Source organism: Micrococcus terreus (assembly GCF_900116905.1).
GTDB classification, from domain to species: domain Bacteria; phylum Actinomycetota; class Actinomycetes; order Actinomycetales; family Micrococcaceae; genus Citricoccus; species Citricoccus terreus.
This window is the reverse complement of sequence record NZ_FPCG01000005.1, coordinates 113,063-170,733: the sequence shown is the minus strand read 5'-3', so window position 1 is coordinate 170,733 and position 57,671 is coordinate 113,063. Positions and strand designations below refer to the sequence as shown.

The window sequence follows — 57,671 nt, the reverse complement described above, 5'->3', positions numbered from 1 at the left end:
GCCAGCAGAGGCCCACGCACGTGGCGGTCGCCTTCGATCTGGACACCCCCACCTTCCGCTCAGAGGACTACACCGAGTACAAGGCGGGGCGGTCCAAGACCCCTGAGGAGTTCCACGGCCAGGTGGACCTGATCGTCAAGGTCATGCAGGCGATGAACATCCCCACCGTGACCATGGACGGCTTCGAGGCCGACGACATCGTGGCCACCTTCGCCGCCCGCGCCGAGGCCGTCGGCTGGGAGACCCGCGTGGTCTCCGGCGACCGTGACGCCTTCCAGCTGATCACCGACCAGACCCTGGTGCTCTATCCCAAGAAGGGCGTCTCCGACATCCCGCCCATGGACGCTGATGCCATTCGCGAGAAGTACGGGGTCGATCCGGCGAACTACCCCGACCTGGCGGCCCTGGTGGGGGAGACGGCGGACAACCTGCCCGGCGTCCCGGGAGTGGGGCCCAAGACCGCGGCCAAGTGGATCGGCCTGTACGGCACCTCCGAGCAGGTGCTGGAGAACGCCGAACAGATCAAGGGCAAGGCCGGCGAGAACCTGCGTGCCCACGCCGAGGATGTGCGCCGCAACCGCAGGCTCAACGCCCTGATCCGCGACCTGGAGCTGCCCGTGGACCTGGAGGCCACCGCACTGGAGCAGCCGGACCGCGAGGCGGTCGAGGAGCTCTTCGACGCCCTGCAGTTCAACACCGTCCGCCAGCGCCTGTTCGACACGATCGCCGAACGTCTCGGGGAGGATGCCCCGGCGCCCGAGGCCGAGGAGACCCTTGAGTTCGAGATCGCCGAGTCCGCCGACCAGCTGGAGCGGTTCCTGCAGGAGGAGTCCTCGGCGCTGATGGGCGTGCACGTGGTGCTCGATGGTCCCGCGCTGCTGCCCAAGCGCAAGGTGCCGGCCCCCGGAGACCACGGCGTGCCCGTGGGAGTCGCCCTGGCCACCGAGGAGCGGGGTCTGTACGTGTCCCTCGCTGTGCCGGGCGAGGACACCGGTGCGGCAGGCACGGAGGTGGGGGCCGTCGTCGGGAGGTATCTGGCCGATGCCGGCCAAGACAAGGCCGTGCATGACCTGAAGGCCGCCGCCAAGGCCCTGGCCTCGGCGGGACACCGCAGCGGACTGGGGCAGGACATCACCCTGGCCGGTGTGGTGGACGACGTGGCGCTCTCGGCCTACCTGATCCAGCCGGACCGCCGTTCCTACGGACTCGATGCGCTGGTGCAGACCCACCTGCAGTCCACCCTCGAGGTGGAGCCGGACCAGGGACAGTCCAGCGGCCAAGGCGAACTGGACCTGGACGGCACGGACCCTGACGCCGCCGAGCAGCTGCGCGCCCAGGCCGAGCAGTCCGTGCGATCCGCGTGGATGGTGCGCCGGCTCTCCGAGACCTTCACCCCGCAGCTGGTGGAGCGCGGTGGTCAGCAGCTGCTGCAGGGCCTGGAGATCCCGGTGGCCCATGTGCTGGTGCAGATGGAGCTGGCCGGCATCGAGGTGGACCGGCAGCAGCTGGACACCCTGTACGGGGAGTTCACCGAGGCGATCGAGGCGGCCCAGGAGTCGGCGTGGGCCTCCGTGGCCGAGGAGACCGGCGGGGCAAAGGTGAACCTGGGCTCCCCCAAGCAGCTGCAGACCCTGCTGTTCGAACAGCTGGACATGCCCAAGACGCGCAAGACCAAGACCGGCTACTCCACGGATGTCGAGTCCCTGCAGGATCTGCTGGCCCAGACCCAGCATCCGTTCCTGGAGAACCTGATGCGCCACCGGGACGCCACCAAGCTGCGCCAGACCGTGGAGGGCCTGCGCGAGTCGGTGGCACCGGATGGCCGGATCCACACCACGTACTCGCAGACCACGGCTGCCACCGGTCGCCTCTCCAGCCTGCATCCGAACCTGCAGAACATCCCGGTCCGCACCGAGGCAGGTCGCCGGATCCGAGAGGTGTTCGTCGCGGGGGAGGGGCACCGGCTGCTGACCGCGGACTACTCCCAGATCGAGATGCGCATCATGGCCCACCTCTCCGGGGACGACGGTCTGATCCAGGCGTTCCGCGAGGGCGAGGATCTGCACCGGTTCGTCGGCGCCCAGGTGTTCGGCGTGGAGCCGGAGGACGTCACCGGCGAGATGCGCGCCAAGGTCAAGGCGATGAGCTATGGCCTGGCCTACGGGCTGAGCTCGTTCGGGCTCTCCAAGCAGCTGCAGATCCCCGTGGACGAGGCGCGGCAGCTGATGAAGGGGTACTTCGACCGCTTCGGCGCCGTGCGCGACTACCTGCAGGACGTGGTGAAACAGGCTCGTCAGGACGGGTTCACCTCCACCATCGAGGGGCGACGCCGCTACCTCCCGGACCTGAACAGCGACAACCGCCAGCTGAGGGACATGGCCGAACGCGCCGCCCTGAACGCGCCGATCCAGGGCTCGGCCGCAGACATCATCAAGCGGGCCATGCTGGATGTGGCCCGCGGTCTGGAGCAGGAGCAGATGGCCACCCGGATGCTGCTGCAGGTCCATGACGAGCTCGTCCTGGAGGTGCCCGTGGAGGAGTTGGAGGCCGCCACCACACTGCTCACCGAACGGATGGGACGGGCCGCGGACCTCACTGTCCCGTTGGACGTCTCTGTGGGCACCGGGCAGAGTTGGCACGATGCCGCACACTGACACCCCCACCCCAGCCTCAGCATCCCTGGCAGAGCACGGCCTCATCCTGCGTGAGCTCACCCAGTCCAGCGTCTCCGCCGCCGAGAACCCGGCCGTAGCCCGTCAGTACCGGACCGTGGAGCGGGGCTTCTACGAGGAGCCGCCCACCGGAGAGGCCCTGGACCAGTGGCTCGGCCTGAGCCTCCAGGACGGACGCCGGTTCCTGGGCGTCTACCCCCAGGACGCCGACCCGGCCCAGACCGACCCGGTGGGCACTTTCGTGGACTTCGTCAAGGGACTGCACGTCGGCGGCGCACGTGAGGTCCCGGCCTGGCTGATCTCCAACGTCACGGTGTCCCCGACCCACCGGCGCCGGGGGATCCTGCGCGCCATGATGGGCGAGTCCCTGCAGACCTCCCTGGACCGGGGTGTGCCGGTCGCCGCGCTGACGGCCTCCGAGGGAGGGATCTACTCCCGCTTCGGCTTCGGCGTGGCCAACTCCTTCCGGTCCATCGAGGTCGAGGTCCAGGGCGGTCTGCCCCTCCGCGGACCGGCCCCCACCGGTTCGGTCCGGCTGGTGGAGCCTCGCGAGCTGGACGGGCTCGGCGACGAGCTGTATCGCCGTGCCTACCTGCAGACCCCCGGCTCGGTGGAGCGCACGGCCTCCTACCGGGTGGAGGAGACGGACGCGAACCTGCACCGCAACGGCGGGAAGGGCACCGGCCTCTACGCGGCCGTCCACTACGACGACGGCGGCAGACCCCGCGGCTTCGTCACCTATCGCTTCGGCGGCTGGGAGAAGAAGCCACAGACCATGGAGGTCCAGTCCCTCATCACCACGACGGCGCAGAGTCACCGCGCTCTGTGGCAGTTCCTGGGATCGCTGGACCTGATCGACCGGATCAGCTGGCAGGCGGCACCGGACGATGGTCTGCTCGAGGCGATGGTGGTGGACCGCCGGCGGATCCGGACGACCTTCACCCAGGACCGGCTCTGGCTGCGGATCCTCGACGTTCCGGCGGCACTCTCGGCGCGTCCCTGGTCCCAGGACGGGTCGATCCTCCTGACGGTGACCGACTCGATGGGGTGGGCCGAGGGCACCTGGCGCGTGGACGTCGTCGGGGGAGAGGCCACGGTCTCACGCGCCGAGTCCACCGCCGCGCCGGACCTCAGCATGGACGTGGCGGAGCTGGGCAGCGTGTGGCTGGGCGGGATCTCCCCAGAGGTGCTGCGCCAGGCCGCGCTGGTCACCGAGCATCGCCCCGGTGCCGCGGCCGAGCTGGGACGGATGCTCGCTCAGGACCGTCCCGTGCACTCCATGACAGGCTTTTGATTTCTGCTTGTCCACGGGACTAGACTGGCCGAGCACTTTCTGTGCGAAGACCATCATCCATACGAACCCACTATCCGGGTGCCCGCGCTTCGGCGCCGAACCCCGGCCGAGTGAACAATCCACATCGGAGCCCCTACTACATGACCATCACCTCCACCGCCCCGCAGGTCGCCGTCAACGACATCGGATCTGCTGAGGACTTCCTCGCCGCCATCGATGAGACCATCAAGTACTTCAACGATGGCGATCTGGTCGAAGGCACCGTCGTCAAGGTCGACCGTGACGAGGTCCTGCTGGACATCGGCTACAAGACCGAGGGCGTCATCCCGTCCCGCGAACTCTCCATCAAGCACGATGTCGACCCGGACGAGGTCGTCGCCGTGGGTGACTCCGTGGAGGCCCTGGTCCTCACCAAGGAGGACAAGGAAGGGCGCCTGATCCTGTCCAAGAAGCGGGCTCAGTACGAGCGCGCCTGGGGCGACATCGAGAAGATCAAGGACGAGGACGGTGTGGTCACCGGTTCCGTCATCGAGGTCGTCAAGGGCGGCCTGATCCTGGACATCGGGCTGCGCGGCTTCCTGCCCGCCTCCCTGGTCGAGATGCGCCGCGTCCGCGACCTGGCCCCGTACATCGGCCAGGAGCTCGAGGCCAAGATCATCGAGCTGGACAAGAACCGCAACAACGTGGTCCTGTCCCGCCGCGCCTGGCTGGAGCAGACCCAGTCCGAGGTCCGCTCCAACTTCCTGCACAAGCTGGAGAAGGGCCAGGTCCGCACCGGCACCGTCTCCTCCATCGTCAACTTCGGCGCCTTCGTGGACCTGGGTGGCGTGGACGGCCTGGTGCACGTCTCCGAGCTGTCCTGGAAGCACATCGACCACCCGTCCGAGGTCGTCGAGGTCGGCCAGGAGGTCACCGTCGAGGTGCTCGAGGTGGACATGGACCGCGAGCGTGTCTCGCTGTCGCTGAAGGCCACCCAGGAGGATCCGTGGCAGCTGTTCGCCCGCACCCACGCCCTGGGCCAGGTCGTGCCGGGCAAGGTCACCAAGCTGGTTCCGTTCGGTGCGTTCGTGCGCGTCGAGGACGGCATCGAGGGCCTGGTGCACATCTCCGAGCTGGCCTCGCGTCACATCGACACCGCTGAGCAGGTCGTCTCCGTCAACGACGAGCTGTTCGTCAAGGTCATCGACATCGACCTGGAGCGTCGCCGCATCTCGCTGTCCCTGAAGCAGGCCAACGAGGGCGTGGACCCCGAGGGCACCGAGTTCGACCCGGCGCTGTACGGCATGGCCGCCGAGTACGACGAGGAGGGGAACTACAAGTACCCCGAGGGCTTCGACCCGGAGACCAACGAATGGCTCGAGGGCTTCGAGACCCAGCGCGCCGCCTGGGAGCAGCAGTACGCCGACGCCCAGGCCCGCTGGGAGGCTCACAAGGAGCAGGTCGCTCGTGCCGCCACCGAAGAGGCAGAGGCTGGCCCGGTCGAGTCCGGCTCCACCTCGTACTCCTCGGAGGCTCCGGCCACCGACGCCGGCACCCTGGCCTCGGACGAGGCTCTGGCCGCCCTGCGCGAGAAGCTCACCGGCAACTGATCTGCAGATCAGGTTCGCCGTGGACTCCCTGAGGGTCTGAGCAGCCACGAGACGCCCGGTTCCCCGATCCCCACCCTGCGTGGAGGTCGGAGGGACCGGGCGTCTTTGCGTAGAACGCACAGTGTCCGCGCCGCCGTGAGATCCAGGTCCTGCGGGAGCGGATCATCGGCACCGTGGGGGACTGAGAGCTGCTCTCTGAGGTCCCTCAGCGGCGCCGAGAGCTGACGGTGACCGTGAACTGGCGGTCGCGGGCCACCTGGCGGGTCTGTCCGACCAGCCGCTCCAGCAGGGGCCGGTACCGCAGGTGTGAGTTCCAGACGCACCACAGCTGGCCACCGTCCTCGAGCACTCGGGCGGCCTCGGCGATCAGCCGCTGAGCCACCCCCGGGTCCACGGCATTGCCGTCATGGAACGGCGGATTCAGCACCACGAGCGGCTCGGACGCCTCGTCGACTGAGGACAGAGCGTCGTCCCGCCTGATCTCCACTCGGTCCAGGACGCCGTTCTCCCGGGCTGTCAGCTCGGCGGAGCGGCAGGCGTCCGCAGACTGGTCAGTGGCCAGCACGCTCAGTCCAGCCCACTGCAACGCCAGCCACAGGGCGATGGTGCCGTTGCCGCAGCCCAAGTCGATCGCCCGCTCGGTCGTCAGTGTGCCGGAGTGGACGGCGGCGGCCATCGCCTCGAGCAGCAGGCGTGTGCCCGGATCCAGACGTGCCCCGCCGAAGGTGGCGCCGTAGGCAGCCAAGGTGACTGAGCCGACGTCGGGAAGCTCCTGCGCACGCGTGCGCGGGAAGGGAGCCGGACGCCCGCGCCGGGGCCCACGAGCGGTGATCACCCGGGACTTGGAACGGCCACGCCCAGCCACCACGGACGTGAAACTGCGAGTCAGGACCTCGTTCATGCGCGGGCTCATGTGCTTGTCCCGACCGCCGGCCAGCAGCACCACATCCTCATGCGCATGCTCAGCCACCAGATGCGCGGTCTGGTCCAGCGCGTCCAGGGACCGGGGGAGCGGAAGCAGGACCGTGCGGGCACCGGCCAGGAGCTCCGGGCCGATCTCCCCCCGCGTGAGCTGTCCGGATGCTGCGAGATGCGCTGCGAACCGCTGGGCGTTCAGAGCGACTGAGCGCTCATGGGACAGGGAGTCCTGGCCCAGACGGACCGAGACCCCGGCGGCCAGCAGCGGGAGGGTCAGCGCACCATGCCGGTCGTCCAGAACCACCACCGGGTCGAGGGGATGTCGGGCCTGCGCCCAGGTGGCCACGGTGTCCAGCAGCAGCAGGTCCGCGGCGTCGTGCGCCTGCAGTCCAGCGCCGGTCGGCAGGGGATCCCGCACCAGGTCCGCGAAGGGGAAGTCCTGTGTCAGGGTCGTGGCCAGACGACCCAGGACGGCGTCCGGCGTCTGCCCGGGAGGAACGGTCGAGGTCATGAGGTCCTCCCGGTGACATCCACCCACCGTTCGCCGGCGGCCTGGGGCTGTACTTGGCCTCCGGAGAGCGCCGCCACCTGGGACCCCAAGAGCGACGCGGCCTCCTCGGTCTCCGGCAGGGCGAGCCTCACCGTGACATCGCGGGCACCGTAGTCCACGGCGTCCACGGTCCAGCCGGCCGTTCGGAACTCGTTCTCCCAGAGTCCAGCTCTGCCAGGATCCGCCTGGATCTGCCAGATCCGCATGGGTTCTCGCCGGACCAGCTGAACGGTGTCCAGGGCGGTCGAGACCGACTCGGAGTAGGCACGCACCAGGCCGCCCGCGCCCAGCTTGACGCCTCCGAAATAGCGCACGACGGCCGCGCACACGTCGGAGAGGTCTCGCACCTCGGGTGCCCTGGCAGGTGGGCGAGCATCGTGGCCAGGTGTGGTCTCCCGGCGGGTGAGCGCCTCCAGGATGGGGGCGCCGGCTGTGCCCGCGGGCTCGCCGTCGTCGTTGGAGCGCCGGGTCTGCTGGCGGTCACCCAGCACGAAGGCCGTGCAGACATGCCGCGCCTGGCGGTGCTCCCGGCGGACCGACTCGATGAAGTCCCTGGCCTGATCCTCCGTCTCGACCCGTGCCAGGTGGGCGATGAACTGTGAGTTCCGCACCTCGATCTCATGTTTCACCGGCGTGGTCCTGAACCTCTGTGGCAGGACAGCATAGCCGCGAGGAGTGGGGGAGTCGGAGACCATGCACACCACTCTAGAGAGGTCAGGGGCCTGGGCTGACAGGGCAGACCTTCACAGACCAGCAGACTACGGTTCGGTAACATCGGGCGCCCTGCTGACCCTCCGATCTGCGCTGGTCGGCCGGTCCCCGGTAGCCTAGGTGATCGTGCCCACCGCGCACAGGGTCCGTCATGGGGCGGATCCCCGTCAACCCGGAAGCACTCGCACATGCTCACGAGACTGCACAACATGCTCGGGCTGCGCACCAGCGCACCCATCTTCTTCCTGTCGGCAGCCGTCATCATCCTCTTCACCGCCGCCATGGGGATCTTCCCGGTCGAGGTCCGCACCTTCTTCGGTGAGGCCGCCGGATTCCTCCGCTACGACGCCGGCTGGTACTTCACCCTCGCCGCCAGCTTCCTGGTGATCTTCGCCATCGGACTGGCCATCAGCCGCTACGGGCGACTCAAGATCGGCGACGACGACGCTGTGCCGGAGTACAGCGGACTGGCCTGGTTCGGCATGCTGTTCGCCGCCGGCGTGGGCGCTGTGCTCATGTTCTGGGGTGTGGCCGAGCCGATGAACCACTTCGCCAACCCGCCGCTGTACGGCACCGAGCCGGCCAGCGACCGGGCGGCCACCGAGGCCCTGTCGATCGCCAACTTCCACTTCGGCGTGCACATGTGGGGCATGCTGATCGTCCCGGGCCTGGCCTTCGGCTACTTCACCTACAAGCGCAAGCTGCCTCCGCGCGTGTCCTCCGCGTTCCAGCCGCTGCTGGGCGACGGCATCCACGGCCCCTGGGGCAAGCTGATCGACATCATCTCCATCGTGGCCACCGTGTTCGGCCTCGCGGTCTCCGTGGGCCTGGGCGCCATGCAGATCAACAGCGGCATGTCCTACGTCTACGGCATCCCGATGGCCGGCTGGATCCAGGCAGCGATCATCGCCGTCATCACGGCCGTAGGCCTGGCCTCGGTGCTGGCCGGCATGGACAAGGGTGTGAAGCGCCTGTCCTACATCAACATCGTGTTGGCCATCGCCCTGATGGTCTTCGTGCTGATGTTCGGCGCCACGATGAACACCATGCGCGGCATCGTCGAGTCGGCCGGTGCCTACATCGCCGCACTGCCGGCCCTGTCCTTCTTCAACGACACCTTCGGCAACGGTGAGTGGTCCGGCGACTGGACGGTCTTCTACTGGGCCTGGACGGTCACCTGGGCACCATTCGTGGGCATGTTCGTGGCTCGCATCTCCAAGGGTCGCACCATCCGCGAGTTCGTGGCCGCGACCATCGGCCTGCCCACCGCCTTCGTCATCGTCTGGATGGGGGTCTACGGCTACAACGCCTTCCGGATCGACCGGGCTGAGGGCACGGCCGGGTCACTGACCGAGACGATCGTGGAGGAGGGGAACGCGCAGGCCGCCCTGTTCCAGTTCCTGCAGTCCTTCCCGGCCTTCAGTGTGGTCGCCGTCGTCGCCCTGATCATCATCACGGTCTTCTTCATCACCTCGATCGACTCCGGTGCGCTGGTGATGGACGCCATGGCCAACGGCCATGAGGACGAGGCACCGCGTCGCCAGCGCATCTTCTGGGCACTGGCCGTCGGCGCCGTCTGCACCGCCATCCTCACCACCTCCGGCGAGCAGGGCCTGGACGCGCTGCAGGAGGTCATCATCGTGATCGGTGCACCGGTCATGTTCCTCTCCTGCATGCAGTGCATCCTGCTGCTGCAGGCCCTGCGTGAGGATGCCGGCTCGGCGCGTCCGCTGCGCACCCGTCAGTGGAAGCGCGTCCTCCCGGCGGAGGAGTACCATCGCCGCGCCCAGGAGGATGCCTCCGCCGTCGAGGACTTCGTCATCCGTCCCGAGTACCAGCTCGGCACCGAGCCCGAGCACGACACCCATCAGCCGCGCACCTGGCACTGGCAGCGCGAGCAGGAGGGCCAGCCGGTCCTCCAGGTCGGCCTCACCGGTGGGCTCTCGGCAGGCAAGTCCACCGTGGGCGAGGTCTTCCGCGAGCTCGGCGCCGTGGTGCTGGACACCGACGAGATCTGGCAGCATGTGCTGCGGCCGGGCACCGAGGCCCACGAGGAGGTCGTCCGGATCTTCGGCGACAGCATCCAGGCCGAGGACGGCTCGATCGACCTGCTGGCACTCCAGGACCTGGCCAACGGCAACGAGACCGCCCGGGCCCGTCTGTACGACCTGGTGCTGCCGCTGGTGCGCCAGGAGGCGCGTGTGCGCGGCCGCGAGGCCGGACAGCACTCCGTGGTGGTCCAGGACATCCGTGACCTGGTGGCCACCGGTCAGGCCCCGCACTTCGATCTCGTCGTTGTGGTCGAGGCGCCGGCTGAGACCCAGGTCGATCGCATGATCGAGGAGTTCGGCATCAGCCGCGAGGACGCCTGGACCCGCGTCGACAGCCTGGCCACCGACGAGGAGCGTCGTCAGCTGGCCGATGTGGTGATCGTCAACGACGCTGGCCTGGACGAGCTGCGGAGCCAGGTCGTAGGCGTCTGGGACGAGCATGTCTCTCCGGTGCTGCGCGAGGCGTCCGGCGCCGGTTCGACGGCGGTGGACCATGTCTGAGTCGCCACAGGAACACCCTGAGAGCGGCCCACGCCCACGGCTGCACATCGGCCTGACCGGTGGCATCGCCTCCGGCAAGTCCACCGTGGCCGCTGAGCTGGCTCGGCGAGGCGCCGTGGTGGTGGACGCCGACGCCATCGCCCGGGCTGTGGTGGCCGCCGGGTCTCCGGGCCTGGCTCGGGTGCGGGAGGAGTTCGGAGAGCAGGTGATCGGCCCGGATGGTGAGATGGACCGTGCCGCCGTGGCTCGACTGGTCTTCTCAGACGCCGACGCGAGAGAGCGGCTCAACGCGATCATCCACCCGCTGGTGCGCGCCGAAGGGCGACGGGTCGTGGAGCAGGCCGGACCGGAGGCCGTGGTGGTGCAGGACGTGCCCCTGCTGGTGGAGACCGGTCAGGCATCCCTGTACGACCTCGTCCTGGTGGTCCTGGCCGACGCTGAGGAGCGCGTGGCCCGCATGGTCCGGGACCGGGGGATGGACGAGGACGAGGCACGGGCGCGCATCGCCGCGCAGGCCACGGACGAACAGCGGCGCGCCGCAGCGGATGTGGTGATCGTCAACGATGCCGGACTGGAGGATCTCATCCGCACCACCGGCCGGTTCTGGGAGGCCTACGTGGAACCGGTCCTCCGCGGAGAGCAGCCCGAGCCGGAGCCGTCCGCCGGCTGAGAAATCACCCCCTGAACGGGGCCACCACCACGGCTGCGGCGTAGCGTAGAGACATGAGCCTCGCCCAGAAGATCAACCGTGTGGTGGCCCCGTTCGAGGTCGTCTCGGAGTTCCAGCCCTCCGGAGACCAGCCCAAAGCCATCACCGAACTGGCCGAGCGGATCAACGCCGGGGAGAAGGACGTCGTCCTGATGGGCGCCACCGGCACCGGCAAATCCGCCACCGCGGCCTGGCTGGTCGAGCAGGTCCAGCGGCCCACGCTGATCATGGTGCAGAACAAGACCCTCGCCGCCCAGCTGGCCAATGAGTTCCGCGAGCTGCTGCCGAACAACGCCGTCGAGTACTTCGTCTCCTACTACGACTACTACCAGCCGGAGGCCTACGTCCCGCAGACGGACACCTTCATCGAGAAGGACTCCTCGATCAACGAGGAGGTCGAACGTCTCCGGCACTCAGCCACCAATGCCCTGCTCACCCGGCGTGACGTCGTCGTGGTGGCCACCGTCTCCTGCATCTACGGTCTGGGCACCCCCGAGGAGTACATCGAGCAGATGGTCACCCTCCAGCGGGGCCAGCAGATGGACCGGGACGATCTGCTGCGCCAGTTCGTGAAGATGCAGTACGTGCGCAATGACACCGACTTCCACCGCGGCACCTTCCGCGTGCGCGGGGACACCGTGGAGATCATCCCCATGTACGAAGAGCTCGCGGTGCGGATCGAGTTCTTCGGGGACGAGATCGACTCCATCCAGACCCTGCACCCGCTCACCGGCCAGGTGGTGCGGGACGAGGAGGAGATGTACATCTTCCCGGCCTCGCACTATGTGGCCGGCGACGAGCGCATGCACCGGGCCATCACCTCGATCGAGGACGAGCTGCGCGAACGGCTGCAGGAGCTGGAGTCCCAGAACAAGCTCCTGGAGGCCCAGCGGCTGCGCATGCGCACCACCTACGACCTCGAGATGATGCAGCAGATGGGCTACTGCAACGGGATCGAGAACTACTCCCTGCACATCGACGGCCGCCCCCGCGGCTCGGCCCCGCACTGTCTGCTGGACTACTTCCCGGACGACTTCCTGCTCGTGGTGGACGAGTCCCATGTGACCATTCCGCAGATCGGCGCCATGTTCGAGGGGGACATGTCCCGCAAGCGCACTCTGGTGGAGCACGGCTTCCGTCTGCCCTCGGCCATGGACAACCGTCCGCTGAAGTGGGACGAGTTCCTGGAGCGCATCGGCCAGACCGTCTACATGTCCGCCACCCCGGGCAAGTACGAGCTGGCCCAGGCCGACGGTGTGGTGGAGCAGATCATCCGTCCCACCGGGCTGGTGGACCCCGAGGTGGTGGTCAAGCCCACGAAGGGTCAGATCGACGACCTGCTCGAGGAGATCCGCGTCCGCACGGAGAAGGACGAACGGGTGCTGGTCACCACCCTGACCAAACGGATGGCCGAGGACCTGACCGAGTACCTGCTGGAGCACGGGGTGCAGGTGCAGTACCTGCACTCGGACGTGGACACCCTCAAACGCGTCGAGCTGTTGCGTGAGCTGCGCAAGGGGACCTTCGACGTCCTGGTCGGCATCAACCTGCTCCGGGAGGGCCTGGACCTGCCGGAGGTCTCGCTGGTCGCCATCCTGGATGCGGACAAGGAGGGCTTCCTGCGCTCCTCCACCTCGCTGATCCAGACCATCGGCCGTGCCGCCCGCAACGTCTCCGGTCAGGTGCACATGTACGCCGACCGGATCACCGACTCCATGCGCTTGGCGATCGACGAGACCAACCGCCGGCGCGAGGTCCAGGAGGCGTACAACAAGGAGCACGGGATCGATCCCACGCCGCTGCGCAAGCGGATCGCCGACATCACCGATCAGTTGGCGCGCGAGGACGCGGACACCGCTGACCTGCTCGGCGGCATGGGCGGGATCAAGGTCGGCTTCGAGTACGGGGCCGGCAAGCGCGGATACACCGCAGCCATCACCGATGAGCAGCGGGCCAAGGCGGCCGCGGCGGGTGCCGCAGACAGCCAGGACCACGACGGCGGCGGCACGCCGGCCAGCGCGGCGAACCTGGCTGCGCTTCCAGCCAAGGATCTGGAGGACCTCATCGCCCAGATGAGCGCCCAGATGCACCAGGCCGCTGTCGACCTCCAGTTCGAGCTGGCGGCGCGCATCCGCGATGAAGTGGCCGAGCTGAAGAAGGAGCTGCGCCAGATCAAGCGTGAAGGCCACGCCTGACAAAAGTGCTGATATTGGGACGGTATCAGTGGTATTGTCCAGCTCATGACAGAGCAGAACCGCCCGGCAGTGGCCTTGGTGGCCGACATCGTGGGCTCGCGACAGCTGGCCGACCGTGCGTCCGCCCAACAGCGGATCCACGAGGCGTTCGCGCGAGCCGAGCAGGCTGTGCGTCCCCTCCAGGGCGCCTGGGCGACGGTGGGGGATGAGTTCCAGGCGGTCTACCGCACCTGGCAGGACGCCTTGAGAGCCACGCTGCGGGTCGCCGTGTTCCTGCCCGAGAATGTCGTGCTGCGGTACGGGCTCGGTGAGGGAGAGCTGCGCGTGGTCGAGCGACGTGCCGAGGGGGACATCCTGGAGGGGACGGCCTGGTACCGGGCTCGGGAAGCCGTCGATGAGGCCGCTGGATCGCACCGGCCGTCCGGACTGGCCACCGCCTATGTCGGACCCGCGCCGGAGCTGACCGCGTCGCTGAATGCTCAGCTGTTGCTGCGCGATCACGTGGTGGGGCGGCTGAAGGCCCGGGAACGTCGACTGCTCGGGCATCTGCTGGACGGACTGACCCAGACCGAGGCGGCGCAGCAGGAGGGGGTCTCCCAGTCCGCTGTCTCGCAGGCGGTCCACCGCTCTGGAGGAGCTCACCTGCTGGAGGCCGACCGACTGCTGGGTGAGGTTCCACGAGAGGAGCGGGGCCGGTGACGATCTCCTTCACCCTCGTGATCCTGGCGGCTGTCGCTGCCCATGACCTGCTGGACGTGCTGCTGCGCGGATTCCTGCACGCCCGTCCGGCATGGCGCGTGGCCGCCCGGGTGACGGTCCAGGTGGTGGTGACGGCCGTCGTCGCGGTGATCTGCGGGGTGCTGATGGGCCCGCTCGGGCTGCTCCCGGCCGCCGTGGGAGCGGCCGTCATGGTGGGCTGGGGCTGGACGCAGGAGCGGTGGAGATCGGCCGGCGCGGTCCTGTCGGCCATCCTGGCCGTCTCGACCCTGGTGGATGTGCTGGCCGGGCGGATGGGAGGGACGTCCGGCGTCCCGGTGCTGGCGGCTGGGGCCGTGGTGGTGCTGTTCCTGACGGAGTCCGGCAACAGGATCACCAGATCGGTGCTCTCTCTGGCCGGTCGTGCTGATGCCGGCGCGCCCCCGGCGGTGGCGTCCGACGCGGGTGATTCCGGCTCCGAGGAGGAGCTCGAGCTCAAGGGAGGGCGGTACATCGGCCCCATGGAGCGGATCCTCGTCTTCGGCCTGGCGCTGGCCGGCGCCGAAGGGATCATCGGAGCGCTGATGGCCGCCAAGGGGATCGTGCGGTTCCCGGAGATCTCCGCCGACCGTCGCCGAGGTGGCCGCGCCGAGGAGTTCCTGGTGGGCTCGCTGACCTCGTGGGGGCTGGCCGCCGGTGGCGTGCTGCTGCTCTGGCTCTGGCAGATCAGCTGATAATCCTTGGGTATCAGTGTTTCTGTGCGGTGGCGGACCGAGGCGGCCCGCAGATCAGGCTGTAGACTTTCCCACGGCGTAGGGGAGTATCCCGAACACTGCGGACGTCAGCACGCGGGCCGAGCCGAGAGGCGGCGGTCAGCCGGACGCAGGGGCCAGCACTGGACGCAACGGCGGACAGTGGGGCGGAGAGACTTGCGGCACACACCCGACCGGGTGTCTCTGTGCACTTCGCCCTGATGTCCATCCGTGGGGCGGCGCACCGAGGCACAGCCGGACCCTCTTCACGGAAAGTCTGTCAGCCTATGGAGATCAACGGTCTCACCTGGGGTCTCACGATCGCACTGATCGTGGGCCTGCTCGCCTTCGACTACATCTTCCACGTGCGCAAGGCGCATATCCCGACGATCAAGGAAGCGGCCATCTGGTCCGCCATCTACGTCGGCATCGCCCTGCTGTTCGGCCTCGTCTTCTTCGCCTTCGGCGACACCCAGCATGCGGTGGAGTACTACACCGGCTACATCCTGGAGAAGGCGTTGAGTGTGGACAACCTCTTCGTCTTCCTCATCATCATGGCCTCCTTCAAGGTGCCGCGCGAGTACCAGCAGAAGGTGCTGCTGTTCGGCATCACCTTCGCCCTGATCTCCCGGACCGCCTTCATCCTGCTGGGCGCGGTGATCATCCAGGCCTGGTCCGACGTCTTCTATCTCTTCGGCCTGTTCCTGCTGCTCGTGGCCGGTCAGCAGCTCCGCAGCGAGCTGCGCGATGACGACGACTCCGAGGACGAGGCGAACAACATCATGGTCCGCCTGGCCAAGAAGATCCTCCCGGCCTCGGACAAGTACGACGGCGACAAGCTCTTCACCTGGGAGAACGGCAAGCGGGTGATGACCCCGATGCTGCTGGTCATGGTGGCCATCGGCGCCACCGACATCCTCTTCGCCTTCGACTCCATCCCCGCCATCTTCGGCGTCAGCCAGGAGGCGTACATCGTCTTCACCGCCACCGCGTTCTCCCTGATGGGACTGCGCCAGCTGTTCTTCCTGATCGATGGTCTGCTGGATCGCCTCGTGTACCTCTCGTACGGTCTGGCGGCCATTCTGGCCTTCATCGGCGTCAAGCTCGTGCTGCACGCCCTGCACGACAACAACCTGCCCTTCATCAACAACGGTGAGAACGTTCCGGTCCAGACCATTCCGACCACCATGTCCCTGCTCGTGGTCGTCGGCATCCTGGCGATCACCGTGGTGGTCTCGCTCTCCAGCCCCAAGGGACAGGCCCTGCGGGCGCTGCAGAACGCCGAGCGCTACTCCTTCCGCTACACCAAGCTGGCCGAGGAGTCCCCGGAGCAGGACCGCCGCGAGGCCGAGGCCCTGATGGACAAGTGGACCCAGGCCGCCGAGCAGGTGCCCCAGAAGTTCCGGGACGAGCTGATCGACCACAAGGACAGCTACTCCCGGATCATCCGCACCGCCCATGAGACGCGCCTGGCCTCCGCTCAGGCGACCGGGCAGTCGGCGCCGGTCTCTCAGCAGATCGTGGACCGCGGCGGTCCCCAGGTCTGACCCACCGCCTGCCGTTCAGGCCCCGGAGTGCAGCTCGCGCTCCGGGGCCTGTGCCGTCAATGGGGTCTCTATGTGTGGATCAGGACTCGGTCATCTCCAGCAGGCGCCGCAGGATGGCCGGCCCGTCGTCGCCGATGCCGTCATGGTGGTACTCATCGGTCTCCCAGACCTGCAGGCCGCGGACGCGTCCGGCGGTCTCCAGGGACAGGTCTCGGTCCACATAGACATCGTCTGTGTACACTGCGGCAGCGACCGGAACGGTGTTGACCTCGAGGGTCTGCAGGTCATAGAGGGGGCCCCAGGCGGTGCGCTGGGCCAGGAGCTCGGTGACCTCGGCCATCGGCTGCAGGGCCGGATCCAGTTCCGGGTACCAGTCGAAGACCATCTCCCCGGTCAACAACGGCGTCTCGGCCCGGTCCGGATCGAAGTCCGGGTGCTCGGCCAGGACTCGCTGGGCTGCCCAGCCGGTGGCCTCCCGTCCGTGGGTCATCTCGGCCGACTGGGCGTAGATCGACTCGTGCATCACCAGGTAGAGCGGGTTGGCGGCCCGGCTGACCTGCTGGTAGAGCAGGTGCAGGAAGGCGTCCGAGAGCGGCCGGTCCTCCGGCGCGGTCTCCCGGTCTGAACCGGGATCGGTGGAGCCGTCGGCGAAGGCCTGCTCCAGGGCATAGTGCAGCTGGTCCATCCGGGTGTTCCCGCCCAGGAGCATGCCGAGCATCTGCACCCGACCGACGGTGACCGGTGAGCCGTCGGGCAGCACCTCCAAGCCGGTCCGGGCACGTCGGTACACCCGAGCCAGCTGGTCTCGGTCCTGCGGGTGAGCCGAGAAGAACTGCTCACTGCGGGTCCTCATGCGTGCGTAGGTCGCTCGGTACACCCGGTCGGCGGCTCCGTCCAGCGGAGCCAGTCCGCCGGTGATCAGGCCACGGGCCATGCCCTCCGGGTGCCAGGAGAGGTAGCTCAGCGTGCAGAATCCGCCGAAGCTCTGGCCGAACACCGTCCAGGGGTCGGCCCCCAGGGCACGGCGGATCATCTCCGCGTCCTGGACGATCGAGGGCGCCCGGAAATGCACCAGGTGGTCGGCCTGCTGTGCTGGGCTGCCCTCTGCCGGGAGGGTCTGGCGTGTCATCGGGGTGGAACGGCCCGTTCCGCGCTGATCCAGCATCAGGATGCGGAAGTGCTGGGCGGCCTCCTTCATCCATCCGCCCAAGCGCGCCTGACGCACGCCCTGGCCGCCGGGCCCGCCCTGCAGGTACAGCAGCCAGGGCAGATCCTGATGCCCGGGGGAGACTGCGGACCCGGCGTGGTCGGCATGGACGTACTCACGGGCATAGACGGTGATCGTCCTCCCCGCCGGGTGAGCGTGGTCCAGGGGCAGCTCGAACCAGTGATCGGTGATCGCGGTGCCGTCCAGGAGACGGTCCTGATGACCGACACGATGCGCAGCCGCGGTGGGATCGGCGAATCCTCGGGGATCGCCGGGGAGGAATTCGCTGTGCTGAGGGCTCATAGCGCCCAGCCTGCCTCAGGTGCGCCCACGGAGACCACCTGGATGACCGGACGGGCGAACTCGTCCGAGGCGTCCAGGTCCACCATGGCGTTGATGCCCCAGTCCAGATTGCCCTCCGGATCCACCAGGATCTGCCGCACCGCCCACCAACGCTGACCGGTGACGCCCTCGGGCACGCCGCCTCCCGGCTCCGGCGATGGCGTGGTGTTGACCCGGAAGTACTGCGGACCGCGGGCCGCGGGCCCATCGTCGATGTCCTCGTAGTCACCGAAGTAGCCGTCCATCGCGTCCGCCCAGTCATCCGGTGAGAAGACCGCGTTCCGTGAGGGGCCGCCGTCGGGCGCGTCCAGCTCGGCCAGGGCCCGGTCCTGCTCGTCACCGAACAGGCGCACCCGCCGGAACATGGCGTTGCGCACCATCACCGTGAACACGGGGACGTTGGAGGTCAGGCGTGGGGGAGCAGGGGGCTCGAGGGCCTCATGGTCCTTCTTCAGCTCGTCGATGTCCCCGGCCAGCAGGTCCTCCCACTCCTCGAGCAGGGAGGAGTCGGTCTGCTTGACCATCTCGTCCAGCCAGCTCAGGATGAGGTCGATCTCCTCGGTGCGGGCGTCCTGGGGGATGGTCTGGCGCAGGGCTTTGACGGCATCGGTCAGGTAGCGCAACAGCACGCCTTCGGACCGGGCGATCCCGTAGAAGTTCACGTAGTCGGTGAAGCCCATGGCCCGTTCGAACATGTCGCGCACCACCGACTTGGGGGAGAGCTCGAAGTCGTTGAGCCACGGTGCCTGCGCTCGGTACACCTCGAACTGCTGCTCCAGCAGCTCGGCGAGCGGCTGGGGGTAGGTGATCTCGTCCAGCGCGTTCATCCGGTCGGTGTAGTCCATGCCCTCGGCCTTCATGGCCGCCACGGCCTCGCCCTTGGCCTTCTTGAGCTGGGCTGAGAGGACCTGGCGTGGCGGATCCAGGGTGGCTTCGATGATCGAGACCATGTCCAGTGCGTACTCCGGATCTGCCGGGTCCAGCAGCTCGAAGGCCGCGAGCGCGAAGGGGGAGAGCGGCTGGTTCAGGGCGAAGTCCGGCTGCAGGTCCACCGTGAGTTCGACCGTGCGGCCTTCGGGATCGGGCTGGGGGAGCTTCTCCACCACGCCGGTGGCCAGCAGTTCACGGAAGATCCCGAGAGCACGTCGCATCAGGGCCGCCTGCCGAGCAGGGGTCTCGTGCGTGCTGCGCAGCAGCCGTCGGACGGCGATGACCGGATCGCCGGGCCGCTCGAGGATGTTCAGCAGCATCGAATGGTTGACGCGCATGTGGCTGGACATGGCCTCGGGCTCGGCGGTGGTCAGCTTCTCGAAGGTGGCCCGGCCCCAGGAGACGAACCCCTGGGGTGGTGTCTTCTTGGGAGAGGACCTGGTGGACTGCTTCATCCGCTTGGCCCGTTCGGCCTCGTCCTTGACCCCGGCGAACTTCGCGGCGGCCTTGGCCTGGGCTCGGGCGTTCTCGATCACGTGCTCCGGGGCCTGGACCACCACGGTGCCGGCGGTGTCGAATCCGGCCCGTCCGGCTCGACCGGCGATCTGGTGGAACTCGCGGGCATTGAGCAGGCGGGTGCGTTCGCCGTCAAACTTGCTCAGTGCCGTGATCAGCACGGTGCGGATGGGCACGTTGATGCCCACCCCGAGGGTGTCCGTGCCGCAGATGACCTTGAGCAGGCCCTCCTGGGCCAGCCGCTCGACGAGGCGACGGTACTTGGGCAGCATGCCGGCGTGATGGACGCCGATGCCCGCGCGGACCAGTCGGTTCAGGGTCTTGCCGAATCCGGCTGAGAAGCGGAACCCGGTGATGCGCTCGGCGATGCGGTCCTTCTCCTCCCGGGTGGCGATCGACAGGGAGGACAGGGACTGGGCCCGTTCCACGGCGTCCAGCTGGGAGAAGTGGACCACATAGACCGGTGCCTGGTGGGTGGTGACCAGTTCCTCCACCGCATCCTGCACGTGCTGCTCCGACCACTCATAGCTCAGCGGGATGGGCCGTTCGGCGTGGGCGATGGTGACAGCAGTGCGTCCGGTCCGCTCCTGCAGGTCCTTCTCGAAGCGGGTGGTGTCACCCAGGGTGGCGCTCATCAGGAGGAACTGAGCCTGGGGCAGCTCCAGCAGGGGGACCTGCCAGGCCCAGCCGCGCTGCGGGTCGGCGTAGAAGTGGAACTCGTCCATCACCACCGGCCCCACCTCCAGGCCCGACCCTTGGCGCAGGGCCAGGTTGGCCAGGATCTCCGAGGTGCAGCAGATGATCGGCGCATCCCCGTTGACCGAGGAGTCCCCGGTGACCATCCCCACGTTCTGCGCGCCGAAGATCTCGACGAGGGCGAAGAACTTCTCCGAGACCAGGGCCTTCAGCGGCGCGGTGTAGTAGCTGCGACGTCCGCTGGCCAGCCCGTGGGCATGGGCGGCCACGGCCACCAGGGACTTCCCCGACCCGGTGGGGGTGGCCAGGATGACGTGGTGGCCCTGGACCAGCTCCATGGCCGCCTCATCCTGGGCCGGATAGAGCGTGATCTCCCGTTGCCGGGTCCACTGCAGGAAGGCATCGTAGACCGCATCGGGCTCGGGGGTGCCTATGGTGGGATCGGTGCCGGTGTCGTCGGTATGGGGCAGGGGAAGCAGGTCGGTGAGGAGCATCCCTGCCAGCCTAGTGGGCGGGCGGAGACCATCCGCCGCGGCGCCAGGATCGCCGGGTCACCAGCCCCGCTCGCGCCACTCCTGCAGGTGGGGACGTTCCTGGCCCAGGGTGGTGGAGGCGCCGTGTCCTGGATGGACCACGGTGTCATCGGGGTAGGCGTCGAAGAGGCGTTCCTTCACATCGGTCCACAGTGAGGCGAACCGGTCGGGGTCCTGCTGGGTGTTGCCCACCCCTCCGGGGAAGAGGGAGTCGCCGCTGAAGCAGATCAGTGCCCCGTCCTCCGGCTCGTAGACCAGGGCGACAGAGCCGGGGGTGTGTCCGCGCAGGCCCACCACGCGCAGGCTGATCCCGTCGAAGGTGGCGGTGTCGCCGTGCTGCAGCAGACCCTTCTGGGCCACGCCGGTCTCCTCGGTGATCGCCTCGGCGTCGTCCACGCCGGCGGCGGTGCCGGCACCGGTCTGCTCCACCACCTCGGCCAATGCCCGAATGTGGTCCCAGTGCCGGTGGGTGGTGATCACGGTGGTCAGGCGCAGTGCGCACGGGGTGTCCTCACGCGCCGACTCGATCAGCTCGCCGATCGCGGGAGCATCAGCCGCGGCGTCGATCAAGACCTGCACGCCGGAGGTCTTGGAGGTGATGAGGTAGACGTTGTTGTCCATCTCCGAGACCGAGCGCTGACGGATCGTCACACGGGGCAGGTCATGGAGCAGCTGGATCGCTGAGGAAGCTGTGGGCATGGGGGACAGTCTAGGGACGCACACTGGCCCGGGGGCAAGAGAGCACCGACTGCTGGCATCTGTTTCTGGCCTGCAGGCGAAACCTCTTTAGACTGGGCAGGACTGACTGCCCTGCTCGCGCCAGGTGGTGCGGGTGCCGCCTGGAGGAGGACCGGAGAGATGACCACCACGGAGATCCCGGTCTGGCTTCTGAACGCGTTGACGATCAAGACCAGCTCCACGGTCCCGCCCTTCGAACAGGTGCGCACCGGTCTGCTCGAGCTGATCCAGCAGCAGCGGCTGGGCGTGGGCACGCGGCTTCCCACGGTGAGGGCGCTGGCCTCGGGCCTGGGCGTCTCCGCCAACACCGTGGCGCGCGCGTACAAGGAGCTGGAGCAGGCCGGCGTGGTCACGGCACGGCCTCGTTTGGGCACGGTGGTGGCCCACAATGGAGACGAGTCGCGTCGGCACCTGCTGGAGGCCGCCCAGGTGTATGCCGAACGGGCACGATCCCTGGGATTCAGTCGCGCTCAGGCGGTCCGGCAGCTGGAGTCCGTGTTCGGCTCTGGCGGACCGCGCTGACGCTGTTCCGCCCTGCGCGAAGCACGCCCGGGAAGGTGCCGGATCCACCGGATTCGAACATGACTTCGACAGGGGTGCTGGAATACAGTGGAGGGCGTGTCCGCATCCCGTCAGAAGTCATCCCCGTCCACCGCCCGCACCTCCACCGCTGACCGCGGAGCCGCCCAGACGTCGGGGCGGGGGCGCGGCCTCGCCTCAGGTCCGGCGTCCGGCGGCAAGAGCATCGATCCGGATCGGATCGTCGTCCAGGGGGCCCGCGAACACAACCTGAAGAACGTGGACCTGGACATCCCCCGGGACTCGCTGGTGGTCTTCACCGGACTGTCCGGTTCGGGCAAGTCCTCCCTGGCGTTCGACACCATCTTCGCCGAGGGGCAACGTCGCTACGTCGAGTCGCTGTCCTCCTATGCCCGCATGTTCCTGGGCCGGGTGGACAAACCTGCCGTGGACTTCATCGAGGGGCTCTCCCCAGCGGTCTCCATCGATCAGAAGTCCACCAACCGCAACCCGCGTTCGACCGTCGGCACCATCACCGAGGTGTACGACTACATGCGGCTGCTGTGGGCGCGCATCGGCGTCCCGCACTGTCCTGAATGCGGCGAGCCGGCCTCGCGCCAGACCCCGCAGCAGATCGTGGACCAGCTCACCGCCCTGCCCGAACGCACCCGCTTCCAGGTGCTGGCCCCGGTGGCCCGCGGCCGCAAGGGCGAGTTCGTGGACGTGTTCTCCTCGCTGGCGACCCAGGGCTTCTCCCGGGCGATCGTGGACGGCGAACAGATCCAGCTCTCCGATCCGCCGAAGCTGAAGAAGCAGGTCAAGCACACCATCGCCGTCGTCGTGGACCGCCTGGCCATGAAGGAGGGGATCCGCCAGCGGCTGACCGACTCCGTGGAGACCGCCCTGAAGCTGGCCGACGGCCTCGTGGTGATCGACTTCGTGGACGTGGACGCCCAGGTGGATCCCGGCAAGGCCAACAGTGGTGAATGGGATGCGGTGGACGCCGAGGGCACCCCGCGCTACCGCTCGTTCTCGGAGAAGCTCTCCTGCCCCAACGGCCACCAGCTGACCATCGATGAGATCGAGCCGCGCTCCTTCTCCTTCAACAACCCCTTCGGCGCCTGCTCCACCTGCACCGGCATCGGCACCCGTCTGGAGGTGGACGAGGAGCTCGTGGTCCCCAACCCGGAGCTCGCCCTGAGCGAGGGCGCCGTGGCGCCCTGGTCCATGGGCAAGTCCACCTCGGAGTACTGGCAGCGCCTGATGTCCGGTCTGGCCGAGGAGCTCGGCTTCTCCATGGACACGCCCTGGGAGGATCTCCCGACGACGGCCCGCACCGCGATCCTGCACGGCAAGGACTACAAGGTGGTGGTCCAGTACCGCAACCGCTTCGGCAGGGAGCGCAAGTACACGCAGGGGTTCGAGGGCGTGGTGGACTACATCCACCGCAAGCACCTGGAGACCGAGTCCGATCAGGCCCGGGACCGCTACGAGTCCTACATGAGGCAGATCCCCTGCCCGGCCTGCAACGGCACCCGGCTGAACCCCACCTCGCTCTCCGTGCTGGTCGGTGGACGCTCCATCGCCGAGGCCTCGAACCTGCCCATGCCGGAGATGATCGACTTCCTGGAGGGGCTGGACCTGAGCGAGCGGGACCTGCAGATCGCCGATCAGGTCCTCAAGGAGATCCTGGCCCGCCTGCACTTCCTGCTGGACGTGGGACTGGACTACCTGAACCTGGAGCGCCCGGCGGGCACCCTCTCCGGCGGTGAGGCCCAGCGCATCCGTCTGGCCACCCAGATCGGCTCGGGCCTGGTGGGAGTGCTGTATGTGCTGGACGAGCCCTCCATCGGTCTGCATCAGCGGGACAACCGGCGCCTGATCGAGACCCTGCTGCGCCTGCGCGACCTGGGCAACACCCTGATCGTGGTCGAGCATGACGAGGACACCATCGCCGAGGCGGACTGGATCGTGGACATCGGCCCCCGCGCCGGCGAGCACGGTGGAGAGATCGTGCACTCCGGGTCCCTGGCCGGTCTGAAGAAGAACAAGCGGTCCATCACCGGCGACTATCTGTCCGGACGACGTTCCATCCCCGTCCCGGCCCAGCGCCGGCCGCTGGATCCGGAACGGAAGCTGACCGTCGTCGGGGCCCGGGAGAACAATCTGCAGGATGTCTCGGTGGAGGTGCCCCTGGGCGTGTTCACCGCGGTCACGGGTGTCTCCGGTTCAGGCAAGTCCACCTTGGTCAACGAGATCCTGTACAAGGTCCTGGCCAATCAGCTCAACAACGCCCGCCACGTGCCCGGGCGGCACCGGCGCGTGGAGGGACTCGAGCACCTGGACAAGGTGGTGCACGTGGACCAGAGCCCCATTGGACGCACGCCACGGTCCAACCCGGCCACCTACACCGGCGTGTTCGACGCCATCCGGCAGTTGTTCGCCGAGACGCCCGAGGCCAAGGTGCGCGGCTACCAGCCCGGACGGTTCTCCTTCAACATCAAGGGCGGTCGCTGCGAGGCGTGCTCCGGTGACGGCACCCTGAAGATCGAGATGAACTTCCTGCCGGACGTCTACGTCCCCTGTGAGGTGTGCGAAGGGGCCCGGTACAACCGGGAGACCCTGGAGGTGCACTACAAGGGCAAGAACATCGCCGAGGTGCTCAACATGCCGATCGAGGAGGCCGCCGAGTTCTTCTCCGCGTACACGAAGATCTCCCGCTTCCTCAACACCCTGGTGGACGTCGGACTGGGCTATGTGCGGCTGGGCCAGCCGGCCACCACGCTCTCTGGCGGCGAGGCCCAGCGGGTCAAGCTCGCCACCGAGCTGCAGCGCCGCTCCAATGGCCGCTCCGTCTACGTGCTGGACGAGCCCACCACCGGTCTGCACTTCGAGGACATCCGCAAGCTGCTGGACGTGCTCAACGGACTGGTGGAGAAGGGCAACACCGTCATCACCATCGAGCACAACCTGGATGTCATCAAGACCGCAGACCACCTCATCGACCTCGGTCCGGAGGGCGGTTCCGGCGGCGGCAGGATCGTGGCCACCGGCACACCAGAGGAGGTCGCCCGGGTGGAGGCCAGCCACACCGGACGGTTCCTGGCGGAGATCCTGTGAGATCGGTGGAACTGGACCAGAGCGGGGCGGTGGACGGTCGGCCGGTGATCCTGCTGGACCTGGATGGAACCCTGGTGGACCCGGCCGGCTCCATCACCGGGGGCATCGCCGCCACTCTGGCCCGGCACGGTCTGCCCACCCCCACGCCGGAGCAGCTGCGTTCCCTCGTCGGCCCACCGCTGCGCACCGGCCTGCTCAACCTGGACGGCGTCACCGAGCAGAACGTGTCCACGCTGATCCGGGACTACCGGGCCGCATACTGGGCCACCGGCATGGCCGCCAGCCGCCCCTACCCCGGGATCCCTCAGGCGCTGGAGGACCTGGCCCAGGACCACGTCCTGGCCGTGGCCACCTCCAAGCCCGTGTCCGCTGCGCGTCGCCTGCTGGCCCTGCAGGGGCTGGACCACGTCTTTCACGCCGTCTGCGGCGCCTCCGACGACGAGCAGGCGCCCCTGCCTGCCCACGGCACCAAGGTGGAGGCGATCGCCCAGGCCCTGGCCGCCGTCGGGAGGTCCACCGGAGACCAGGCACGCAACGTGATCGATGTGGTGATGGTGGGGGACCGGCACTATGACCTGGACGGAGCCGAGCACCACGGCCTGCCCAGTGTGGGCGTGACCTGGGGATTCTCCGCTCCCGGCGAGCTGGAGGCCGCCACGGCCCTGTGCTCCGACCCGGTGGATCTGCCCACCGTGTGCAGGACACTGCAGAATGGGGTGTCATGACCAGCCCTGCACTGCGCACCGGATTCCGACTGGCCCTGAAGACCACCTGCCGGCCCACCGTGACCGGCTTGGAGAACGTGCCCACTGAGGGCGGGTTCATCGTGGCCTCCAACCACCTGTCCTTCCTGGACTCGGTGATCATCCAGGCCACCATGCCGCGGATGGTGCACTTCTTCGCCAAGGCCGAGTACTTCACCCAGTCCGGCGTGAAGGGCTGGGTGATGAAGGAGTTCTTCGAGTCCGTGGGCTCCATCCCCGTTCAACGAGGAGAGCAGGCGGCATCGGTGGCCGCCCTGGACCGGCTCGTGGAGCTGGTCGAGGACGGACAGGGAGTGGGCATCTATCCCGAGGGCACGCGCAGCAGGGACGGTCGTCTGTACCGAGGGCGCACGGGCGTGGGCTGGCTGGCCCTGGCCACCGGCGTCCCCGTGGTCCCCGTGGGGCTGATCGGCACCGAACAGCTGCAGCCTCCCGGCTCCAACGGCTTCCGACCGCGGCACTTCACCGTCACCGTGGGCGAACCCCTCCAGTTCGAACATCTCGGGCGCAAGCACCCGCTGCCGGTCCGCCGCGACGCCACGGCCCAGGTGATGGACGCGATCGCCGTGCTGACCGGCCAGGAGCGGGTGGATGAGTACAACAGCTCCTCGTCTCAGGCATGACCGACCCGTCCAGCTACCGCCCGAAGACCGGGGAGATCCCCACCCAGCCAGGCGTCTACCGCTTCCGCGACCCGGACGGGCGCGTCATCTACGTGGGCAAGGCCAAGAGCCTGCGCTCTCGGCTGACCTCCTACTTCGCCGACCCGTCACGGCTGCACCCCAAGACCCGCACCATGGTCCACACTGCCGCGGCCGTGGAGTGGACCGTGGTGGGTTCGGAGCTGGAGGCGCTGCAGCTGGAGTACACCTGGATCAAGGAGTATGCGCCGCGGTTCAACATCATGTACCGGGACGACAAGTCCTACCCGTACCTGGCCGTGACCATGAACGAGACGTACCCCCGGGTGATGGTGATGCGCGGGGACAAGCGCAAAGGCGTGAAGTACTTCGGTCCCTTCCACCCAGCCAAGGCGATCCGCGAGACCGTGGACCTGATGCTGCGGGTCTTCCCCGTGCGCTCCTGCTCCTCCGGAGTGTTCCGCCGCGCCGAGCTCTCCGGCCGACCCTGTCTGATGGGCTACATCGACAAGTGCGCCGCACCGTGCGTGGGTCGGATCAGCGAGGTGGACCACCGGGCACTGGCTCAGGACTTCTGCGACTTCATGGCCGGGGATGCGCAGAAGCACATCCGGCGTCTGGAGCAGGAGATGTCTGACGCCGTGGCCGATCTGCGGTACGAGGACGCCGCCCGGCGTCGGGATGACATCGCCGCCCTCAGACGCGTCTTCGAGCGCAATGCCGTGGTGCTGCCGGACTCCACTGAGGCGGACATCTTCGCGCTCTCGGAGGACGAGCTCGAGGCCGCCGTCCAGGTCTTCCATGTGCGGGAGGGGCGGATCCGCGGCCAGCGCGGCTGGGTGATGGAGAAGGTCTCTGACGCCTCTGGTCCCCAGATGATCGAGGCGCTGCTGGAACAGGTCTACGGCGCCCTGGAGGACACCAGTCGGATCCCGCGCGAGATCCTGGTGCCCCAGCTGCCTGAGAATGCCGACCAGGTCCAGACCTGGTTGAGCGGGCTGCGCGGAGCGGCCGTGAGCCTGCGGGTGCCCCAGCGCGGAGACAAACGGGCCTTGATGGGCACGGTGCAGGAGAACGCCGATCTGGCTCTGCGTCTGCACAAGACCCGGCGCTCCGGTGACCTCACCGCCCGGTCAGCGGCCCTGCAGGAGCTGCAGGAGGCCCTGGAGCTGCCGGAGCCGCTGCTGCGGATCGAGTGCTACGACATCTCCCACGTCTCGGGCACCAACGTCGTCGGGTCCATGGTGGTCGTGGAGGACGGGCTCCCCAAGAAGCAGGACTACCGCAAGTTCACGGTGACCGGGGACGCCGCCCAGGACGACACCGCTGCCATGCGCGATGTCCTCACCCGCCGGTTCCGACACTATGTGGAGGACCTCGCCCAGCGTGGCCCCCTGGCCTCCGGCCAGATCCCGGAGGACCCCGACGACGTCGCACCGGTGGGGGAGCAGAGCGCATCCGAGTCGGACGGAGAGGGCCACGCGGCTCGGGCGCCATCCAGCAGGCGTTTCGCCTATCCGCCGTCGCTGGTGGTGGTCGACGGCGGCCCGCCCCAAGTGGCCTCGGCCGCCCGCGCGCTGGCGGATCTGGGCATCACTGACCTTCCGGTCGTCGGTCTGGCCAAACGCCTGGAGGAGCTGTGGCTGCCGGGAGAGCAGTTCCCCCTCGTGCTGCCGCGCTCCTCCCAGGGGCTGTACCTGTTGCAGCGCCTGCGCGATGAGTCCCATCGATTCGCCATCAGCTTCCACCGGCAGCGACGCTCCACGTCGATGACCGCCTCCGCCCTGGACGGCGTCACCGGGCTCGGCCCCGCACGCCGGGCCGCCGTGCTCAAGCACTTCGGGTCCGTCAAACGTCTTCGCGGCGCCACCGTGGAGGAGATCCAGCAGGTGCCCGGGGTGGGTCCCGCGCTGGCGGAGAGCATCCACCGTCACCTCACCTCGGGGTCTTCGGGGGGTCCCGAGGATCGGTAGGCTGGAACCATGAACGAGGATCTGACACCGGTGAAGCCTCCCAGGTCCGAAGTGCTCATCGTGACTGGGATGTCCGGGGCAGGCCGCACCACCGCCGCCCACGCTCTGGAGGACCACGGGTGGTACGTGGTGGAGAACATCCCGCCGCAGCTGTTCGGCACCCTGGCGGACCTGGTGGCGCGATCACCGGAGGCCATCCCGAAGCTGGCACTGGTGATCGATGTCCGCTCGCGCAAGCTCTTCGAGCACATCCAGGAGGCGCTGACCCAGTTCCGCACCAACGGTGTGGAGTACCGGGTGCTGTTCCTGGACGCCGCGGACGAGCTGCTCGTGCGTCGCTTCGAATCCGGCCGCCGTCCACACCCCCTGCAGGGATCAGGCCGCATCCCGGACGGGATCGCCGCAGAGCGGATCCTCCTCAAAGAGCTCAAGGACCGGGCCGACCTCGTGCTCGACACCACGGAGATGAACGTCCACGCCCTGGCCACGACCGTGACCGAGCTGTTCACGGAGGACGGGCCCATCGTCCTGCGGCTGAACGTGATGAGCTTCGGGTTCAAGTACGGCCTGCCCCAGGACGCCAACTTCGTGGCCGACGTGAGGTTCATCCCGAACCCGCATTGGGTGCCGGAGCTGCGGCCCCATACAGGGCTGGACGAGGAGGTGGCCGCCTACGTCTTCGGCCAGGACGGCACCGAGGAGTTCGTCAGCTCCTTCCATGACATGCTCCAGCCCGTGTTGGAGGGCTACCGCCGAGAGAACAAGCACTACGCCACGATCGCAGTGGGCTGCACCGGCGGCAAGCATCGTTCCGTCGCCGTCTCCGCCGAGTTGGCACGGCGACTCGGCCAGCTGCCGCGCGTCACCGTGAACCTGCAGCACCGGGACATGGGGCGGGAATGACCATCCATGTCACCGGCCAGCTTCCGGTCACCACTCGTCCGCGTCCCCGATCCTCCGGAACGCACCCCTACGATCCCTCACTGCGCGTCACCGCACTGGGTGGGGGACACGGACTGTACGGCACCCTGTCTGCCCTGCGACTGATTGCGGGGGAGATCACCGCCGTGGTCACCGTGGCCGACGACGGCGGCTCCTCGGGACGCATCCGTCAGGAGATGGACGTGCTGCCGCCTGGGGATCTCCGGATGGCCCTGTCGGCACTGTGCGATGACACGGACTGGGGCACCACCTGGCGCGATGTGATGCAGCACCGTTTCCGATCCAAAGACGGGGTGGACGGGACCCTGGATGACCACGCTCTGGGCAACCTGCTCATCGTGGCCCTCTGGGAACTGCTCGGGGACCCGGTGGCCGGCCTGCGATGGGCCGGCGCTCTGCTGGGGGCCCGCGGCCAGGTCCTGCCGATGTCCACTGTCCCCCTGGTGATGTCCGGGACGATCCTGTCCGAGGAGTCAGGGGCCCTGCGCCATCAGGTGGTCCACGGACAGGCGGCCTTGGCCGAGGCCGGTCGAAACGGTCGGGTCTCGCACATCCGGCTGGAACCGGAGAACGCTCCGGCCTGCCCGGAGGCCCTCGAGGCGATCGAACTGGCTGACTGGGTGATCCTGGGGCCCGGCTCCTGGTATACCTCGGTCCTGCCCCACCTGATGCTCTCCGAACAGCGGGACGCCTTGGTGAACACTCCGGCTCGTCGGGCCCTGGTGATGAACCTCACCACCGAGACCACCGAGACCACGGGGATGAACGCCGAAGACCACCTCGAGGTCCTGCGCACCACGGCACCCGGACTCGCCCTGGACGTGATCATCGCCGACCCGGGCAGCGTGCGTGACCACCAGTCCTTCGAGGAGGCCTCCGCCCGGCTCGGTGCCCGAGTCCTGTTTAGTAAGGTGGGGGCCGGATCCAGTGGTGCAGTGCATGACCCCCTGCGGCTCGCCGTCGCCTTCCAGGAGGCCTTCGGCACTTCCTGAGCGGCACCACCGTTCCGCAGTGAGGCTCACTGTCCCCATCACCCGACCCGATATGCGAGGCGAATCACATGGCCCTGACCACAGCAGTCAAGGAGGAGCTGGCACGCGTTGCCGTGCAGCGCTCCTCTGAGCGCAAGGCTGAGGTCTCGGCGATGCTCCGGTTCGCCGGCGGCCTGCACATCATCTCCGGCCGGATCGTCATCGAGGCCGAGCTGGACCAGGCCGCCACGGCACGTCGACTGCGTGCGGCCATCGGGGAGGTCTATGGCCACGGCAGCGAGATCATCGTGGTCTCGGGCGGCAACCTCCGCCGCGGCAACCGCTACGTCATCCGCGTCATTCGCGACGGCGAGTCACTGGCGCGGCAGACCGGCCTGCTGGACGTGCGGGGGCGGCCAGTTCGCGGACTGCCCTCCACCATCGTCAACGGCTCGGTCGGCGACGCCGAGGCGGTGTGGCGCGGAGCCTTTCTGGCACACGGGTCTCTGACTGAGCCCGGTCGCTCCTCCGCGCTCGAGGTCACCTGTCCAGGTCCGGAGGCGGCCCTGGCCCTGTGCGGAGCGGCCCGGCGCCTGGGGATCATGGCCAAGGCGCGCGAGGTGCGCGGCGTGGATCGGGTGGTGATCCGCGATGGAGACGCCATCTCTGCTCTGCTGACGCGGATGGGCGCCCATGACACCGTCCTGGTCTGGGAGGAACGTCGGACCCGCAAGGAGGTCCGCGCGACCGCCAATCGACTGGCCAACTTCGACGATGCCAATCTGCGCCGCTCGGCCCAGGCTGCCGTCGCGGCCGGCGCACGGGTGGAACGTGCCCTGCAGATCCTGGGGGAAGAGGTTCCGGACCACCTCCGCTACGCCGGCGAACTCAGGATCCAGCACAAGCAGGCCTCCCTCGATGAGCTGGGGCGGCTCGCCGATCCGCCCATGACCAAGGACGCGGTCGCCGGACGGATCCGGCGTCTGCTGGCCATGGCCGACAAGCGGGCTGCCGAGGAGGGCCTGCCCGGGACTGACGCCGCTGTGACGGCCGATGACCCGGAGAGCTGAACGTCTCCTGAACATTCCCGCTGACAGCGGAACGGGTGGACCATCAGGCCCCCGTTCTGCCTAGGATGAGAGGTGATGGCTCTGCCCCGTGCGCCTTCAGGCGCATCCGGGCCCGATGCCCACCCTGACCGGGTTCGGCCGTGACAGGTCGGCCCGAGCCGAAGAGTCCACCAAGGAGGAACCATGGCTGAATACACCCTTCCCGAGCTGTCGTACGACTACGCGGCACTGGAGCCCCACATCTCCGCGAAGATCATGGAGCTGCATCACTCCAAGCACCACGCCACCTACGTCAAGGGCGCCAACACGGCCCTGGAGAAGCTGGCCGCTGCCCGCGATGCCGAGGACTTCGGCTCCATCAACCAGCTCTCCAAGGACCTGGCCTTCAACCTGGGTGGACACACCAACCACTCGATCTTCTGGAAGAACCTCTCCCCGGACGGCGGTGACAAGCCTGAGGGCGAGCTGGCCGCAGCCATCGACGAGTACTTCGGCTCCTTCGAGAAGTTCCGGGCTCACTTCACCGCTGCGGCTCTGGGCATCCAGGGCTCCGGCTGGGCTGTGCTGGCCTACGAGCCGATCGGCGGAAACCTGGTCATCGAGCAGTTCTACGACCAGCAGAACGGTGTTCCCGTCGCCACCATCCCGCTGTTCCAGCTGGACATGTGGGAGCACGCCTTCTACCTGGACTACCAGAACGTGAAGGCCGACTACGTCAAGGCCGTGTGGAACATCGTGAACTGGGCTGACGTCTCCGCCCGTTTCGAGGCCGCACGCACCGGCGCCCAGAAGCTCATCACCCTGTGATCCTCCGCTGAGGGCGGGGCGGCACCACCGGCCCGCCCTCAGCGAGTCTGGACCCTGGATTCCAGACCCGACGTCCTGCACCATCAGCCCCACTGAAAGGCTTCACAGTGACCAAGATCGCCATCAACGGATTCGGCCGCATCGGACGCAACGCCCTGCGCGTCATCGAGCAGGAGGGGCACGATCTGGAGATCGTGGCCATCAATGACCTGAGCGACCCAGAGGACCTGGCCCTTCTGGTCAAGTACGACACGATCCTGGGCCGCTACGCCCACGACATCGAGGTCGTCGACGGCAACATCGTGGCCAACGGCGTCACCATCCGCACCTTCCAGGAGAAGGACCCGAGTCAGCTGCCGTGGGGTGAGCTGGACGTGGAGATCGTGCTCGAGTGCACCGGCAAGTTCACCAAGGGCCCGGATGCGCGCAAGCACATCGAGGCCGGTGCGAAGAAGGTCATCCTCTCGGCCCCCGGCAAAGACGTCGACGGCACCTTCGTGATGGGCATCAACGAGGACGAGTACGACGCCTCCTCGATGGACATCATCTCCAACGCCTCCTGCACCACCAACTGCCTGGCACCGATGGTCAAGGTCCTGAACGACTCCTTCGGGATCGTGGACGGCATCATGACCACCATCCACGCCTACACCGGCGACCAGAACCTGCACGACAACCCGCACCACAAGGACCGTCGCCGTGCTCGGGCCGCGGCGCAGAACATGGTGCCCACCTCCACCGGTGCGGCCAAGGCCATCGGCGAGGTCCTCCCGGCCCTCAAGGGGAAGCTGGACGGGTTCGCCATGCGCGTGCCGGTCATCACCGGTTCGGCCACCGACCTGACCGTCGAGCTGGAGCGTGAAGCCTCCGAGGAGGAGGTCAACGCGGCGTTCAAGGCGGCGTCCGAGACCGCTGAACTGAAGGGTCGCCTGGTCTACTCGGAGGATCCGATCGTCTCCTCGGACATCATCACCTCCCCGGCCGCCTGCACCTTCGACGCTCCGCTGACCAAGTCGATCGGCAAGACCGTGAAGATCATCGGCTGGTACGACAACGAGTGGGGCTACACTTCCCAGCTCATGGACCTGACCTCTCTGGTCGCCTCCAAGCTCTGACCCCATGACCACGGCCCGTGCGGACATCGTCCGCACGGGCCGTGGTCGCATTCCCACCACCTGGCCCTGCTGCGAGAAGAGAATCCCACGATGAGCTCCCAGAACCTTGAAGACCTGATCTCCGCCGGTGTCGACGGACGCACCGTGCTGGTCCGCTCCGATCTGAACGTGCCGCTGGACAACGGCACTGTCACCGACGACGGACGTATCCGTGCTTCTCTTCCGGTGATCCGGGCCCTGTCTGAGGCCGGCGCACGTGTGATCGTGATGGCGCACCTGGGCCGACCCAAGGGTCAGCCGGACCCGCAGTACTCCCTGCGGCCCGCCGCAGATCGGCTCGCCGAGATCAGCGACCTGACCGTGCGGCTGGCCGAGGACGTCACCGGATCCTCCGCTCAGGCCCTGGCAGGAGAACTGCAGGATGGTGAGGTCCTGCTGTTGGAGAACGTCCGATTCGATGCCCGCGAGACCTCCAAGGACGAGTCCGAGCGCGCGACCCTGGCCGATGAGATGGCGGCCCTCGTGGGCGAGGGCGGGGCCTATGTGAACGACGCGTTCGGAGCGGTCCACCGCAAGCATGCCTCCGTGTACGACATCGCCTCTCGACTGCCCGCCTACCTGGGAACCCTGGTGGCCACTGAACTGGATGTCCTCTCCAAGCTGACCGGTGAACCCGAGCGGCCCTACGTCGTGGTGCTGGGCGGATCGAAGGTCTCGGACAAGCTGGCTGTCATCGACAACCTGATTGACCGGGCTGACACTCTGCTGATCGGCGGAGGCATGCTCTTCACCTTCCTCAAGGCACAGGGTCACGACGTCGGCTCATCGCTGCTGGAGGAGGACCAGGTGGAGGTCGTGCAGGACTACCTCAAGCGCTCCGCTGGGGGTGGAGCTCGGATCGTGCTGCCCACCGACATCGTGATGGCCTCCGGGTTCTCGGCGGATGCAGAGCACGAGGTACTACCGGTGGACGCATTGACCACCGGTGCCCACGGTGACTCAGCCATGGGACTGGACATCGGGCCGGAGACCGCGGAGGCCTTCTCCCAGGAGATCCGTGAGGCGCGCACCGTGTTCTGGAACGGCCCCATGGGTGTCTTCGAGTTCGAGGCCTTCTCCGCCGGCACCCGGTCGGTGGCCCAGGCCTTGACCGAGTCGCGCGGCCTGACCGTGGTCGGAGGTGGAGACTCTGCGGCCGCTGTGCGCACTCTCGGCTTCGAGGACTCTCAGTTCGGGCACATCTCCACCGGCGGCGGCGCGTCGCTGGAGTACCTGGAGGGCAAGACCCTTCCGGGCGTCCAGGCCTTGAGCTCGTCCGAGAAGGATGGTGCCTGAGATGACCGCGAAGACCGATGGCGTCTATGACCGCACGCCGCTGATCGCCGGCAACTGGAAGATGAACCTGGACCACCTCGAGGCAGTCACCCTGGTTCAGAAGCTCTCCTGGACACTCAGTGATGCCGACCATGACTTCGAGCGGGTGGAAGTGGCGGTCTTCCCGCCGTTCACCGATCTGCGCAGCGTGCAGACGTTGGTGGCCGCGGACCGTCTTCCCTTGGTCTACGGTGGACAGGACCTCTCGCCGGAGACCAGCGGTGCCTACACTGGCGACATCTCCGGGCAGTTCCTCTCCAAGCTGGGCTGCACCTACGTGCTGGTGGGTCACTCGGAGCGCCGGACGATCCACGCTGAGTCCGACGAGGTCGTGCAGCGCAAGGTCAAGGCCGCCCTGGAGCACGGCCTGGGCCCGATCCTGTGCGTCGGTGAGGGTCTCGAGGTCCGTCAAGCCGGTCAGCATGTGGAGCACACCCTGGGGCAGATGCGGGCCGCAGTGGATGGGCTCAGCGCCGACCAGGTCGCCGACCTCGTGGTGGCCTATGAGCCGGTGTGGGCCATCGGCACCGGTGAGGTGGCCGGCCCGGAGGACGCCCAGGAGATGTGCCGAGCCCTGCGTGCCGAGCTCGAGGACCTGTACGACGCCGACACAGCCGCGCGAGTGCGGCTGCTCTACGGCGGCTCAGTGAAGTCCGGGAACGTGGCGAGCATCCTGCGTGAACGTGACGTGGACGGCGTGCTCGTGGGCGGTGCCAGCCTGGAGGTGGACGAGTTTGCTAGCATTGTCAGGTTCGAGCATCACCTCCTGACCGACTGACCGCCGCGCAGAAAAGAGCATCGTGGACGTCCTGACCCTCATCCTGCAGATCGCGTTGGGCGTGATCAGCCTGCTGCTGACTCTGCTGATCCTGCTTCACAAGGGCCGCGGCGGTGGTATGTCGGACATGTTCGGAGGTGGAGTGACCTCGTCCCTCGGTGCCTCCGGTGTGGCTGAGCGGAACCTGAACCGCCTCACCATCCTGCTGGGGGTGTTCTGGGGTGCCATCGTCGTCGCGCTCGGCTTGATCATGCGCTTCTCCCAGGACTTCTGACCTCCGGTCAGGCCGACGGACGAAGGGGCTCAGACCGATTGGTCTGAGCCCCTTCGTCATGCAGTGTGCCGGTGTCAGTCGGCGCCGGTGTCCTCCAACCCGGCGGCGCCCCGGTCCAGGTCCCACCGGGTCTGCACGGTTCCGTTGACCGCAGTGGCCGGCAGGGGATTCGGGTCCCGCTGTCCTCGTTCGCGGGCATCCCGGACGGTGGAGACGGTCTCGGCCTTGTCCTGGCCAGCGACCACGAGCCACACCCGACGGGCCGTTCCCAATGACTCCAGGGTCAGGGAGATCCGTTCCGGAGGAGGCTTGGGGGAGTCCGTCACCCCGATCACCGTCTGGCCGGTGGCCGAGAGCCCGGGCAGGCCGGGGAACAGACTGGCCACATGTGCGTCCGGCCCCATGCCGAGCAGCACGACATCCAGCACCGGCAGACGGGGGTCCGGGCCCGGGTCGGCCGCGGCGTGGTCAGCCAGCGCGGCTGCGTAGACCCTGGCGGCATCGTGCACCTCGTTCACTGACCGGGCCGTCTGAGGAGCCGCAGCCGGCATCCGGTGGATGTTCTCCGGCGGCAGACCGTGGTCCTCCACCAGCGCGCTCAACAGGGCATCCGTGGCCTGGACCTCGTTGCGTTCCCCGTTGCCGGCAGGCAGGAACCGTTCGTCGCCCCACCAGAGATGGACTGCGGACCAGTCCACCTGCCCAGCCAGCTCCGGCGCGGCCAAAGCCTCGAGGATCCCAGTTCCGGTGCCGCCGCCGGTCAGGACGGCTGAGGCGGTTCCGCGCGTGTCCACCGCTTCGCGCAGGACGTCGACCAGATCCCCCGCCACGGTCCTGCAGAGTGCCTGCCGGTCCGTGTGGACTCGCAGCTGGTCGTCAGGGGTCTCAGCGTTCACTGGGAGCCACCTCCTTCAGGTCGGTCAGGGCCAGCCCGTTCTGAACCACATCGCCGAAGACCTCATCTGGATCGAGCCGGCGCAGCTCCTCGGCCAGGCAGTCCTGGTCGGTCCGGCGCGCCAGGGCGATCCGTTGAACGGGGTGGCCCTGCTGGTAGAGCGAGGCCACGTCACCGGCCATCCGAGAGAGCACGACGTCACCGCCGATCCTGCTGAAGCGCACTGCCCGCATGCCCTGGCCGGCCTTGGACCGGGCCATGGTGACTGGAACGTGCAGACACTGGGTCAGCCAGGCCGCCAAGAGGATAGTCGAGGGCGAGTCCACGGCGCCCTCCACGGTGACGGACCTGATCTCATTGGCGTTCAGATGGTCGAAGATGGCCGCCAGCTGGATCCTCCATCCGGTCAGCCGGGTCCAGGCCAGATCGGTGTCCCCGGCCCGGTACGAGGTGCGCAGGGCCATCAGGGCGCTGCGCGCGTGAGGACCGGCGGCTGAATCCGTGATCCGGCGGTGGGCGATGCGTCCCAGCGGCGATGCGGCGGGCACCTCAGGGGCATCGTGGGGCCACCAGACCACGATGGGTGCATCCGGGAGCAGCAGCGCTCCGACCAGCGATTCGGACTCTGTGGCGTTGGCGCCCTGCCCCTGGAGGATGACGACGTCTGAGGCCCCGGCGTCTCCGCCGACCCGGATCTGTGCGTCGAGGCGGGTGGGTGCCTGTGCATCCCCGGCGGCCAGCACGATGATCCGGCAGGGGTGCTCTCGACTGGCCAGGTTCGCGGCGGTGAGCGCCTTCTCCACGTACTCCGGGCGGGTGGAGATGACCAGGGTCAGCACCCGGCCGAGAGCGACGACGCCGCCGGACTCGCGCAGTCGGTTCATCTCCTTGGCCACCGTGGAGGTGGTCACATCGGTGAGGTCGACGATCATCAGGGTCTCCTCCACGTGCGTCCGTCACGAGCCATCAGTGCGTCAGCACCGGCCGGGCCCCAGCTGCCGGGGGAGTAGGGCTCGGGCTGGCCCGGCTGTGCCGCCCAGTGCTCCTCGAACGGATCCAGGATCTTCCAGGACAGCTCCACCTCGGCCTGGCGGGGGAACAGCGGCGGTTCGCCGAGCAGGACGTCCAGGATCAGCCTCTCGTAGGCCTCAGGGCTGTCCTCGGTGAAGGCGTGGCCATAGCCGAAGTCCATGGTCACATCGCGCACCTCGCGCTGGGTGCCGGGAACCTTGGAGGCGAAGCGGATGGTGACACCCTCATCCGGCTGGACACGGATGACCACGGCGTTCTGACCGAACTCGTCGGAGTCGTGGCCTGGGAAGAGCAGATTGGGGGCGCGTTTGAACACCACGGCGATCTCCGTGACCCGGCGGCCCAGACGCTTGCCTGCTCGCAGATAGAACGGGACGCCGTCCCAGCGGCGCGTGTGGATGCACAGTTTGAGAGCAGCGTAGGTCTCCGTGGTGGAGTCTGGATTGAACCCCTCCTCGTCCAGGAAGCCGGTGACCTCTTCACCGCCCTGCCACCCTCCGGTGTACTGTCCCCGGGCCGACGACGCCGCCAGGGCGTCGTCGTCCTCGGGGACCACGACGGCGGCCAGCACCTTCTCCTTCTCCGCGCGCAGGTGGTCTGCGGCGAAGGAGATCGGCTCCTCCATGGCGGTCAGGGCCAGGAGCTGGAGCAGGTGGTTCTGGATCACGTCACGGGCCGCACCCACGCCGTCGTAGTACCCAGCACGGCCTCCGATTCCGATGTCCTCGGCCATGGTGATCTGCACGTGGTCCACATGGTTCGAGTTCCACAGAGGCTCGAAGAGGCGGTTGGCGAAGCGCAGGGCCAGCAGGTTCTGGACGGTCTCCTTGCCCAGATAGTGGTCGATGCGGAAGACGGCATCGGGTTCGAAGACCTGCTCGATCACCTCGTTGAGCTCTCGGGCGCTGGTGAGATCATGGCCGAAGGGCTTCTCGATCACCACGCGACGCCAAGGTGCAGTGGCCGCCGCTGACGTGCGCTGACCGTCTCGGCCGGCCAGTCCATGATCGGCCAGCTGGCGGCTGACCTCCTCGAACCAGTCCGGGGGGATGGAGAGATAGAAGACCGTGTTCCCCCCGGTGCCACGGGAGCCCTCCAGCTCGCTCAGGACCGCGCCGAGGTCCTCATAGGCCGTGGCGTCGTCGAACCCGCCGGAGACGAAGCGGAAGCCGCCGCGCAGCTGGTTCCAGACCGTCTCGTTGAACTCAGTGCGCGAGGAGGCCTCGACGCTGCTGCGCACCTCAGCGGTGAACTGGTCGTCGGTCCAGTCCCGCCGGCCGAATCCGACGAGTGAGAAGCTCGGCGGCAGCAGGCCGCGGTGGGCCAGGTCGTAGATCGCGGGAAGCAGCTTCTTGCGAGCCAGGTCTCCGGTGACTCCGAAGAGCACCAGGGCTGAGGGACCGGCGATCCGGGTCAGGCGCCGATCCAGCGGGCTGCGGAGCGGATTCCGTCCGCCGGACACCTCAGGCACTGCTCACGGCGCCCAGCAGCTCGGCCACACCGGCGCGGCGGTCCGTCAGGTGCACCTGCACCACCGTCAGTCCGGCCTCTCGCAGGACCGAGGCGTCACCGGCGGCCTGAGCGGCGATCAGCGTGCCGAAGGTGAAGGGACGGCCGGGGATCTCCAGGTCCGTGTCCGAGTCTGCGGTGATCTGCAGCACCACGCCGTGGGCGGGACCGCCCTTGTGGTACTGACCGGTGGAGTGCAGGAACCGTGGCCCCCAGCCGAAGGTGACGGGACGCCCGGCGAGGGACGCGAGAGCGGGACGCAGCTGCTCCACCTCGGCCATGCCCAGCCGGTCCAGGTAGACCTGGATGGACAGGTAGCCGTCGGCGGGCACGGCCTGGGCCACGCCGCGCAGCACAGAGGCCAGGTCCTCGGCGTCGATGATGTCGGCTGGACCGCGCAGGTCCATCCCGTTCAGCGTGCGATCGGCGGGGGACTGCTCAGCGGGGCTGTCCAACAGGCCACGAGCGGCGGCCTTGGCCGACTCGACGTCAGGCTGGTCGAAGGGGTTGATGCCCAACAGGCGCCCGGCCACGGCCGTGGCGAACTCCCACAGGATCAGTTGGGCTCCGAGTGAGCCGAACACCTCGATCGCATGGTCTCCGGTCCGGGGTTCCAGGGACTCCTCGTCGTCCCGGTCCTCGGGGCCGGCGACGAGGCGCACCTGGAGCAGATCGGCGGCCTCCGCCAGTGGAGACTGGGTCTCAGGATCGCCGGCGTGCACCACCACGGGGAGGACACCGGTGCCCTCCTTGCCGGTGGACTCCGCAATCAGCTGCTCGGCCCAGTCGGCGAAACCGGGGATGCCGGAGCCCTCGTCCGAGAAGATCAGCTTGTTCCGCAGGGGAGTGGTCCCACCGAGCGCGGCGCCGAGCTGCAGGCCCAGGTTGTCCACGTCGTCGTCTCGGAGCATCTCCATGGCCTCTTCGGCGTCGTCCAGCAGAGCGGCCACGTCCACGCCAGCCAGCCCGGTGGGGACCAGCCCGAACGCCGTCAGCGCGGAGTACCGGCCACCCACGGTGGGATCGGCGGTGAAGACCTGACGGTAGCCGGCCTCCGTGGCCGTCTGCTCGAGCGGTGAGCCGGGATCGGTGACCACGATCATGTGACGACCGGCCGTCAGCCCGGCGTCGGTGAAGGCCTGCTCGAAGACCCGACGCTGGGAGTCGGTCTCCACCGTCGATCCGGACTTGGAGGAGACCACCAGTGCGGTCTGCTGGATGTCGGCCGCCAGCACGTTGCCCACCATCTCCGGGTCGGTGGAGTCCAGGACCGTCAGCTCCCGGCCCGCGGTGGCCGCGATGACCTCAGGCGCCAGGGACGAACCGCCCATTCCCGCCAGGACGATCCGGGTGATGCCCTCGTTCTGGAGCTCCCGGCGCAGCTGCTCGATCTGAGGCAGCAAGGCCCTGGAGTCCTCGATCAGGTCCATCCAGCCCAGACGCTGGGACGCCTCCTCCTCCGCAGCAGGCCCCCACAGGGTGTGGTCCTTCTGCGCGAGTCGACTGGCCACGCGGTCCTCCACCAGGGTCGGCACGTGCCGGTCCACCGCCTCCAGGGCGGCTCCGGTGGCCTGCAGTCCAAGCGAGCTCATGAGGGTCTCCTTCAGAGGGGTCTGGTCAACGGCATCGACGTCGTCGGTGGTCAGGTGGTCGAACGGTGCTGGTCCAGGGCGGTGCGGACGGTCTGCAGCAGCTCCTGCCAGCTGTCCACGAACTTCTGCAGACCCTCGTCCTCCAGGGTCCGCACCACGTCCTGGTAGTCCACCCCAGCATGGCCCACGGAGTCCAGGATCCGATCCGAGGTCTCATAGGCAGAGCTGATGGTGTCCCCCTGGACGACGCCGTGGTCGGCGAGGGCCTCCAGGGTCTTCTCGGGCATGGTGTTCACCGTGCCGGGAGCCACCAGTCCGGTCACGTAGAGCGTGTCCGGCAGGGCCGGGTCCTTGGTGCCGGTCGAGGCCCAGAGGGGACGCTGCGGCCGGGCTCCGGCGTCGGCGAGCAGACGCCATCGTTCGGTGTCCAGGGTGTCGGTGAAGATGCGGTACGCGAGCCTGGCGTTGGCCAGTCCCGCCAGGCCGCGCAGGTCGCCGGCTCCGGGGGATGACGAGGCGTCCAGACGGCGGTCGACCTCCGTGTCCACACGGGAGACGAAGAAGCTGGCCACGGAGTGGATGTCCTTCAGCGCGTGTCCGGCCGCCAGGGCCTGCTCCAGGCCGAGCAGCCAGGCGTTGAGGACCTCGCGGTACCGGGTGAGGGAGAAGATCAGCGTGACGTTCACGCTGATGCCCTCGGCCAGCACGGCGGTGATGGCCTCCAGCCCCTCAGTGGTCGCCGGGATCTTGATCAGCACATTGTCTCGCCCGACGGCGGCCGCCAGCTCGCGTGCCTCGCTCACCGTGGCCTCGGCCTCGCGGGCAGAGCGCGGGTCCACCTCGATGGACACGCGTCCGTCCACACCATCGGTCTGCTGGTGGACGGGTGCGAACACATCGCAGGCCTCACGCACGTCTCGAGTGGTCAGCTCGAAGACGGCGCGTTCCACATCGACTCCCTCCCGGGCGAGCTCCTGGAGCTGCTCGCGGTACGGACCGCCGTCCTTCAACGCCGCGGCGAAGATGGAGGGATTGGTGGTCACGCCGGTCACGGAGCGTGTCTGGATCAGCTCCTGGAGGTTGCCTGAGGTGATGCGGTGGCGCGAGAGGTCGTCGAGCCAGATGGACACACCGGCCTCGGCCAGTGCCTGGGTGTTCTGGTTCTGCTCCGTCATGGTGTGCTCCTGAGGTGATCGGATCGGCTGGGCGCGCAGACCGGTCAGAACGCGCTGGCCGTGAGGTCGCGCACGGCCTGGGCCACCGCGTCAGCGGTGATGCCGAACTCGCGGTACAGGGTCTGGTAGTCGGCGGAGGCTCCGAAGTGCTCCAGGGAGACCTGGGCACCGCGGAAGCCGGTGTACTTCATCCAGCCCTGGGAGACCCCCGCCTCCACGGAGACCCGGACCGGCCCGTCCAGGGAGGTCAGGTCGCCCAGCACCGAGCGGCGGTAGTCCTCGTCCTGGGCGTCGAACCATTCCAGGCACGGGGCCGAGACCACACGGGTGGGGACACCTTCGGCCTGCAGGGCATCGCGGGCCTCGACGGCCAGCTGCACCTCGGATCCGGTGCCGATCAGGATGGCCCGGGGCTCGACGACCGAGCCCCTGGCATCGGTGGCGTCCAGGAGCACGTAGGCTCCCCGCGCCGTGCCCTCGGCCGAGGCGAAGCCCTGCTCATCACGGGGGAACACCGGGAGGTTCTGGCGGGACAGCACGATGCCGGCCGGATGGGTGGTGTTCTCCAGGATCGTCCGCCAGGCCCAGGAGACCTCGTTGGCATCGGCCGGACGGACCACGTCGAGTCCGGGGATCGCCCGCAGGCTGGCCAGCTGCTCCACCGGCTGGTGGGTAGGACCGTCCTCGCCCAGGCCGATGGAGTCGTGCGTCCACACATAGATGGCCGGGGTGGACATCAGTGCCCCGATCCGGATGGCCGGTCGCTGATAGTCCGAGAAGATCAGGAACGTGCCGGAGTAGGCGCGCAGCAGAGATCCCAGGGAGATCCCGTTCACGATGGCTCCGGCGGCGTGCTCGCGGATGCCGAAGTGCAGGGTGCGGCCGTAGGGGCCACCGCTCCAGGTGTCCGTCTGAGCCTCGGCAGGGATGAAGGAGGATTCGCCGTCCATGGTGGTGTTGTTGGACCCGGCCAGGTCAGCCGAACCGCCCCAGAGCTCAGGCATCACCGGCGCCAGCGCGGACAGCACCTTGCCGGAGGCGGCACGGGTGGCCAGGCCCGTGGCCTCAGGACCGAAGTCGGCCTCGAACCGGGGGAAGGCCTGCGCGAACCCGTCGGGCAGACGGCGATCCTTCAGGCGGTCGTACAGATCAGCCGCCTCAGGGCGGTCGGTGCGCCACTGCTGGTAGGCCTGCTCCCACTGAGCGCGGTACTCGGCTGAACGCCCAGCGATGCTGCGTGCATGTGCCAGGACCTCGTCCTCGATCTGGAAGGAGGCCTCCGGGTCGAAGCCCAGAATCTCCTTCAGGCCGCGCAGCTCCTCAGAGCCGAGCTTGGAGCCGTGGATGCCACCGGTGTCCTGCTTGGTGGGCGAGGGCCAGCCGATGATGGTGCGCAGACTGATCAGGGACGGACGCCCGGTCTCGGCCTTGGCCGACTCCAGGGCCCGGTACAGCTGTTCGGTGTCCTCCATGTAGTCGCCGGAGGCTGTCCAGTCCACGCGCTGGACATGCCAGCCGTAGGCCTCGTAACGCGCGGAGACGTCTTCGCTGAAGGCGACCTTGGTGTCGTCCTCGATGGAGATCTCGTTGTCGTCGTAGATCACCACGAGGTTGCCCAGCTGCTGGTGCCCGGCCAAGGAGGAGGCCTCCGAGGTGACGCCCTCCTGCATGTCACCGTCTGAGGCGATGACGAACACGTGGTGGTCCCAGGGACTGGTGCCCGGGGCCGCCTCCGGGTCCAGCAGTCCACGGAGTCGGCGCTGGGCATAGGCGAAGCCCACGGCGGAGGCCAGGCCCTGTCCGAGCGGTCCGGTGGTGATCTCCACGCCGTCAGTGTGGCCGTGCTCCGGGTGGCCGGGAGTCTTCGAACCCCAGGTGCGCAGAGACTCCAGGTCCTCCAGCTCCAGACCTGCGCCGGCGGCGAACAGCTGTAGGTACTGGGTCAGCGAGGTGTGGCCGGCGGAGAGGATGAAACGGTCGCGTCCGGCCCACTGGGGGTCCGTCGGGTCGAGGTGCATGACGTTCTGGAACAGCTGCCAGGCCACTGGGGCCAGCGAGATGGCCGTGCCGGGGTGTCCGTTCCCGACCTTCTCCACCGCGTCGGCGGCCAGCACGCGGAGAGTGTCCACGGCCCGGCGATCCTGATCGGAGTAGGTGTACTCACGGGCCGGACGGGTCCGGTCCAGGGCCTTCTCGTCGGTGGGAGTTGCCGGGGCTGAGGTCACAGTGATGCTCCTGACGGGTCGAGACGGAGCCCCGGATCTGGCGACTGAGCCGTCCAGGGCAGGCCGCTGGCGGCCTCTGCCAGCTTAGCCCGATCAGGGTGGTCTGGGTCCGGGTCTGACGCGATGCCGGTTCCAGATGACCTTCGGCGGTACACTGGACTCTGTATATGGGCTGTTCCCTGCCCTCTGTCCTGTTCCTGCCTTCGAACCGTGAGAAGTAGATGCCCACCTCCCTTGACGCACCCACCACCGGCACTCCGGAGCACGCGGCTGACGCCACGGTGCGCCAGGGCATCGGGTTCAAGCGGAAGGCCGCGGCCTACCTCGCCCTGACCAAGCCGCGGGTGATCGAGCTGTTGCTGGTCACCACGCTTCCCACCATGATCTTCGCCCAGCGGGGATTCCCAGACATCCTGACCATGGTCGCCACCATGGTCGGCGGTGCACTGGCAGCCGGTGCCTCAGGGGCCTTCAACTGCTACATCGACCGGGACATCGACCGCGTCATGAAGCGGACCGAGAACCGTCCGCTGGTCACCGGTGAGGTGACGCCGCGCGAGGCGCTGGTCTTCTCCTGGGTCCTCACGGTGCTCTCCCTGGCCATCCTGACCTTCGGTGCCAACCTGCTGGCAGGCCTGCTGGGGGCCGGCGCCATCTTCTTCTACGTGGTGGTCTACAGCCTGGTGCTCAAGCGGCGCACCGAGCAGAACATCGTCTGGGGCGGGATCGCCGGCTGCTTCCCGGTCCTGATCGCCTGGGCCGCCGTCCGGGAGACCGTGGAATGGCCCGCCGTGGTGCTGTTCCTGATCATCTTCCTCTGGACCCCGCCGCACTACTGGCCGCTGTCGCTGAAGTACAAGCTGGACTACCAGAACGCCGAGGTGCCCATGCTCGGGGCCGTGGCCTCCGCCCGCGTGGTCTCCAGCCAGGTGGTGCTGTACGCCTGGGCCACCGTGGCCTGCTCGTTGCTGCTGGTGCCCATGGGCTGGGCCGGCATCGTCTACACGGCCACCGCGGTGGCCACCGGCGCCTGGTTCATCTACGAGTGCCATGTGCTCTACCGCGAAGCCCAGAAGCCGGACTTCACGGACAAGAAGGCCATGAAGGTCTTCCACCTGTCCATCACCTATCTGACGCTGCTGTTCGTCGCCCTGGCGGTGGATCCCTTCGTGGGCTCGCCGCTGATGCCGGTGCCCGGCGTCATCCACTGACCCGGCACTCCCACACAGTCCCGGACCCAGGACAGGCCGACCGGATCGTTCCGGTCGGCCTGTCTCGTCTGTGCTCCGCTGCCCTCCCCGGAGCATGCCCGGGGGCCCGGGGCTTCTACGCCCGGGCCTGGGCCATCTGCTCGGGACCGGCCTCCACGGCCTCAGCCACGCGGGCCGTGTACGTGGAGCGCTGACGGTCCAGCGCATTCGTCATGGCCCAGACGATCAGCGCGGCCCCCAGCATGTGGAGCAGGACCAGCAGGATGGGCAGACCGTTGAAGTGCTGGACGTACCCGATCAGGCCCTGGAAGAGCACCACCATCAGCACGCGGACGGTCGACATCCGCTGCCCCCGGGAGGAGTCCTGGCGCAGTACCACGATCATCAGCAGCACCGCGGCGGCCACCATGATGTACACCGGCACCACGTGGATGCGCGTGACGATCAACGGGTCGAAGTCGTGCCGGGGCGCGGTGGCGTCACCGCCGTGTGGGCCGGTGCCGGTCACCACGGTGCCCAGATAGACCGCGGCCCAGCCGGAGATGAACACGATCCAGGCCAGACCGCGGGACAGCGGCGTCGTCGGGCCGTCCACCGGCTGCGGCGGTGTGCCGGACTCGGAGCGGACCCGCCACTCCAGGCCCACGCGGCTGACCAGCAGCGTGGCCACGCACACCATGGTCGCCGAGACCATGAAGTGCCCCGCCACCACCCAGGGATTGAGCTGGGTCAGCACGGTGATGCCGCCCACCACCGCCTGCGCCGGAATGCCCAGCAGCAGGCCAAAGGACATCCAGAACAGGGACGGGTGGCTGCGCCGCATCCGCCAGACCCACAGGAGCATGGCCAGGGCGATGAAGCCCAGCACGAAGGTCAGGGTCCGATTGCCGAACTCGATGATCCCGTGGATGCCCATCTCCGGGGTGTTGGTCAGGGACTCGGGAGTGCACTTGGGCCAGGTAGGGCAGCCCAGGCCGGACTTGGTCAGACGCACCGCACCTCCGGTGACGATGATCCCGATCTCCGAGATCAGCGAGGCGATGGCCAGCCAGTAGGTGGTGCGGGTGATGGTGGAGGGCAGCCACCGGGGTCCGTCCAGCACGGGTTCAGCAGACCGGGGCACAGCGGCATCGTGCGGCAGGTCCACGTCAGGAGCAGTCCCGACGGCGGCAGGCTGGGTGGAGGAGGTCACGTCAGGTTCCTCAGGGTCAGGGGGACAGGACAGGTCGGTGCGAGTGAGGTCAACGCCACCGGAACCACCTCACGGCGGCGAGGGTGGCCAGGATCGCCCACCCGAGCAGGATGAGCAGGGCGGGTCCGTCCAGCGTGCCGTCCAGGAGGGCTGCACGCAGGCCGTCGCCGAGTGCGGCCGAGGGCAGGAACGCGGCGAGCGCGGACCAGATGCCCACGTCCGGGACGGGGAAGACCGCCCCGCCCAGCGCGCCGAGCAGGACCCAGAGCAGGTTCGTCAGCGCCAGGGTGGCCTCGGGCTTGGTGGTCCCAGCGATCAGCAGCCCCAGAGCCGTGAACGTCGCCGCACCGCAGATCAGGAACAGCGCCGCCCAGGAGATGCCGGCCAGGTCAGGACGCCATCCCAGTGCCAGGCCCACGCCGCCGATCACGGTCACCTGCACGGTCAGCAGGGTCAGGACGGACAGAGCCTTGCCCAGCAGGAGGCCGGCCGGCCCCAGGGGAGTCGTGGAGAGGTAGGCCAGCACCCCGTAGCGGCGCTCGAAGGCGGTGGCGATCCCCTGGCCGGTGAAGGCCGAGCTGAGCACGGCCAGAGCGAGCACGCCGGGGGCGGCGAGATCGATCCCTCGAGTGGTGGGGGTGTCCAGCAGTCCGGTCCAGACGGTCCCGAACAGGGCCAGCAGCGGCAGGATGATCGAGACGAGCAGCTGCTCGCCGTTCTTCAGGGCGGTCCAGGTCTCGTATCCGCCCTGGGAGAGCACCCGGCGGACGAGCGGCTGGGCGTGGGCTGCGCGCGCGGGCTGCAGCGAGGACTCGACACCGCTCACGGGGTGACCTCCAGGAAGACGTCCTCCAAGGACCGGCGGGCCAGATGCAGATCCGTGGGCATCAGGTCGTGACGGGTCCACCAGGCCGCCAGGGCCTCCAGGTCCGAGGGTCTCTGGGCACCGTGCACCACATAGGAGCTGCCGGTCGGCGTCCCGCCGCCGGCAGAGGAGTGGCCCGGCTCGGCCTGGACGGTCAGCCCCGCAGGCACCTCATCCAGCGCCACGGAGGGCACTGCTCGGTCCACGCGGAAGTGCAGGGCCGGTGCCTCCGAGGTGGAGGTCAGTTCAGAGACAGTCCCGCGGCGCACCACGCGGCCCTGGCGGAGCAGGACCACGTGGTCGGCCAGGCGTTGGGCGTCATCGAGCAGGTGTGTGGTGAGGATGATGGCCATGCCGGAGGCCCGCAGTTCGCGGATCAGCTCGAACACCAGTTGGCGGGAGACCGGGTCGAGTCCGGCACTGGGCTCGTCCAGGAAGATCACCTGGGGCCGCCCTGCCAGCGCGGCGGCGAGCGAGACGCGCTGGCGCTGACCGCCCGAGAGGCGCCGAATGTCTCGGCGGGCGAACTCGTCGATGCCCAGACGCTCCATCAGCCGCGGCATGTCCACGGGATCGCGGTACAGGGTGCAGACATGACGCAGCAGTCGCTCCGGTGTGGCGGCCAGGGGCATTCCGCCGTCCTGGAGCATCACGCCGACCCGGCTGCGCAGATCCGCGCCAGCCCGCCAAGGATCCTGATCCAGCAGACGCACGGTGCCGGAGGTGGGGCGCTCCAGTCCCTGCGCGACCATCAGGGTGGTGGTCTTGCCGGCTCCATTGGGTCCCAGCAGGGCGGTGACCTGGCCTGCGCGGGCGGTCAGCTCCACTCCCCGCAGGATCTCCACGGTGGAACCGCGGCTGCGCACGCTGTGGTGCACATCCGTCAACTGGAGTTGGACGTCACCGGTGGGGGCAGGGCCCTGCGCATGCAGGTGTCCGGTGACGGCGGGGTCGGCCGGCACGGACGTCACCGACGCTGCAGGGGAAGGGGGCACAGAGGACACCGAGACAGTCTAGCCGCGCGTGCGTTGAGTTCTACGTCGTGTAGAAGTCGCGCCCGACGGTCTGAGACCCGGGGGTCGCCTGCGCTGGGAGCGGAATCGTCCTCGACTGAGGGTCCCCTCACTTGGAACCGGTATCCCGAATAGGTAACAATAAAGTTGTGTATTCCCCCGACGTCGCGCGCACAGCGCCGGACTCCAGTGTGCCCACCGGCACCGGAGCGGTGCTGACCGGAGACAGCACCCGTGAGCGGGTGCTGCAGGTCGTGCTCACGCACGGGCCGGTGAGCGCCGCCGAGGTGGGACGTCAGCTGGATCTGACCGCCGCAGCGGTGCGTCGGCACCTGGACGTCCTCTCCGAGGAGGGGACCGTGGAGATCAAGCTGATCGCCGGCAACCGCGGTGCCGGGCGTCCATCCCGCCGGTATGTGGTCAGCCACCAGGGCCAGGCCGATCTGGGCGACGACTACCTCACCATCGCCACGGACGCGCTGGGCCGGCTGGCGCAGATGCAGGGCGTCGAGGCGATCCGCCTGGTGGCCCAGGACCGCTTCGCCGAAGTGGAGCGCCGCTTCCTCGAGGCGATCACCGCCGCCGAGGCACAAGGTGAGTCCGTCCAGGATCTGCAGGTGCGGACGGACACGCTGGCACGGGTCCTGGACGAGCTCGGCTTCGCCGCCAGCATCCGCCTGGCCGGTCTGCCCACCACCGGACCCGGTCCGGACCGTCGGCACGCCCCTCAGTCAGACCGGACCTCACTGCCGGTGATGCGGGCCGCGCAGATCTGTCAGGGACACTGTCCCCTGCAGGAGGTCGCCGCACGGTTCCCGGAGTTCTGCGAGGAGGAGACCGAGGTCTTCGCCCGCCTGCTCGGCGTGGATGTGCGGCGCCTGTCCACCATGCCCACCGGTGGGCATGTGTGCACCACCCATGTCCCGCTGGGACGCAAGCCTCCCGCGCGAGCCGACCGGCCGTCGTCGGGAACCGCCACCGGCTGAGCCGGAGGCCACCGACCACCAGACCCACCCAAGACTGAACCGAACTGCCAGAAGTGCAAGTGAGAGAGGTTGAGATGACCGATCAGATCACCGATCGGATCACGGAGGACACCGACCCCGGTGTCATCTCCGAGATCCTGGAGAAGAACCCCGAGCTGGAGGCGATCGGCGCCTACCAGTTCGGCTGGTCCGATTCCGACGACGCCGGCGCCAACGCCCGCCGCGGCCTGAACGAGGACGTGGTGCGGGACATCTCGGCCAAGAAGGACGAGCCCGAGTGGATGCTCAACCTGCGCCTGAAGGGCCTGAAGTACTTCGACCGCAAGCCGATGCCGACCTGGGGCGCAGACCTCTCCGGGATCGACTTCGACAACATCAAGTACTTCGTGCGCTCCACCGAGAAGCAGGCCCAGTCCTGGGAGGACCTGCCCGAGGACATCCGCAACACCTACGAGCGCCTGGGCATCCCCGAGGCCGAGCGCGCCCGCCTGGTTGCCGGTGTGGCCGCCCAGTACGAGTCCGAGGTCGTGTACCACCAGATCCGCGAGGACCTGGAGGAGCAGGGCGTGATCTTCCTGGACACCGACACCGGCCTGAAGGAGCACCCGGAGATCTTCAAGGAGTACTTCGGCTCCGTCATCCCGGTGGGCGACAACAAGTTCGCCTCCCTGAACACCTCGGTGTGGTCCGGCGGCTCCTTCGTCTACGTCCCCAAGGGCGTGCACGTGGAGATCCCGCTGCAGGCCTACTTCCGAATCAACACCGAGAACATGGGCCAGTTCGAGCGCACCCTGATCATCGCGGACGAGGACTCGTACGTGCACTACATCGAGGGCTGCACCGCCCCGATCTACACGTCCGACTCGCTGCACTCCGCCGTGGTGGAGATCGTGGTCAAGAAGGGCGCCCGCGTGCGCTACACCACCATCCAGAACTGGTCCACCAACGTGTACAACCTGGTGACCAAGCGCGCCGTCTGCGAAGAGGGCGCCACCATGGAGTGGATCGACGGCAACATCGGCTCCAAGGTCACCATGAAGTACCCCGCCGTCTACCTCACCGGTGAACACGCCAAGGGCGAGACCCTCTCGATCGCCTTCGCCGGCAAGGACCAGCACCAGGACACCGGATCCAAGATGGTCCACCTGGCGCCCAACACCTCCTCCTCGATCGTCTCCAAGTCGGTGGCGCGCGGCGGCGGCCGGGCGGCGTACCGCGGTCTGGTCCAGGTCAAGGAGGGTGCCGAGAACTCGGCCAACTCCGTGGTCTGCGACGCCCTGCTGGTGGACACCATCTCCCGCTCAGACACCTACCCGTACATCGACATCCGCGAGGATGACGTCACCCTGGGGCATGAGGCCACGGTCTCCCGGGTCTCGGAGGAGCAGCTCTTCTACCTGATGAGCCGCGGGCTGTCCGAGCAGGAGGCCATGGCGATGATCGTGCGCGGGTTCATCGAGCCGATCTCCCGTGAGCTGCCGATGGAGTACGCACTGGAACTGAACAAGCTCATCGAGCTGCAGATGGAAGGATCGGTGGGCTGATATGACCGACACACAGAACATCACCCTGGACGAGCTCTCCACCGAGGGCGCCGGGACCCCCGTCATCCCCGGGATGGGGGAAGAGGGTGAGCAGCTGGCCACCGAGCTGACCGCTGGCACCGATGCCACCGTTCCCGGCTCCGCCGAGACCGGTGCGGTGGAGTCCCACGTGGACCCCTCCGCGAAGGTCTCCGGGGCCGACGGGCGCGCCGCCTTCGGCACCTCCCGTGCTGACCGGATCTCCTCCCGCGAACTGACCGACTTCCCGGTCCTGACCGGACGTGAGGAGGACTGGCGCTTCACTCCGCTGCAGCGTCTGGCCGGCCTGCACCTTCCCGACGGCGACCAGTCCCGGCTGACCGGCACAGCACCGTCCGTGCAGGTCCAGGCACAGGACGGGATCACCGTGGAGACCGTGGGACGTGAGGATGCCCGCCTGGGCTCCGTGCTGACCCCGGACGACCGGGTGTCCGCCGCCGCCTGGAACTCCTTCGAGCAGGCCACCGTGGTCACCGTGCCCGCCGAGCTCGAGGTGGGCGAGCCCATCCGCATCACCGTGGAGGGCACCGCTGCCGAGGCGTCGGCCCAGCACCTGCTGGTGGTCGTGGGACCCCATGCCCGCGCCGACGTCGTGATCACCCACCGCGGTTCGGCCGTGGTGGCCCAGAACGTGGAGTTCGACGTCCAGGACGGGGCCGGTCTGACCGTGACCAGCATCCAGGCCTGGGAGGACTCCGCCGTGCATGCCTCGGCACAGCAGGCCGCTGTGGCCAAGGACGCCACCTTCAAGCATGTGGCGATCTCCTATGGCGGCTCCCTGGTCCGGCTCACCCCCACCGCACGGTTCACCGGTCCCGGTGCCGAGTCCGAGCTCTACGGCCTGTACTTCGCCGACGCCGGCCAGCACCTGGAGCAGCGTCTGTTCGTGGACCACGCCGTGCCGAACTGCACCTCCAACGTGCTCTACAAGGGCGCGCTGCAGGGCCAGGACGCTCACACCGTGTGGGTCGGGGACGTGCTGATCCGCAAGGAGGCCGAAGGCACGGACACCTACGAGAAGAACCAGAACCTGCTCCTCTCCGACGGTGCCCGTGCCGACTCCGTGCCGAACCTGGAGATCGAGACCGGCGTGATCGAAGGTGCCGGGCACGCCTCGGCCACCGGCCGCTTCGACGAGGAGCAGCTGTACTACCTGATGGCACGCGGCATCCCCGAGTCCGAGGCGCGCAAGCTCGTGGTGCGCGGCTTCCTCAACGAGATCATCCAGAAGATCGGGATCGAGGACGTCGAGCAGGAGCTCACCGAGATCATGGAGACCGAACTCGAGGTGACCCAGCTCTGATGGCGGCCGGTCAGCGCGTCTGCGCCTCCAGCGAGATCGGGCCCGGCGAGGTCCAGCGGTTCGAGGTGGACGGACACCCCGTGGCCGTGGCCCGCGACTCCGACGGCACCCTGCACGCCCTGGACGACATCTGCTCCCACGAGGAGGTGTCGCTCTCGGACGGCTTCGTGGAGGGTTGCGCGCTGGAGTGCATCGGGCACGGGTCGGCCTTCGACCTGGTGAGCGGACGGCCCAACCAGCTGCCCGCCACCGATCCGGTGTCCGTGTACGCGCTGACCGAACAGGACGGAGAGGTGTTCGTCGACACCTCCACCGTGCTCAACGCCTGAGGCTCGCCTCCGACCGCGGGAGACCGCTCCCGCACCCCCTGAACCACACCACTTGAAGACCACTCCGTCCCTGAGACGGAACCTGTGAGGAGAACACGCATGTCAACCCTGGAGATCAAGGACCTGCACGTCTCGATCGAGACCGAGAACGGCCCCAAGGAGATCCTCAAGGGCGTGAGCCTGACCGTGAACACCGGTGAGACCCACGCCATCATGGGCCCCAACGGCTCCGGCAAGTCCACGCTGGCCGCCACGATCGCCGGCCACCCCCGCTACGAGGTCACCTCCGGCTCCATCACCCTGGACGGCGAGGACGTCCTGGAGATGGACGTGGACGAGCGCGCCCGCGCCGGCCTGTTCTTGGCCATGCAGTACCCGGTGGAGATCCCCGGCGTCACCATGACCAACTTCCTGCGCACCGCCAAGACCGCGATCGACGGCGAGGCCCCCTCGCTGCGTCACTGGTCCAAGGACGTCAAGTCCGCCATGGAGGCGCTGAAGATCAACCCCGAGTTCGCCAACCGCAACGTGAACGAGGGCTTCTCCGGCGGTGAGAAGAAGCGCGTGGAGATCCTGCAGCTGGAGCTGTTCAAGCCCAAGTTCGCCGTCCTGGACGAGACCGACTCCGGCCTGGACGTGGACGCCCTGCGCGTGGTCTCTGAGGGCGTCAACCGGGCCCAGGAGCAGAACCAGATGGGCACCCTGCTCATCACCCACTACACCCGGATCCTGCGCTACATCAAGCCGGACTACGTGCACGTCTTCGTGGACGGCCAGGTGGCCGAGTCCGGTGGACCCGAGCTGGCCGACCGCCTGGAGAACGAGGGCTACGTCCGCTTCGAGACCGCCACGGCCGGAGCCTGAGGAACCTGATGACGGAGAACACACAGACACCCCTCGACGACATCGAGGAGGCGCTCAAGGACGTCATCGACCCCGAGCTGGGCGTGAATGTGGTCGATCTCGGGCTGCTCTACGGCGTGCACTACGCCGAGGACGGGGCCCTGCTGATCGACATGACGCTCACCACCGCCGCCTGCCCGCTGACCGATGAGATCGAGGACCAGGTCTCCCGTGCCGTCAGCACCATGGTGGACGAGTGGCGACTGAACTGGGTATGGATGCCGCCGTGGGGTCCGGAGCGGATCACCGACGACGGCCGCGACCAGATGCGAGCCCTCGGGTTCAACATCTGATCAGACCGCCATCACGAGAACGGGACGTCACCTGGCCAGGTGACGTCCCGTTCTCGTCTGCGAAGTGTCCGTGGAGATCCGGTGATGGGGGTCAGCCGATCAGGGCTGGTCCAGATTCGGGTGGTCCAGGGTGTTGCACTGGTTGATGTCGGTGGTCTGGTAGCCGTGCATGAACCACTTCATCCGCTGCTCAGAGGTGCCGTGAGTGAACGCCTCGGGCATCACCCGGCCCGTGGAGGCCTGCTGGATGCGGTCGTCGCCCACCGCGGCCGCGGCGGAGAGGGCATCACGCAGATCGGTCTCGGTGACCTCCTGCAGGAAGGTCTCGCCTGACTCGGGATCCGTGGTGGTGGCGGCATGGCCGGCCCACATGCCGGCGTAGCAGTCGGCCTGCAGCTCCACGCGGACGGCCCCGGAGGTGGGGCCGGTACCGCCCTGCTGGGAGTACTGCAGGTAGCCCACGATGTTCTGGATGTGGTGCCCGTACTCGTGGGCCACCACGTACTCCTCGGCCAGCGGTCCGCCGGAGGCGCCGAACCGGGACTCGAGCACATCGAAGAACTCGGTGTCGTAGTACATGGACTCATCCCCGGGGCAGTAGAACGGGCCCACATCGGAGGTGGCCGCACCGCAGGCGGTGTTCACCCGTCCGGCGAACAGCTCCACGCCGGGTTCGCGCCACTGCACCTGGTACTGGGCCAGGTACGGCTTCCAGAAGGCGTCGCCGGACTCCACGGTGGCCAGGATCCGGCAGTCGATCCGCTCGTTGGCATCGGCGCCGGTCTGGCACTCGTCGATCGCCTGCGGGCCGCTGGGCTGCTGCCGCTGGGTCTGGGTTCCTCCGGTCAGGCCCAGATCCTCGGCCAGCCCCGGGGCGAAGATGGACAACAGCAGGACCAACAGGCCCGCGCCACCGCCGATCGCGATGCCACCGCCCCGGCCCACGCCTCCACCACCGCGAGAGTCCCGGACGCGGGAGGAGTCCAGTCTGATGTTGTCGTTGAAGCTCATGCGCCTGAGTGTAGTGGGGGAGCGAGCTGAACGGCATCAGGGCGCCGTGTCCTCCTGGTGGCGGTGTTCCGGCTCGTCCGGCAGCCCTCGAGCGGCCAGCGCCTCTCCTGTGGCACGGGCATATCCCACCGTGGCCACCAGCACCGGCAGCATCAGCCTCTGTGGGGTGCGTCGCACACCCCGGGCGGCCAGCGCCTCGGAGGTCTCCTCGACGGCGGTCCCCACCCAGGGGATCGAGCGGACCATCACGTTGACCGCCAGCGCCGCCGCCTGAGGGTGGACGCCGAGCGGCCGGAACAGCCCGAAGAACCGTTCCATCCCGTCCAACAGGTCCGGTCCTGGGGTGGTCAGCAGCAGCAGCCGCGCAGCGGTCAGAGCGGCATACACCCCCACCACGACCACCCCAGCGTTCAGCACGGCTGCGCCCACGTCCGGTCCAGCGGCCTGTCCGGCCGGGCGCACCCAGACCTCCGAGATCCAGCGGGCCAGACCGACCACCAGCAGCAGCGGCCACAGTCTGCGCAGCGGCGCCAGGAACTCTCCGATCAGACCCGCCGCACCGTGCAGGACCACGACGACGGCCAGCGCGGCGAGGGCCACCAGCGGTGCCCTCCAGGAGACCACCAGGACGGTGACGGCCAGGACCACCAGGTACTTCAGTCCCAGCGGCGCACGGTGCACCGGGGAGGAACCAGGGCGGTGATCGAAGAGCCGCGCGAACGTGGTCATGGACGGCGCCTCAGTCCTGGCCGGTCCGTCTGGAGTGCACGAGCTCTCGATACCAGCGCACCGCATCGGGGCCGGCTGCGTCGTGGACCACTCGGCCACGGTCCATCACCAGGCAGCGGTCCGCCAGCGCGGCGAACTCCAGGTCATGGGTGGTGTAGACCAGCTGCCGGCAGCGGCCGATGCCCGGACGGGACAGGAGCAGCTGCTGCACATCCAGGGTCCAGGCCAGATCCAGCAGGGTGGTGGGCTCATCGGCCACCAGCAGGACGGGGTCGGTGGCCAGCACGGTGGCCAGGGCCAGTCGTTGGCGCTGACCGCCGGAGAGATCGTAGACGCTTCGGTCCGCCAGCCCACCCAGGCCGAACTCGGTCAGCAGATCGGCGGCGGCCGAGCGGCGCTGAGCACGGCGGGCATGGGTCCGCCGCAGGGAGAGCTCCACGTCCTCTCCTGCGGTGGGCATGACCAGCTGGACCAGCGGATTGGTGAACACGAACCCGGTCTGGGCGCGGACCTCGGCGGTCTGCACGGCCGGGTCCAGGCCGTGCACACTGACCTGCCCGGTGGAGCCGCTGACCAGTCCGTTGAGCAGTCGGATCAGCGTGGACTTGCCTGAGCCGTTGGCCCCGATCACGCACACCCGCGCCTCGGTCAGCTCCAGATCGAGACCCTCCAGGATCCGCACCGTGCCCGGCTGGGAGCCGGGGCGCTGCTCCTGCCCGGGGGACGTCGTCGGGACCTCCACGCCGACCTGCCGGAAGGTGATGCTCCCCGCGGAGGCGGCGGGCAGGCGGTCCGAGATCACCAGCGGCGCTGTGCCAGACCCGGGAACGCCCGGAACAGGGTGACGGCCACCGCGGTGGCCAGGACGTTCTTGAGCACGTCGCCGGGCCAGAAGACCATGTCGGCGCCGAGCGCGGTGATCACGTCCAGCTCGAGGGCGATCATCATACCGCCGATGCCCATCGGGTGCACGAAGGTGAAGGAGGCCACCATGGCGGACAGGAACACCAGTGCCCACCGCCCGAAGCCGCGGCCGGCCGTGCGGCGCAGCACCAGCGTGGTCAGGGCTCCGGCCAATGCAGCGGCCAGCGGGAAGGCCAGCAGGTAGCCGGCGCTGGGCCCGGCCAGCACGCCGAGCCCACCGCTGAAGCCGGAGAAGACCGGCAGTCCGGCCAGGCCGGCCACCAGGTAGAGCAGCACGGCCAGGAAGCCCAGCCGGGCACCGAGGACGATTCCGGTGAGCATCACCGCGAAGGTCTGCAGGGTGATCGGGACGCCGAAGCCGCCGACCGGGATGGGCGGGAGCATGGCCGCCACGGCGATCAGCGCCGCGAACACTCCGGTCACCGCCACCTGGGTGGGCACCGGCAGAGCGGAGGCGCCGTGCACGGTGCGGTGGGGCTGGGCGGGGACGGATGAGGACACACGGACTCCTGAGCTCAGGGGCGGAGGTCGGCGGCACCGACGGGACACGGTGCTGCGGTCCGACCCGTAGACTGGACGCGTCCCGCAATGCACCACCGGCAGTCTAGGCCGGGCCCGGCTCCGGCTGTGTTGTGCGTCACCGACCGAGGCGGGACCCCATCGTCTGTAGGAGTTCTCTCACTGTGCTTGCCGTCACCGATCTTGAACTGCGCGTCGGAGCACGACTCCTGATGGAGGGCGTCACCTTCCGCGTGGCCCAGGGGGACAAGGTCGGCCTGGTGGGACGCAACGGCGCCGGCAAGACCACGCTGACCAAGGTCCTGGCCGGCGGCGGACAGCCCACCGGCGGGACGGTGACCCGCCGCGGGTCGATCGGCTACCTGCCGCAGGACCCCAAGATCGAGGACATGGAGCAGACGGCGCGGGAGCGCATCCTCTCCGCACGTGACCTGGATCAAACCATCCGCCGCATGCGCCAGGCCGAGGACGACATGGCCAACGCCGACGACGCCATCCGTGAGCGCGCGATGTCCCGCTACGCTCGGCTCGAGGCCGAGTTCACCTCCCAGGGCGGTTACGCGGCCGAGTCTGAGGCGGCGACGATCTGCGCGAACCTCGCCCTGCCGGACCGTATCCTCGAGCAGCCCCTGAAGACCCTCTCCGGTGGACAGCGGCGCCGTGTGGAGCTGGCCCGGATCCTGTTCTCCGATGCCGATGTGCTGCTGCTGGATGAGCCCACGAACCACCTGGACCATGACTCGATCGTCTGGCTGCGGGACTTCCTGAAGTCCTACCCCGGCGGGTTCATCGTGATCAGCCACGATGTGGACCTGATGGAGATGACGGTGAACAAGGTCCTCTACCTGGACGCCAACCGTCAGGTGATGGACGTGTACAACATGGGG

48 protein-coding genes (2 of these 48 running past the window's edge) are annotated in these 57,671 nt (G+C 68.3%); 30 read left to right on the top strand and 18 right to left on the bottom strand.

Annotated elements, in window-relative coordinates; genetic code table 11:
- The 3 genes from polA to rpsA all read left to right on the top strand — a co-directional run.
- Window positions 1-2,654: the 3' portion of a DNA polymerase I gene (gene polA, locus BM355_RS08090; protein ID WP_425435613.1), read on the top strand. Its footprint begins 169 nt before the window's first position; 2,654 of the gene's 2,823 nt are visible here — the last part of the coding sequence; the start codon falls outside the window, past its left edge; its stop codon occupies window positions 2,652-2,654.
- Window positions 2,641-3,966 (top strand): GNAT family N-acetyltransferase, encoded by a 1,326-nt coding sequence (locus BM355_RS08085; RefSeq protein ID WP_091697052.1) that lies wholly within the window; start codon window positions 2,641-2,643, stop codon window positions 3,964-3,966. The genes polA and BM355_RS08085 overlap by 14 nt, the downstream gene beginning before the upstream one ends.
- A 140-nt stretch (window positions 3,967-4,106) precedes the next feature.
- Complete coding sequence (gene rpsA, locus BM355_RS08080; protein WP_091697049.1) at window positions 4,107-5,555, top strand: 30S ribosomal protein S1; 1,449 nt, start codon at window positions 4,107-4,109, stop codon at window positions 5,553-5,555.
- 205 nt (window positions 5,556-5,760) lie between these two features.
- Here rpsA and BM355_RS08075 read toward each other — a convergent pair whose 3' ends face one another.
- Both BM355_RS08075 and BM355_RS08070 read right to left on the bottom strand, forming a co-directional pair.
- The gene (locus BM355_RS08075) at window positions 5,761-6,984 is read right to left on the bottom strand and encodes a class I SAM-dependent methyltransferase (protein WP_091697046.1); all 1,224 of its coding nucleotides are present in this window, start codon (window positions 6,982-6,984) and stop codon (window positions 5,761-5,763) included.
- Complete coding sequence (locus BM355_RS08070) at window positions 6,981-7,652, bottom strand: IMPACT family protein (RefSeq protein WP_245760674.1); 672 nt, start codon at window positions 7,650-7,652, stop codon at window positions 6,981-6,983. Before BM355_RS08070 ends, BM355_RS08075 begins: the two co-directional genes overlap by 4 nt.
- Before the next feature lie 270 nt (window positions 7,653-7,922).
- Between BM355_RS08070 and coaE (BM355_RS08065) the strand changes: the two genes are divergently transcribed.
- The 6 genes from coaE (BM355_RS08065) (at window position 7,923) to BM355_RS08040 (ending at window position 16,185) form a co-directional block, all read left to right on the top strand.
- Window positions 7,923-10,286, top strand: a complete 2,364-nt coding sequence (gene coaE / locus BM355_RS08065; protein ID WP_091697041.1) for a dephospho-CoA kinase — start codon at window positions 7,923-7,925, stop codon at window positions 10,284-10,286.
- Complete coding sequence (gene coaE, locus BM355_RS08060; protein WP_091697038.1) at window positions 10,279-10,956, top strand: dephospho-CoA kinase; 678 nt, start codon at window positions 10,279-10,281, stop codon at window positions 10,954-10,956. Before coaE (BM355_RS08065) ends, coaE (BM355_RS08060) begins: the two co-directional genes overlap by 8 nt.
- Before the next feature lie 53 nt (window positions 10,957-11,009).
- Window positions 11,010-13,190, top strand: a complete 2,181-nt coding sequence (gene uvrB, locus BM355_RS08055; RefSeq protein ID WP_091697035.1) for an excinuclease ABC subunit UvrB — start codon at window positions 11,010-11,012, stop codon at window positions 13,188-13,190.
- A gap of 45 nt (window positions 13,191-13,235) precedes the next feature.
- Window positions 13,236-13,889: a SatD family protein gene (locus tag BM355_RS08050; protein ID WP_091697032.1), complete on the top strand. Its 654-nt coding sequence runs from the start codon at window positions 13,236-13,238 to the stop codon at window positions 13,887-13,889.
- The gene (locus tag BM355_RS08045) at window positions 13,886-14,620 is read left to right on the top strand and encodes a hypothetical protein (RefSeq protein WP_091697029.1); all 735 of its coding nucleotides are present in this window, start codon (window positions 13,886-13,888) and stop codon (window positions 14,618-14,620) included. The genes BM355_RS08050 and BM355_RS08045 overlap by 4 nt, the downstream gene beginning before the upstream one ends.
- 305 nt (window positions 14,621-14,925) lie before the next feature.
- On the top strand, window positions 14,926-16,185 hold the full coding sequence (locus BM355_RS08040) for a TerC family protein (RefSeq protein WP_091697026.1): 1,260 nt from the start codon (window positions 14,926-14,928) through the stop codon (window positions 16,183-16,185).
- A 79-nt stretch (window positions 16,186-16,264) separates the two neighbouring features.
- Here the strand turns inward: BM355_RS08040 and BM355_RS08035 are convergent, their stop codons facing one another.
- Genes BM355_RS08035 through BM355_RS08025 form a run of 3 tightly spaced genes read right to left on the bottom strand, consistent with a single transcriptional unit; the run spans window position 16,265 to window position 21,108 of the window.
- Window positions 16,265-17,695, bottom strand: a complete 1,431-nt coding sequence (locus tag BM355_RS08035; protein ID WP_091697024.1) for an alpha/beta fold hydrolase — start codon at window positions 17,693-17,695, stop codon at window positions 16,265-16,267.
- Window positions 17,692-20,370, bottom strand: a complete 2,679-nt coding sequence (locus BM355_RS08030) for a DEAD/DEAH box helicase (RefSeq protein WP_091697022.1) — start codon at window positions 20,368-20,370, stop codon at window positions 17,692-17,694. Before BM355_RS08030 ends, BM355_RS08035 begins: the two co-directional genes overlap by 4 nt.
- Window positions 20,371-20,427: 57 nt before the next feature.
- Complete coding sequence (locus BM355_RS08025) at window positions 20,428-21,108, bottom strand: MBL fold metallo-hydrolase (protein WP_091697020.1); 681 nt, start codon at window positions 21,106-21,108, stop codon at window positions 20,428-20,430.
- A 159-nt stretch (window positions 21,109-21,267) separates the two neighbouring features.
- On the opposite strand from BM355_RS08025, the gene BM355_RS08020 reads away from it, so the two are divergent.
- The 13 genes from BM355_RS08020 (at window position 21,268) to secG (ending at window position 35,495) form a co-directional block, all read left to right on the top strand.
- Complete coding sequence (locus BM355_RS08020) at window positions 21,268-21,669, top strand: GntR family transcriptional regulator (RefSeq protein WP_091697018.1); 402 nt, start codon at window positions 21,268-21,270, stop codon at window positions 21,667-21,669.
- A gap of 222 nt (window positions 21,670-21,891) precedes the next feature.
- Window positions 21,892-24,786 carry an excinuclease ABC subunit UvrA gene (uvrA, locus tag BM355_RS08015; RefSeq protein WP_091697139.1) on the top strand — a complete coding sequence of 965 codons (2,895 nt, stop codon included), beginning with the start codon at window positions 21,892-21,894 and terminating at the stop codon, window positions 24,784-24,786.
- Window positions 24,787-24,791: 5 nt separating this feature from the next.
- On the top strand, window positions 24,792-25,511 hold the full coding sequence (locus BM355_RS08010; RefSeq protein WP_218154326.1) for an HAD hydrolase-like protein: 720 nt from the start codon (window positions 24,792-24,794) through the stop codon (window positions 25,509-25,511).
- Complete coding sequence (locus tag BM355_RS08005; RefSeq protein ID WP_091697012.1) at window positions 25,508-26,173, top strand: lysophospholipid acyltransferase family protein; 666 nt, start codon at window positions 25,508-25,510, stop codon at window positions 26,171-26,173. The genes BM355_RS08010 and BM355_RS08005 overlap by 4 nt, the downstream gene beginning before the upstream one ends.
- Window positions 26,170-28,164, top strand: coding sequence for an excinuclease ABC subunit UvrC (uvrC, locus tag BM355_RS08000; protein WP_091697009.1), 1,995 nt, complete (start codon window positions 26,170-26,172; stop codon window positions 28,162-28,164). Before BM355_RS08005 ends, uvrC begins: the two co-directional genes overlap by 4 nt.
- A 9-nt stretch (window positions 28,165-28,173) precedes the next feature.
- Window positions 28,174-29,067, top strand: coding sequence for an RNase adapter RapZ (gene rapZ / locus BM355_RS07995; protein WP_091697006.1), 894 nt, complete (start codon window positions 28,174-28,176; stop codon window positions 29,065-29,067).
- On the top strand, window positions 29,064-30,098 hold the full coding sequence (locus BM355_RS07990; RefSeq protein ID WP_091697004.1) for a gluconeogenesis factor YvcK family protein: 1,035 nt from the start codon (window positions 29,064-29,066) through the stop codon (window positions 30,096-30,098). The genes rapZ and BM355_RS07990 overlap by 4 nt, the downstream gene beginning before the upstream one ends.
- 68 nt (window positions 30,099-30,166) lie before the next feature.
- Window positions 30,167-31,147 (top strand): DNA-binding protein WhiA, encoded by a 981-nt coding sequence (whiA, locus tag BM355_RS07985; RefSeq protein WP_091697001.1) that lies wholly within the window; start codon window positions 30,167-30,169, stop codon window positions 31,145-31,147.
- 183 nt (window positions 31,148-31,330) lie between these two features.
- Window positions 31,331-31,954, top strand: a complete 624-nt coding sequence (locus BM355_RS07980) for a superoxide dismutase (RefSeq protein WP_091696999.1) — start codon at window positions 31,331-31,333, stop codon at window positions 31,952-31,954.
- A gap of 107 nt (window positions 31,955-32,061) precedes the next feature.
- Window positions 32,062-33,069 (top strand): type I glyceraldehyde-3-phosphate dehydrogenase, encoded by a 1,008-nt coding sequence (gene gap / locus BM355_RS07975; RefSeq protein ID WP_091696998.1) that lies wholly within the window; start codon window positions 32,062-32,064, stop codon window positions 33,067-33,069.
- Window positions 33,070-33,159: 90 nt separating this feature from the next.
- Window positions 33,160-34,404, top strand: a complete 1,245-nt coding sequence (locus BM355_RS07970; protein WP_091696996.1) for a phosphoglycerate kinase — start codon at window positions 33,160-33,162, stop codon at window positions 34,402-34,404.
- A gap of 1 nt (window position 34,405) precedes the next feature.
- Window positions 34,406-35,221 (top strand): triose-phosphate isomerase, encoded by an 816-nt coding sequence (gene tpiA / locus BM355_RS07965; protein WP_091696993.1) that lies wholly within the window; start codon window positions 34,406-34,408, stop codon window positions 35,219-35,221.
- A gap of 22 nt (window positions 35,222-35,243) precedes the next feature.
- Window positions 35,244-35,495, top strand: a complete 252-nt coding sequence (secG, locus tag BM355_RS07960; protein ID WP_091696990.1) for a preprotein translocase subunit SecG — start codon at window positions 35,244-35,246, stop codon at window positions 35,493-35,495.
- Window positions 35,496-35,569: 74 nt separating this feature from the next.
- Here the strand turns inward: secG and pgl are convergent, their stop codons facing one another.
- From pgl to tkt, 6 genes are read right to left on the bottom strand one after another with little or no spacing between them, the layout of a single operon-like run.
- Window positions 35,570-36,391 carry a 6-phosphogluconolactonase gene (gene pgl, locus BM355_RS07955; protein WP_091696988.1) on the bottom strand — a complete coding sequence of 274 codons (822 nt, stop codon included), beginning with the start codon at window positions 36,389-36,391 and terminating at the stop codon, window positions 35,570-35,572.
- Window positions 36,381-37,322, bottom strand: a complete 942-nt coding sequence (locus BM355_RS07950) for a glucose-6-phosphate dehydrogenase assembly protein OpcA (protein ID WP_091697136.1) — start codon at window positions 37,320-37,322, stop codon at window positions 36,381-36,383. The genes pgl and BM355_RS07950 overlap by 11 nt, the downstream gene beginning before the upstream one ends.
- Window positions 37,322-38,884, bottom strand: coding sequence for a glucose-6-phosphate dehydrogenase (gene zwf, locus BM355_RS07945; RefSeq protein WP_425435612.1), 1,563 nt, complete (start codon window positions 38,882-38,884; stop codon window positions 37,322-37,324). Before zwf ends, BM355_RS07950 begins: the two co-directional genes overlap by 1 nt.
- Before the next feature lies 1 nt (window position 38,885).
- Complete coding sequence (locus tag BM355_RS07940) at window positions 38,886-40,523, bottom strand: glucose-6-phosphate isomerase (protein ID WP_091696984.1); 1,638 nt, start codon at window positions 40,521-40,523, stop codon at window positions 38,886-38,888.
- A 50-nt stretch (window positions 40,524-40,573) separates the two neighbouring features.
- A complete protein-coding gene (gene tal / locus BM355_RS07935) occupies window positions 40,574-41,698 on the bottom strand; it encodes a transaldolase (RefSeq protein WP_091696981.1) in 1,125 nt (374 codons plus the stop codon).
- A gap of 44 nt (window positions 41,699-41,742) precedes the next feature.
- Window positions 41,743-43,923, bottom strand: coding sequence for a transketolase (gene tkt / locus BM355_RS07930; RefSeq protein ID WP_091696978.1), 2,181 nt, complete (start codon window positions 43,921-43,923; stop codon window positions 41,743-41,745).
- A 221-nt stretch (window positions 43,924-44,144) separates the two neighbouring features.
- On the opposite strand from tkt, the gene BM355_RS07925 reads away from it, so the two are divergent.
- Complete coding sequence (locus BM355_RS07925) at window positions 44,145-45,134, top strand: heme o synthase (protein ID WP_091696976.1); 990 nt, start codon at window positions 44,145-44,147, stop codon at window positions 45,132-45,134.
- 115 nt (window positions 45,135-45,249) lie between these two features.
- Here the strand turns inward: BM355_RS07925 and BM355_RS07920 are convergent, their stop codons facing one another.
- The 3 genes from BM355_RS07920 to BM355_RS07910 all read right to left on the bottom strand — a co-directional run bounded on the left by BM355_RS07920 (window position 45,250) and on the right by BM355_RS07910 (window position 48,195).
- A complete protein-coding gene (locus tag BM355_RS07920; RefSeq protein ID WP_091697134.1) occupies window positions 45,250-46,257 on the bottom strand; it encodes a COX15/CtaA family protein in 1,008 nt (335 codons plus the stop codon).
- Window positions 46,258-46,375: 118 nt separating this feature from the next.
- On the bottom strand, window positions 46,376-47,152 hold the full coding sequence (locus BM355_RS07915; RefSeq protein ID WP_091696975.1) for an ABC transporter permease: 777 nt from the start codon (window positions 47,150-47,152) through the stop codon (window positions 46,376-46,378).
- On the bottom strand, window positions 47,149-48,195 hold the full coding sequence (locus BM355_RS07910; protein ID WP_245760672.1) for an ABC transporter ATP-binding protein: 1,047 nt from the start codon (window positions 48,193-48,195) through the stop codon (window positions 47,149-47,151). The genes BM355_RS07915 and BM355_RS07910 overlap by 4 nt, the downstream gene beginning before the upstream one ends.
- Window positions 48,196-48,353: 158 nt before the next feature.
- Here BM355_RS07910 and BM355_RS07905 point away from each other — a divergent pair, with 158 nt between their 5' ends.
- From BM355_RS07905 to BM355_RS07880, 6 genes are all read left to right on the top strand, one after another.
- Complete coding sequence (locus BM355_RS07905; RefSeq protein ID WP_245760671.1) at window positions 48,354-49,190, top strand: helix-turn-helix transcriptional regulator; 837 nt, start codon at window positions 48,354-48,356, stop codon at window positions 49,188-49,190.
- Between the two features lie 74 nt (window positions 49,191-49,264).
- Window positions 49,265-50,734 (top strand): Fe-S cluster assembly protein SufB, encoded by a 1,470-nt coding sequence (sufB, locus tag BM355_RS07900; RefSeq protein ID WP_091696969.1) that lies wholly within the window; start codon window positions 49,265-49,267, stop codon window positions 50,732-50,734.
- A gap of 1 nt (window position 50,735) precedes the next feature.
- Window positions 50,736-52,076: a Fe-S cluster assembly protein SufD gene (gene sufD, locus BM355_RS07895; protein WP_091696967.1), complete on the top strand. Its 1,341-nt coding sequence runs from the start codon at window positions 50,736-50,738 to the stop codon at window positions 52,074-52,076.
- Window positions 52,076-52,405 carry a non-heme iron oxygenase ferredoxin subunit gene (locus BM355_RS07890; protein ID WP_091696966.1) on the top strand — a complete coding sequence of 110 codons (330 nt, stop codon included), beginning with the start codon at window positions 52,076-52,078 and terminating at the stop codon, window positions 52,403-52,405. The genes sufD and BM355_RS07890 overlap by 1 nt, the downstream gene beginning before the upstream one ends.
- A 99-nt stretch (window positions 52,406-52,504) precedes the next feature.
- Window positions 52,505-53,269, top strand: a complete 765-nt coding sequence (gene sufC, locus BM355_RS07885; protein WP_091696963.1) for a Fe-S cluster assembly ATPase SufC — start codon at window positions 52,505-52,507, stop codon at window positions 53,267-53,269.
- Window positions 53,270-53,277: 8 nt separating this feature from the next.
- Window positions 53,278-53,601: a metal-sulfur cluster assembly factor gene (locus BM355_RS07880; RefSeq protein ID WP_091696960.1), complete on the top strand. Its 324-nt coding sequence runs from the start codon at window positions 53,278-53,280 to the stop codon at window positions 53,599-53,601.
- 99 nt (window positions 53,602-53,700) lie between these two features.
- Here BM355_RS07880 and ypfJ read toward each other — a convergent pair whose 3' ends face one another.
- The 4 genes from ypfJ to BM355_RS07860 are packed head-to-tail and all read right to left on the bottom strand — an operon-like array spanning window position 53,701 to window position 56,766.
- Window positions 53,701-54,612, bottom strand: coding sequence for a KPN_02809 family neutral zinc metallopeptidase (gene ypfJ, locus BM355_RS07875; protein ID WP_091696958.1), 912 nt, complete (start codon window positions 54,610-54,612; stop codon window positions 53,701-53,703).
- A 36-nt stretch (window positions 54,613-54,648) separates the two neighbouring features.
- Entirely contained in the window at window positions 54,649-55,341 is a 693-nt protein-coding gene (locus tag BM355_RS07870; RefSeq protein WP_177227890.1) for a CbiQ family ECF transporter T component, read from the bottom strand.
- 10 nt (window positions 55,342-55,351) lie between these two features.
- Complete coding sequence (locus tag BM355_RS07865; RefSeq protein ID WP_245760670.1) at window positions 55,352-56,143, bottom strand: energy-coupling factor ABC transporter ATP-binding protein; 792 nt, start codon at window positions 56,141-56,143, stop codon at window positions 55,352-55,354.
- Complete coding sequence (locus tag BM355_RS07860; protein WP_245760669.1) at window positions 56,140-56,766, bottom strand: biotin transporter BioY; 627 nt, start codon at window positions 56,764-56,766, stop codon at window positions 56,140-56,142. The genes BM355_RS07865 and BM355_RS07860 overlap by 4 nt, the downstream gene beginning before the upstream one ends.
- Window positions 56,767-56,948: 182 nt before the next feature.
- Here BM355_RS07860 and BM355_RS07855 point away from each other — a divergent pair, with 182 nt between their 5' ends.
- A protein-coding gene (locus BM355_RS07855) for an ABC-F family ATP-binding cassette domain-containing protein (protein ID WP_091696953.1) crosses the window boundary here: on the top strand, window positions 56,949-57,671 show its 5' end (the start). It continues 876 nt past the right edge of the window; only the first 723 of its 1,599 coding nucleotides appear in the window; the start codon lies at window positions 56,949-56,951; the stop codon falls past the right edge of the window.

What these genes read in the sequence shown, in the direction of transcription:
- BM355_RS08085 (WP_091697052.1), top strand. Translation starts at nt 2,641, where the DNA reads ATGCCGCACACTGACACCCCCACCCCAGCCTCAGCATCCCTGGCAGAG.
- rpsA (WP_091697049.1), top strand. Translation starts at nt 4,107, where the DNA reads ATGACCATCACCTCCACCGCCCCGCAGGTCGCCGTCAACGACATCGGA.
- BM355_RS08075 (WP_091697046.1), bottom strand. Translation starts at nt 6,984, where the DNA reads ATGACCTCGACCGTTCCTCCCGGGCAGACGCCGGACGCCGTCCTGGGT.
- coaE (WP_091697041.1), top strand. Translation starts at nt 7,923, where the DNA reads ATGCTCACGAGACTGCACAACATGCTCGGGCTGCGCACCAGCGCACCC.
- coaE (WP_091697038.1), top strand. Translation starts at nt 10,279, where the DNA reads ATGTCTGAGTCGCCACAGGAACACCCTGAGAGCGGCCCACGCCCACGG.
- uvrB (WP_091697035.1), top strand. Translation starts at nt 11,010, where the DNA reads ATGAGCCTCGCCCAGAAGATCAACCGTGTGGTGGCCCCGTTCGAGGTC.
- BM355_RS08050 (WP_091697032.1), top strand. Translation starts at nt 13,236, where the DNA reads ATGACAGAGCAGAACCGCCCGGCAGTGGCCTTGGTGGCCGACATCGTG.
- BM355_RS08040 (WP_091697026.1), top strand. Translation starts at nt 14,926, where the DNA reads ATGGAGATCAACGGTCTCACCTGGGGTCTCACGATCGCACTGATCGTG.
- BM355_RS08035 (WP_091697024.1), bottom strand. Translation starts at nt 17,695, where the DNA reads ATGAGCCCTCAGCACAGCGAATTCCTCCCCGGCGATCCCCGAGGATTC.
- BM355_RS08030 (WP_091697022.1), bottom strand. Translation starts at nt 20,370, where the DNA reads ATGCTCCTCACCGACCTGCTTCCCCTGCCCCATACCGACGACACCGGC.
- BM355_RS08025 (WP_091697020.1), bottom strand. Translation starts at nt 21,108, where the DNA reads ATGCCCACAGCTTCCTCAGCGATCCAGCTGCTCCATGACCTGCCCCGT.
- BM355_RS08020 (WP_091697018.1), top strand. Translation starts at nt 21,268, where the DNA reads ATGACCACCACGGAGATCCCGGTCTGGCTTCTGAACGCGTTGACGATC.
- BM355_RS08005 (WP_091697012.1), top strand. Translation starts at nt 25,508, where the DNA reads ATGACCAGCCCTGCACTGCGCACCGGATTCCGACTGGCCCTGAAGACC.
- uvrC (WP_091697009.1), top strand. Translation starts at nt 26,170, where the DNA reads ATGACCGACCCGTCCAGCTACCGCCCGAAGACCGGGGAGATCCCCACC.
- rapZ (WP_091697006.1), top strand. Translation starts at nt 28,174, where the DNA reads ATGAACGAGGATCTGACACCGGTGAAGCCTCCCAGGTCCGAAGTGCTC.
- BM355_RS07990 (WP_091697004.1), top strand. Translation starts at nt 29,064, where the DNA reads ATGACCATCCATGTCACCGGCCAGCTTCCGGTCACCACTCGTCCGCGT.
- whiA (WP_091697001.1), top strand. Translation starts at nt 30,167, where the DNA reads ATGGCCCTGACCACAGCAGTCAAGGAGGAGCTGGCACGCGTTGCCGTG.
- BM355_RS07980 (WP_091696999.1), top strand. Translation starts at nt 31,331, where the DNA reads ATGGCTGAATACACCCTTCCCGAGCTGTCGTACGACTACGCGGCACTG.
- BM355_RS07970 (WP_091696996.1), top strand. Translation starts at nt 33,160, where the DNA reads ATGAGCTCCCAGAACCTTGAAGACCTGATCTCCGCCGGTGTCGACGGA.
- tpiA (WP_091696993.1), top strand. Translation starts at nt 34,406, where the DNA reads ATGACCGCGAAGACCGATGGCGTCTATGACCGCACGCCGCTGATCGCC.
- BM355_RS07950 (WP_091697136.1), bottom strand. Translation starts at nt 37,322, where the DNA reads ATGATCGTCGACCTCACCGATGTGACCACCTCCACGGTGGCCAAGGAG.
- BM355_RS07940 (WP_091696984.1), bottom strand. Translation starts at nt 40,523, where the DNA reads ATGAGCTCGCTTGGACTGCAGGCCACCGGAGCCGCCCTGGAGGCGGTG.
- tal (WP_091696981.1), bottom strand. Translation starts at nt 41,698, where the DNA reads ATGACGGAGCAGAACCAGAACACCCAGGCACTGGCCGAGGCCGGTGTG.
- BM355_RS07925 (WP_091696976.1), top strand. Translation starts at nt 44,145, where the DNA reads ATGCCCACCTCCCTTGACGCACCCACCACCGGCACTCCGGAGCACGCG.
- sufB (WP_091696969.1), top strand. Translation starts at nt 49,265, where the DNA reads ATGACCGATCAGATCACCGATCGGATCACGGAGGACACCGACCCCGGT.
- sufD (WP_091696967.1), top strand. Translation starts at nt 50,736, where the DNA reads ATGACCGACACACAGAACATCACCCTGGACGAGCTCTCCACCGAGGGC.
- BM355_RS07890 (WP_091696966.1), top strand. Translation starts at nt 52,076, where the DNA reads ATGGCGGCCGGTCAGCGCGTCTGCGCCTCCAGCGAGATCGGGCCCGGC.
- sufC (WP_091696963.1), top strand. Translation starts at nt 52,505, where the DNA reads ATGTCAACCCTGGAGATCAAGGACCTGCACGTCTCGATCGAGACCGAG.
- BM355_RS07880 (WP_091696960.1), top strand. Translation starts at nt 53,278, where the DNA reads ATGACGGAGAACACACAGACACCCCTCGACGACATCGAGGAGGCGCTC.
- ypfJ (WP_091696958.1), bottom strand. Translation starts at nt 54,612, where the DNA reads ATGAGCTTCAACGACAACATCAGACTGGACTCCTCCCGCGTCCGGGAC.
- BM355_RS07870 (WP_177227890.1), bottom strand. Translation starts at nt 55,341, where the DNA reads ATGACCACGTTCGCGCGGCTCTTCGATCACCGCCCTGGTTCCTCCCCG.